Raw genomic sequence first — 56631 nt, 5'->3', positions numbered from 1 at the left:
CCTCGCCCCATACGAACGCGCAGCTCACGTCGACCTCGTCACCGGCCCGCAGCTCACGCCGGTAGCGGACGGTGGTCTCCAGGGTCACCGGCCCGATGCGCCGGTCCACCATGGCGCTCTGCCGGATGCCGCTCTCCTGGAGCAGCGACCAGCGGGCGTGCTCGGCGTACTGGAGGTAGACGCTCTGGTTGAGATGGCCCTGGGCGTCCGTCTCGTACCCCCGTACGGTGATCCGCACGGCGAACGGTTCCGTCGCGTCCGTCCCGGCCACCGGCTCCCCCGCTCCCCCGCTCCCGCCACCGTCACTCCCACTGCAACTCCCCGCGATCCCTTGGCCATGGCCGTGCCCATCGGTGTCCCACCGTAGGCGCGGGTGATCGGCGCCGGGGGCGTTCCACGTCCGGCACGGGGGAGGCGACGGGCCGCGCTCAAAGGCCCCGGCCGAGGACGGCCGGTGGCGCGGTGCGGGGGCCTCAGGGGCTGCCCGTCTTCAGGCGGAGGTTCCACTTGGCGAGCGGCTTGGAGATGGGCTGGAAGATGGTGACGGTGTCGCCGCCGAAGTTGCCGCAGGTCGCGGCGCCGCCGCCGGAGTGGACGCCGACCGCCATGGGGGCGTTGGGCTGGGTGACGTACGAGCCGCCCGAATCCCCGGCCGCGGAACAGGCGTTGGTGTAGGCGAGCCCGTCGATGATCGTGGTGCCGTAGTCCACGGTCTGGTCGACCCGGGTGATCTCCCCGCAGTGCCAGCCGCTGGACTGCCCCGAGTGGCAGATCGACATCCCGGCCAGGCCCTCCTGCGAGCCGGTGACGGCGACGGGTGCGCCGCCCTGCCCGGCCACCGCCGAGCCGACGGTCCACCCGGGCTGGTCGACCTGGACCAGCCCGAAGTCGCCCTCGTGGCCGTTGACACTGTGGTTGCCGCCCGGATTGGAGGTGCCCATCCGGGTGCCGTCCTTGCCGTACGCGGCCTGGTCGGGCGTCAGGGTGCAGTGACCGGCCGTCAGGAATCCCTCGAATCCTTGCGGGCCGGTCACCGAGAAGCCGATCGAGCAGATGCCCTCGTTGCCGGGCATCCAGCGCTCGCCGCCGACAACCGTGCCACCCTGCTGGCGCGGCGTCTGGTTGGTGCGTTCGACGGTGACCGACACCTTCGCCCGCGTGCCGAGGTCGCGGACGCTCTTCTCGAACGCGGCGGTCCGGCCGGTGTGCTTGGTCCGGTCGACGCGGATCACGAGGCCGTTGGCCCGCTCGTCCACGCCCCAGCCGGTGATCCCGGGGACGCCCTTGCCGACCTGGGCGGCGACCTTCCGCACCAGTGTGCTCAGCGCGGCGCGGCTGTGCCGCACCGTCTTGGGGATCGCACCGGCCGCCCGGACCCGCTGGGCGTCGGCGGGACCGGTCACCGCGACCACGAGCTTGCCGCTCGCCTTGTCGAACCACATCCCGGCGGGCGGCGTGGCGAGCGCCCGGCGGACCGCGGCCGCGGCGCGGTGCGCGTCGGCCTCCTGCGCGAGCCGGGTGCGGACCTCTTCCGCGGTCAGCCGGAGGTCCCGGCGCATCGCGTCGAGCAGACCGCGCGGGGAGGGCTGGGGCGTGGGCTGGGGAAGCGGTACGGAGTGCGCCGGGCCGAACGGGCCGACGGCCGCCATGACGGCGGCGACGGCTGCGCACCGTAGTGCTGCCTTACGGAAGCGGGGTTCCATCGGGGGTCTCCTCGCGGTGTCGGTGGCACGTCGGATCCGATGGGGCGAGCGTGCGGGACACCGATCCGGGCGGCACGAGGAGATCGCCCGCATCATGGGGGGATGACCACCGACCCCAGCCGCCAAGTCCCCGCTGTCCCCGGGCCGGTGGCGTTCGCGGACCTGCCGCCCGCGCTGCACAACGTGACCTACTCGGGCGCCCGCCATCCGGGAGCGACGGCACCTGAATGTCCGTCATACGGAGGGTGGGCGGCGGGGGGAGGGGACGGGGCGCGGGGCGGGAGCGGCACGACCACAGGGCGCGGGGCGGACGGCTTCGGCGGCCTCGGCGGCGACGGTGGCCTCGGTGGCCTCGGTGGCCTCGGTGACTCGGACGGTCCAGGCGGATCCGACGGTTTCGGCGATCTGGCCGAGGGGGCCAACTGCCAGCGCTACGCCTATGCCGTGCTGCGCCACTTCGGGCTGTGGGTCCCGCCGTTGCGCTCGGCGGAGTTGTGGGCGGACACCCGGGCGACGCGACAGGCCGGGCGTCCGCGGCCGCTGGACCTGGTGCTGTTCGACGCCGGGCCGGTCAGGGGACGGCCCGAGGGATACGGGGCGCATGTGGGCGTGCATCTGGGGCTCGACGCGGTGCTGCATCTGTGCCGGGAGGTGGGCCGGCCCGCGGTCTGGCGCTACGGGGACTTCGCGGCCCGGGCGCGGTACGCGCGGTTCCTCGGGGCCAAACGGCTGCGGGGCGCGGCGCCGGGCCGGTGACGTGCGGCGCCGGGCCGGTCACGTACGGCGCCGGGCCGGTCACGTGCGGGGCGGGCCGGTCGGGCAAACAGCGGGAGGGGCGGGCAACCGGCGGGCCGGGCGGGCATCCGGCGGGCGGCTCACGGCAGCCGGCGGAGCGGACCGGGCCGGACTGGACTGGACCGGGCCGGGCCGGGCCGGACTGGACTGGGCCGGGCCGGGCCGGACTGGACTGGACCGGAGCGGGCCGGACTGGACCGAGCCGGGCCGGGACCCGGCCGCGCGCCCGTCCGTCAGAAGCCGCCGCCGTCGAACCCGCCGCCCCCGTCGAAGCCACCGCCGTCGCCGAAGCCGCCGCCGAAGTCGTCGGGGTTGAAGTCGGCGCCGGAGTAGTCACCACCCTCGACGCCCCCGGCCCCGCCGAAGTCGGCGCCGTAGGCGGGGGAGGACATCATGACGTTGCCGAGCAGCGTGCCGACGAGCAGGCCGGGCAGCAGACCGCCGCCGAAGTAGCCGCCGGCCCAGGGGGCGTACGCCGGGCCCGCGTCCCAGTACGGGCGGTCGCCGCTCTCGGTGCGGACGGTGCGGGTCAGCGGCTCGCGGCCGTCGTCCAGCCGGCTCTTGTCCGCGGCGCAGACCGGGACGATGCGTTCGCCGCCGCCGGGCGGGGCCCAGGCGACGTCGACGACGGACGGGCCGTGCCGCGGGTCGAAGAAGCAGGGCAGCCGGCGCTCGGGCAGCGGCCGGCCCTCGCGGCGCGCGGCGAGGGTGGCCAGCGCGAACCGGCCGTCCTCCAGGGCCTGGGTCACCGCCTGTACGTCGCCGGGGTGCTGGGCCGCCGCCATCGCCGATTTGGCGTTCTCGTACGCGTCCAGCGCATGGCTGTAGTCGGCGCGCATCGCGTCGTCGGCGCCGGGCTCGTCGGGCCGGAAGTCGAGCCGGTCGAGTTCCTCGCCGAAGGCGGTGATGTCCTCGTCGACGACGGTCCGCAACTGCTCCAGCGCGGCCCGCTCCTCCTCCTGGCGCCGCCGGCGGTTGCGGCGGGTGATGGCGTACGCGCCTCCGCCGCCGACGACCAGCAGCACGCCGAGGCCGATCGCGGTCCCCGAGTCGAAGCCGGAGCCGCCGGTGCCGCCCCAGGAGTCGGGGGCGTGGCCGCGGGCGGACTGGTTCGCGGTGTCGACGAAGCTGTTCAGCCGCTCGCCGACGGTCGGGTAGGCGGTGCGCTTCACCGAGCCGACGAGGTTCTGCACCGCGCTGTGGGACATCACCCGCGGGTCGGCGCCGGCGTTGAAGCCGTTGCCGAGCTCGACGGCGTAGACCCCGGCGATGCCGACCTTGGTCCGCAGATCGCGGAGCAGGGTGCTGGGCGGGTAGTCCGCGGTGCGCGGCAGCACGGCCACGAAGACCGGCTTGTCGGCATCCTTGATCTTCTTGGCCAGGGCGTCCGCGTCGGCCTTCGAGAACTGTCCCGCAGCGCGCGGATCGACGTAGACCGGGCCCTTCTTCAGGGCGGTCGCGGCATCGTCCAGACCGCCCGCGGCGTGCGCGCCGGGCGCCAGCACGGCGGCCACCGCCAGCAGCGCGGCCACCAGCAGCAGTACGGGTCCGATCAGCGCACGACGAGTTGCGGTGTTCATGGGTTCGACGCTACCCGAACTGCACTTTCAGGACATCACCGGTCGTCGGGTTCACGGCATCACCGGTCGGGTTCACGGCACCGCTGGTCGGGTTCACGGCACCGCTGGTCGGGTTCTCGGCATCAGCGGTCGGGCCCAGGGCATCGCTGGTCGGGTTCACGGCACTGCCGGTCGATTGAGGACACCACCGGTCGGGGTGCCGTGGTCGGCCCGGTCGAGGTCCCGTGATCGGGTCCGGCCGGGGCGCCCTGATCGGTCCGGCCGAGGTGCCCTGATCGGCCCGGTCGGGGCGCCCTGATCGGTCCGGGCGAGGTGCCCTGATCCGGTCCGGTCGCCCGGGATTCTCCTGCGCCGCCGGGCGTCTGTCGCGCCGGGAATGGCCATCGGAGTGGTCGCTCCGCGCGTCGTTTTTGGCGGTGGGAGTGCCGGGGATGCTCCGGCTCGTCCCTCCCCCGAGGAAACGAGGAGACGATGTCCAGGGCGATCTCGATAGCCACGAACCTGGCAGTCGCCGTTGCCGCCACCGCCGTCGGCTGCATGACGGTGGTCACCCTGGCGCCGGGGAACCCGGACGACGGAACGAGCCGGTTCCGGTCCGTGAGCGCCCGGGCCGCGGCTGCCGGACCGGGCGGTTCGGCGGCGCGGGCCGCCACCTCCGCCCTCGGCGTCCACGCCGGTCGTCCGGGCGCCTCCAGGCCGGCCGGACCAGACGCGGTGACCCGGCCGGATGCGGTGACCGGACCCGATGCGGTGGCCGGGACGGATGCGTGGGCCGAGGCGGATGAGGAGGCGGGGGCGGATGTGGGGGTCGTGGCTGGGCGGATCGAGGTGACCGCGCCGCCGGCCGGTCTCAGCTACCGCCCGCACGGCAGCCTCCCGGTCGCCTGGAAGAACAGCACCGGCCGGCAGGTGGACGTCTGGCTCAACGCCGGGATGAGCCACGGCCGGCCGCCGCAGCGGCTGGCCGTGGTGGCGCCCAAGGCGGGTGCCGGGCCGACGGGCGAGGCACTGGTGACACTGCCTCAAGTGCCGCCGGAGCCGCACTACTTCCTGGAGGTGGCCACCGCCGGTGACGGCGCGGTCCATGCGTTCAGCAAGCCCTTCGCCATCACCGGCTGACCGGGTTTAGCACCGGCTGACCGGGGTCGGCACCGGTTGCCCGGGGTCGGCGCCAGCTGACCGGCACTGGCACCGGCTGACCGGGAACACCCCCCGCCCGCCCGGCGTTGTGGGCCCCAAAGGGGGGCGTGCGTCCCCTAGGGGATCTGTTCGCCCGCCCCCTACGGGCCCCACCCGGCGGACTCCACCCGTCGGCCCCGACGGGCCCCAGCCTCCTACGAGCCCCACCCGTCGGGCCCCGCCGGGCCCCACCCGGCGGCCCCCGACGAGCCCCCAACGAGGCCGCCCCCGCCCCTACGGCGCCCCCAAATCGACCAGCGTGGCCAGCGCCGCCCGGTGGTGGCCCGGGGTGCCCAGGGCGAGTTCGGCGCCTTTGGCCCGCTTGAGGAAGAGGTGGGCCGGGTGTTCCCAGGTCATGCCGATTCCGCCGTGCAGCTGGATGCATTCCTCGGCGGCGCGGACCGCGACCGGCGCGCAGTACGCCTGGGCCACGGCCACCGCCACCGGGGCGTCCGGGCTGCCGGTGGCCAGTGCGTCGGCGGCGTTGCGGGCCGCGGCGCGGGCCGAGGCGACGTCCAGCCAGAGGGCGGCCATCCGGTGCTTGAGCACCTGGAACGAGCCCACCGGGCGGCCGAACTGGGTGCGTTCAGCGGTGTGACGCACGGTTTCGGCCAGGCACCACTCGGCGACACCGAGCTGTTCGGAGGCGAGCAGTCCGGCCCCGGTGAGCAGGGCCCGTCCGACGGCTTCCCGGGCCTGGTCGCCGCCGGCCAGCAGGCGGCCGCGGGCCCCGTCGAGGGTGAGGTGGGCCAGGGGCCGGGTGAGGTCGAGCGGGGTGACGCGTTCGGTGTGTACGCCGTCGGCCGAGGCGTCGACGGCGAACAGGGCCGGGCCGTCGGGGCCGCGGGCGGGGACCAGCAGCAGACCGGCGGCCGCGGCGTCGGCGACCGAGGTCACCCGGCCGGTCAGCGTGCCGTCCGCGGCGGCCCGTACGGACGGCTCGGGCGGTCCGGACGCCCCGGACGCCCCGGGCACCTCCGAAGGCCCGGTCGGCGCGGTGGTCAAGGGGACGGCGAGCGCGCCGACGGTGGTGCCGGCGGCGAGCGCGGTCAGGGCCCCGGCCACCTCCGCGTTGTCGTGGTCGCAGCCGAGCAGGGCGGTCACCGCGAGGACCGCGCTGGTCAGATAGGGGACGGGGGCGACGGCGCGGCCCAGTTCCTCCAGGACGACGGCGGCCTCCCGGGCGCTCGCGCCGGCGCCGCCGAGCTTTTCGGGGACCAGCAGCCCGGCGGTGCCGATCTCCGTGGCGAGCGAGCGCCACAGCGCCGCGTCGTAGGGCGTGTCCGACTCGATGGCGGCGAGCACGGTGGCCGGATCGCAGCGGTCGGTGAGCAGGGCCCGTACGGCGTCGCGCAGGGCTGCCTCGTCCTCGGAGTAGAGCAGGTCGGGGTCGGGTGCCGGGGCGGTGGCGGGGCGGGGCTCGGCGGTCATCGGGGGAGGTCCTTCCACGCGACGTCCTTGTCGGTGCGCGGCTCGGGCGGCAGCCCCAGTACGCGTTCGGCGACGATGTTGAGCAGCACTTCGGAGGTGCCTCCTTCGATGGAGTTCCCCTTGGCGCGCAGATAGCGGTAGCCGGCCTCGCGTCCGGTGAAGTCGACGCCTTCGGGGCGGCGCATCGTCCAGTCGTCGTAGGTCAGTCCGTCCTCGCCGAGGAACTCCACCTCCCAGCCGCTGATCTCCTGGGCGAGGTGGGCGAAGGCCAGTTTCATGCCGCTGCCCTCGGGGCCGGGCTGGCCCTTGGTGAGCTGCTGGCGCAGCCGTTCGCCGGTGAGCCGGGCGACCTCGGCGTCCACCCACAGGGTGAGCAGCCGCTGGTGCAGGTCGTGGGTGCGCAGTTCGGGGCGGGCGCGCCAGTCGGCGGCGGCGACGCCGATCATGCCGCCTTCGCGGGGCATCCGGTTGCCGCCGATGGCGACCCGTTCGTTCATCAGCGTGGTCTGGGCGACCTTCCAGCCCTCCCCCACGTCGCCGAGGCGGTGGGTGTCGGGGATGCGGACGCCGGTGAGGAAGACCTCGTTGAACTCGGCCTCGCCGGTGATCTGGCGCAGCGGCCGCACCTCGACGCCGGGGTCGGTCATATCGCAGACGAAGTACGTGATGCCGCGGTGTTTGGGCACGTCGGGGTCGGTGCGGGCGATCAGGATCGCCCAGCGGGCCAGGTGGGCGCTGGAGGTCCACACCTTCTGGCCGTCGACCACCCAGGAGTCGCCGTCCCGTACCGCGCGGGTGGCGAGTGCCGCCAGGTCGGAGCCGGCGCCGGGTTCGCTGAACAGCTGGCACCAGACTTCCTCGCCGGTCCACAGGGGGCGTAGGAAGCGCTGTTTCTGTGCGTCGGTGCCGAAGCGGAGGATGGTCGGTGCGGCCATGCCCAGGCCGATGCCGATCCGGCCGGGGTCGTTGCCGGGGGCGCCGGCGGCGGCCAGTTCGGCGTCCACGACGGCCTGTAGTGAGCGGGGTGCGTCCCGTCCGCCGAGGCCCTCGGGGAAGTGGACCCAGGCGAGTCCGGCGTCGAAGCGGGCGCGCAGGAAGTCCAGCCGGTCGGTGGTGGCGGGAGGGTGCGCGGCGAGCAGGGCGGCGGTGCGGCGGCGGAGGTCTGCGGCGTCGGTCATCGTGCCTCCCCGGTGGCGGGGACGACGACGAGGCGGCCGACGGAGGTGCCGTCGGCGACCCGCTGGACGGCGTCGGCGGCGTCCGTCAGCGGGACCCGGTCGCCGATCAGTGGTTTGACGGCGCCCTGGGCGGCGAGTTCGGTGAGTTCCTTGTGGCAGGCGTCGACGGCGGCCGGGTCCTTGGTGTTGTAGAGGCCCCAATGGAGGCCGAGGATGGTGTAGTTCTTCACCAGGGCGTGGTTGAGGGCGGGGGCGGGGATGGTGCCGCCGGCGAAGCCGACGACGAGGATGCGGCCCTCGAAGGCGATGCACTTGGTGGACTTGGTGTAGGCGTCGCCGCCGACGGGGTCGTAGACGACGTCGGCGCCGCGGCCGGCGGTGGCGTCCTTCACGGCGGCGACGAGGTCGTCCGTGTGCCGGTCGAGGACCAGGTCGCAGCCGAGTTCGCGGGCGGTGCGGGCCTTGTCGGCGCCGCCGACCACGCCGATGACCCGGGCGCCGGCGGCCTTGCCGAGCTGTACGGCGGCGCTGCCGACGCCGCCGGCCGCGGCGTGCACCAGCAGGGTTTCACCGGCCTGGAGGCGGGCCCGGCGGTGCAGGCCGAACCAGCCGGTCTGGTAGCCGATGTGCAGGGCGGCGGCCTCGGCGTCGTCCAGTGCCTCGGGGGCGGGACGTACGGTCGCGGCGTCGGCCACCGCGAGTTCGGCGAAGCCGCCGGCCGGCAGCGGCGGCTGGGCCAGGACCCGGGTGCCGGGCTCCGCGTCGGCCCCCTCGCCCGCGGCGAGCACCTCGCCGCAGATCTCCACGCCGGGGGTGAACGGAAGCGGCGGCCGCACCTGGTACTGGCCGCGGCAGAGCAGGGCGTCGGGGAAGTTGACGTTGGCGGCCCGTACCCGCAGCAGCAGCTGCCCTGGTCCCGGCGCGGGGTCGGGCACCTCTTCCAGCCGCATCACTTCACGCGGTTCGCCGTTCGCGTGTACGCGCCATGCCTTCACCTGGTGCCTCCGGAAGATGTGGGTACGCGGGTGGGGCGGGGGATCCACCGGCTCCCCCGCCACGGGCATACTAAGCGGTCGGTATACCCGGTGGGAACAGGAAATCGGCCCGGTCAGGGAACGGTCTCAGCCTGGTACTCACAGGGGCAGGCTGCGGCTCGCGCGATGGCGGAGACTGGCGGCATGGACGTACCCCAGATCGACGCACCCGCGCTGGACCAGCCCGCCGAGCTGGGCGGTTTCCTGCGCACCCGCCGTGCCCGGCTGCGCCCGGAGGACGTCGGGCTGGTCTCCTACGGAGGGCGGCGCCGGGTCCCCGGCCTGCGCCGCGAGGAGCTGGCGCAGCTGGCCGGCGTCAGTGTCGCGTACTACACGCGGCTGGAGCAGGGGCAGAGCCACCAGGCCTCGGAGGGGGTGCTGGACGCGCTGGCCCGTGCGCTGCGGCTGTCCCCCGACGAGCAGGCGTATCTGCGGGAGCTGGCCCGGCCGGTCCGGGCGCGCCGACGGCCGGCGGTCCGCCACGACAAGGTCCGTCCGGGGGTGCGGCGGCTGCTGGCGGCGGTGGCGGACGTACCGGCGGTGGCGCTCGGGCCGCGCTTCGAAATCCTGGCCTGGAACCGTCTCGGGCACGCGCTGATCGCCGGGCATCTGGACTTCGACAGTCCCGACCGCCCGCTGGACCGGCCCAACGCGCAGCGGATGCTCTTCCTCGACCCGCACACCCGCGAGCTGTACCCGGACCGTGAGGAGGCGCTGCGGCACGCGGTGTCCTCGCTGCGGGTGGCCGCGGGGCAGCGGCCGGACGATCCGCAACTGACCGCGCTGATCGGCGAGTTGTCGATGAAGAGCACGGAGTTCAGCGCGCTGTGGTCGCGGCACGGCGTGAGCAACTGCACCTTCGGCTCCAAGCGGTTCCACCATCCTCTGGTGGGTGAGCTGGTGCTGGACTTCGAGATGATGCAGACGCCGGACGGTTCCGGGCAGGGCGTGCTGATGTACACGGCCGAGGAGGGGTCGCCGTCCGAGGCGGCGCTGCGGCTACTCGCCGCGGAGCGCGGCCCAGACGTCCGGGTCCTCGAACCCGAGCGCCCATAGGCCGGTGCCCCGCACCCCGTACTTGCGCAGGAGCGGCAGGTGGGCGCGGACGCCGCGGGCGTCCTGGTACCAGACCTGGTGCTCGGTGCCGTCCTTGCGGTAGGTGAAGTGCGGGGTGCCGGAGACGGTGTCGAAGAGGTAGTCGGCACTCTCGCGGGCGCGCAGCGCCTCGGCCTCCTTCCAGGTCAGGTGGGCGGCGTGGCCGGTGGTGCCGGTGACCCAGTCCCAGCCGTAGCCGGGGAAGGCGACCTCGATCTTGTGGGGCGGGATGGTGCCGGTGGCGTAGCGCAGGAACGCGTCGTACCAGTCGGTGGCGGACAGCGGTCCCGCATCGCCGCCCGACCAGTGCAGGTCGTAGCCCATGATGCGGACGCAGTCGGCGGAGCGGCCGAGGTGCGCGTAGTCGAAGGCGGTGCCGGTGCCGGTGGTCCGGGCGAGGACGGTGACCACGCATTCCTTGTCGCGGTCGTGCAGTCGCGCGCACAACTCCCGTACCAGGGTGCGGTATCCGGTCCGTACCCGGTCCCGGGTCCGCCGGTCGCCGGTGACCGCCATGGTCTCGTAGTCCAGGTCGATCCCGTCGTACGGGCGGCTCGCGACGAGGTCGAGCAGGGCGGCGAGGTGCGCCCGGCGACGTTCGGGGTCGTGCAGCAGGGCGGACATCCGGTCGGCGTCGAGGGTTTCGGTGACCGTGGGTACGACCTTGATGCCGACGCGGTGCAGGCCGTCGATGACGTCGCGGCGGCCGGCGCCGCCGTGTCCGGTGAGGGTGGTGTCGTCGGACGCCTGGTACCAGAAGGGGCTGACGGTGTGGAGTTGGGAGGCGTGCCGGAGGGCGTCGCGGTAGGAGGCGTCGGTGTCGCCCCAGTAGGGGAGCCAGGCCGAGACGGTGCGGCCGCGGGCCTCGGTGGTGTCCGGCGTGGTGGCGGCGGCCGCGGGGGTGAGCGGTCCGGTGAGCGTCACCGCGGCGAGCAGGAGCGCGAGCCGGCCGCGCGCCCGGGTTCCGGAGACAGGGTCCATGCCCCGAGCCTGACCCGGCGGCTTCGCTGACGCACCGTCAGTGCGGCCGAACGGGAGGGGAGAGGGACCGGGCGGGTGGCGAACGGGCGCGGGGCGGGGCCTGGTTGGCCGCTGCCGTCGTCAGGCCCGTCCCCGCCGCCGTTCAGGTGCGTCCGGCGCGCTGCTGGGCGTCCCGGAGGGTGGCGGACGGGGTGGCCCACCGGGCCCGGACGACCGTGAAGCCGGCCGCTTCGAAGGCGTCGCAGACCTGCTCGTCGTCGTCGACGACATGCCGGATCTCGCGGTGCCGGGCGATCCGGCGCAGGGTCTCCAGCTTGGTGTGCCGGGCCGGGCGCCGGTCGCGGTCGGGTCGCATCCACACCTCGCCCGGCGGCAGGCCGTGCCGGGCGAGCCAGGCCAGGGTGTCGCGGCGGCAGCGCTCGGGGCGGCCGGTGAGGTAGCCGACCTCGCTGTCCTCGGCGCTGCGCAGGGCCAGCGCCACGCCCTCGCCGAGCGGCGGGTCGTCGGTGGCCGCGGCGAAGAAGGCCGGCCAGTCGCGCGGGGTGCGCCGCAGCCAGTGCTGCCGGTGGGCGGTGTCGGCGAGAGTGTTGTCGAGGTCGAAGAGGGCCAGGGGGCGTGGTGTCATGCCGTGGTCGCCTCCTGTCGAGGGGCTCCGCCGTTCCCGTCGGCCGCGCCGGTTCCGGGGCGGGTGACCGCGATCCGGCCGGAGGCGATGCCCTGGGCGAGGGTGAGGCGGTCGTGGGCGAGGTCGGCGCAGGTGGCGGTGTCCATCCGGAGCCGGACGTCGGGGTGTTCGGCGGGGCCGTCGGCGTAGCCGGGGCCGGTGCCGGCGGAGAGCAGGACGTGGAACCGGCCCTCGTCGAGGGTGATGTCGACGATGTCGGTGCCGTCGGTGAAGTGCCCGGCGAGCCGGGTGAGGAGGGGGACCGCGAACCAGTGGGCGCGTACGGCGTCGGTCGGGCGCTTCTCGTCGAGGGCGGGGGCGCCCCAGTCGGCGAGGGCGGTGAGGGCGGGCAGCAGGGCGCGGCCGCGGTCGGTGAGGGCGTAGACGGAGGCGGCGCCGGGCGGGGCGAGCCGGCGGCGGGTGACCAGGCCGTCGCGTTCCATGTCCTTCAGGCGGGAGGCGAGCATGTCCGTGCTGACGCCGGGCAGGTCGGCGTGCAGGTCGGTGTAGCGCCGGGAGCCGCCCAGGAGTTCCCGGACGATGAGGAGCGTCCAGCGGTCGCCCACGGCGTCCAGGGCCCGGGCGACGGCACAGTACTGGTCATAGCTTCGGCGCGGCATGGCTCCAGCATAGACAGAGGTTGGACTTTCCAAGTCGCGACTTGGTAAAACCAAGTACGGTTGTTGACGACGAGTGCTGCCGCACCGCGCGGCGGGTGAGGACCGGGAGGCCGCCGCATGCAGTTCAAGCAGTCCAGCAAGATGGCCGACGTCTGCTACGAGATCCGCGGGCCGGTGATCGAGCACGCGGACGCGCTGGAGGAGGCCGGGCACAGCGTGCTGCGGCTGAACACCGGCAATCCGGCGCTGTTCGGCTTCGAGTGCCCCGAGGAGATCCTCCAGGACGTGATGCGCAACCTCTCCCGCGCACACGGCTACACCGAGTCCCGGGGCATCCTCTCGGCCCGCCGCGCGGTGGCCCAGCACTACCAGCAGAACGGCCTGCCGGACGTCGGCGTCGACGACGTGTACCTCGGCAACGGCGTCTCGGAGCTGGTCTCGATGGCGGTCCAGGCGCTGCTCGACGACGGTGACGAGGTCCTCATCCCGGCCCCCGACTTCCCGCTCTGGACGGCCGTCACCACCCTCGCCGGCGGCAAGGCCGTGCACTACCTCTGCGACGAATCGGCGGACTGGCTGCCGGACCTCGACGACCTGGCCTCGAAGATCACCGACCGGACCCGGGCGATGGTCATCATCAACCCCAACAACCCGACCGGCGCGGTCTATCCGCGCGAGCTGCTGGAGGGCATGCTCGACCTCGCCCGGCGCCACCAGCTGATGGTCTTCGCCGACGAGATCTACGACCGGATCCTCTACGACGACGAGGTCCACCACCACGCCGCGGCGCTCGCCCCCGACCTGGTCTGTCTGACCTTCAGCGGGCTGTCCAAGTCCTACCGGGTGGCCGGCTTCCGCTCCGGCTGGCTGGTGGTCTCCGGCCCCCAGCAGCACGCCGCCGACTACCTGGAGGGCCTGGGCACCCTCGCCTCGATGCGGCTGTGCCCGAACGCGCCCGCGCAGTACGCCATCCAGGCGGCGCTGGGCGGCCGGCAGTCCATCAAGGAGCTGGTACTGCCCGGCGGCCGGCTGCGCGAGCAGCGCGACGTGGCCTGGGAGCGGCTCAACGAGATCCCGGGCGTCTCCTGCGTCAAGCCCAGGGGCGCGCTCTACGCCTTCCCGCGCCTCGACCCGGCCGTCCACAAGATCCACGACGACGAGAAGTTCGTGCTGGACCTCCTGCTGCGGGAGAAGATCCAGGTCGTCCAGGGCACCGGCTTCAACTGGCCGCGCCCGGACCACTTCCGCATCCTCACCCTGCCGCACGCCGACGACCTCGACGCCGCGATCCGCCGGATCGGCCGGTTCCTGGCCGGATACCGCCAGTGAAGCCGGGGGGCCGGCTGCGGCCCCCCGGTTCACCCGAACGGCGGCACCCCTCCCCCCCTCCCCCGCTCCCCCGTCCACCGTCCGCCGGTCCGGCCCGGGGCCGTGGCCGGCGGCGGGAAGGGCCTCCCGGCGCCGCCCGGGCGGTCCGGCACCGTCCGGCAGCCCCTCGGCCCGGACGGCCCGGACGCCCGGTGACGGGCCGTCCTGCCCCACGGGACCACCGCACGGAATCGAACTCGCCCTTGAGCCCGTCGGCCGCAGCCGATTAGGTGGAGGGCGGCAATCACGCCGCCACCCGACAAGGGAGGGGATTCCATGCCCGTTCGTCCCGCGCTATCGGAAGCGGAGCTCGAAGCGCATCTGCGGGGCATCTGCTTCAAGACAGGTCCGCCCCGCCGGATAGGTGTCGAGCTGGAGTGGCTGGTCCACGACGCGTACCGCCCCCGATGTCCGGTCGAACCCGACCGGCTGCGGCACGCGGCCACCACCCTGCGACAGCTCCCCCTCACCTCGCTCCTGACCTTCGAACCCGGCGGCCAGCTGGAGCTCAGCTCGCTGCCCGCCACCTCCCTCAGCGCCTGCATCAAGGCGGTGTCGGCCGATCTCGCGCTGGTCCGCCCGGCCGTACGGGCCCTGGGCCTGGGGCTGGCCGGTCACGGCCACAACCCCTGGCACCCCCCGCACCGGATCCTCACCGACCCCCGCTACAACGCCATGGAGGCGTACTTCGACCGCTGGGGCCCGGCCGGACGGTCCATGATGTGCGGCACCGCCTCCGTGCAGGTGTGCGTGGACGCCGGTCACGAGGAGCCGGGTCCGCTCGGCCTGGGCCGGCGCTGGCTGCTGGCCCATCTGCTGGGCGCCGTGCTGACCGCGGCGTTCGCCAACTCGCCGACCAGCGAGAGGTGTCCCACCGGCTACCGCAGCACCCGCCAGGTCGTGTGGTCCCAGCTCGACCCGGCACGCACCCTCGCCCCGCCACCGGACCTCGACCCGCGCACCGCGTGGGCGGCGTACGTCCTGGACGCGCCGGTGATGTGCATCCGCGCCGACCACGGGCCCTGGGACGCACCGGCGGGGCTCACCTTCCGCGAATGGGTCCGCACCGGGGTGCCCAGACCCCCGACCCAGGAGGACCTCGACTACCACGTCACCACCCTCTTCCCGCCCGTCCGGCCGCGCGGCCACCTGGAGCTGCGCATGATCGACGCCCAGCCCGGGGAGACCGGGTGGACCGTGCCGCTGGCCGTCACGGTCGCGCTGTTCGACGACCCGGAGGCCGCCGAGCGCGCCTACCGCATCGTCAAACCACTGGCGGAGACCGCCGGTTCGCGCCCCGCGCCGCGCAATCCGCTGTGGCGGCGGGCCGCCCGCGCGGGACTGACCGACCCGGAGCTGCACGCCGCAGCGGTGGCCTGCTTCGCCGCCGCGCAGGAGGCGCTGCCCCGGATCGGCGCCCCGCCCGAGGTGTGCGCCGCGGTCGCGGCGTTCACCGAGCGGTACGTGGCACGCGGGCGCTGCCCCGCGGACGACCATCTCGACGCCCTGCACGCCGCCGAGGGCGAACTCCTCCAGGGGAAGGAAGGCCGGCAGTGACCATCGATCCCGAACTCCTTCGTGAACGGGCGGCCTCGGCGCTGCTCGCCGCCCGCGACCGCACCCGTCTGCTCACCACCTGCGTCGAGCACCCCGACCTGGTCGCCCAGCACTCCCCGCTGATGTCCCCGCTGGTGTGGGACCTGGCCCACATCGGCAACCAGGAGGAGCAGTGGCTGCTGCGCACCGTCGGCGGCCGGGAGGCGCTGCGGCCGGACATCGACTCCGTCTACGACGCCTTCGAGCACCCGCGGGCCGCACGCCCCTCCCTGCCGCTGCTGCCGCCCGACGAGGCGCACGGCTACGTCGCCGAGGTCCGCGGCCGGGTGCTGGACGTCCTGGAGCGCACCCCGCTGCACGGCGGTCCGCTGCTGGACGCCGGCTTCGCCTTCGGCATGATCGCCCAGCACGAGCAGCAGCACGACGAGACCATGCTCATCACGCACCAGCTGCGCCGCGGCCCCGCCGTGCTCACCGCGCCCGAGCCGCCGCCCGCCCCCGACGACCTGCCGCCGTCCGAAGTCCTGGTTCCCGGCGGTCCGTTCACCATGGGCACCTCCGCCGAACCCTGGGCACTGGACAACGAGCGGCCCGCGCACCGCCGTCCGGTACCGGCGTTCCTGATCGACACCACACCGGTCAGCAACGGCGCCTATCAGCGGTTCATCGAGGACGGCGGCTATCAGGAGCCGCGCTGGTGGGCACCCGAGGGCTGGGCGCAGGTCCAGGAACACACACTGCGCGCCCCGCTGTTCTGGAAGCGGGACAGCGGCCAGTGGCTGCGGCGCAGATTCGGGGTGACCGAGCCGGTCCCGCCGGACGAGCCGGTGCTGCACGTCAGCTGGTACGAGGCGGACGCCTACGCCCGCTGGGCCGGCCGGCGACTGCCGACCGAGGCGGAGTGGGAGAAGGCCGCCCGGTTCGACCCGGCCACCGGCCGGTCGATGCGCTACCCGTGGGGTGACGAGGACCCCACGCCGGAGCGCGCCAACCTCGGCCAGCGGCATCTGCGGCCCGCCGGCATCGGCAGCTATCCCCAGGGCGCGTCACCGCTCGGCGTCCGGCAGCTGATCGGCGACGTGTGGGAGTGGACGGCCAGCGACTTCCTGCCGTACCCGGGCTTCGCCGCCTTCCCCTACCGGGAGTACTCCGAGGTGTTCTTCGGCGACGGGTACAAGGTGCTGCGCGGCGGTTCCTTCGCGGTCGACCCGGTCGCCTGCCGGGGCACCTTCCGCAACTGGGACCTGCCGGTCCGGCGGCAGATCTTCTCCGGGTTCCGCACCGCCCGGGACGCCGGACCGGAGGGGGCCGCATGAGGCCGGGGCGACGGACGGCCGGGGAGGCGATCGCCTGATGTGCCGTCATATCGCTTATCTGGGGCCGCCGGTGCCCTTCGGGCAGATCGTGCTGGAGCCGCCGCACGGCCTGTACCGGCAGTCGTGGGCGCCGCGCCACCAGAAGCACGGCACGGTCAACGCGGACGGGTTCGGCGTCGGCTGGTACGCGCCGGGCGACCCGGTCCCGGCGCGGTACCGCAGGGCCGGGCCGATCTGGGCCGACGACCAACTGCCCGACCTGGCCCGGGTGGTGCGCACCGGTGCGCTGCTGGCGGCCGTACGGGACGCCACCGTCGCCGGGCCGGACGCCGAGGCGGCGGCCGCGCCGTTCGCCGGGGACGGCTACCTGTTCAGCCACAACGGTGCGGTGGCCGGCTGGCCGGACTCCGTCGCGCCGCTGGCCGCCGGGCTGGCACCGGAGGAGCTGCTGCGCCTGCAGGCGCGCTGTGACGCGGCGTTCGTCTGGGCGCTGGTACGGCACCGGCTGACCCGCGGCGACGAACTCGGGGACGCGCTGGCCGACACCGTCGCGGCCGTCGCCGGGGCCGCCCCCGGCTCCCGGCTCAACCTGCTGCTGACCGACGGCAGCACCATCGCCGCCACCTCCTGGGGCGACACGCTGTACCACCTGGCCATTCCGGGCGGCGGCCGGGTGGTCGCCGCCGAACCCTACGACGATTCCCCCCACTGGACCGAGGTCCCCGACCGCACCCTGCTGCGCGCCACCCGGGCCGACGTCCACCTCACCCCGCTCAAGGAGCCCGCCACGTGAGCCCGCTCAGCATCACCCGCATCCTCCCCGCCGACGCCACCGCGGCCGCGCTGCGCGCCGACGTCGCCCAGGGCCTGTCCGACGCGCCCAAACACCTGCCGCCCAAGTGGTTCTACGACGCCCGCGGCAGCGAACTCTTCGAAGAGATCACCAAACTGCCCGACTACTACCCGACCCGCGCCGAACGGGAGATCCTGCTCACCCGCGCCGACCACATCGCCGCGGCCACCAACGCCCGCACCTTGATCGAGCTGGGCTCCGGGTCGTCCGACAAGACCCGCCACCTCATCGGCGCGCTGAGCGGACTGCACACCTACCTCCCGATCGACGTCAGCGAGTCCGCGCTGACCGCGGCCGGCGAGGCGCTGCTCGCCGGGCATCCCGGCCTGACCGTGCACGCCCTGGTCGCCGACTTCCAGCAGGGCATGACGCTGCCCGAGACGCCCGGGCCGCGGCTGCTGGCGTTCCTCGGCGGCACCATCGGCAACCTCCTTCCCGAGGAGCGGGCCGCGTTCCTCGCGTCGGTGCACGACCTGCTGTCCCCGGGCGACGCCCTGCTGCTCGGCACCGACCTGGTCAAGGACGAGACGACGCTGGTCGCCGCGTACGACGATCCGCAGGGCGTCACGGCCGCCTTCAACAAGAACGTCCTGGAGGTCATCAACCGCGAGCTGGACGGCGATTTCGATCCGGCGGACTTCGACCACGTCGCGGTGTGGAACGCCGCGGAGGAGTGGATCGAGATGCGGCTGCGGGCGCGCCGGGACGTGACCGTGAAGGTCCCCGGCGTGGACCTGGCGGTGCCCTTCACGGCCGGTGAGGACATCCGCACCGAGGTCTCGGCCAAGTTCCGCCAGGAGGGCGTGCGTGCCGAACTCGCCGCCGCACGGCTGGAGTTGACCAACTGGTGGACGGACAGCGCGGACCGCTTCGCGCTGTCCCTCGCGTTCCGCGCCTGATACGGCCCGGTAGGGGCGGATACGTACGAGGACGGTTCCGGCCGGTGTGCCCCGGGGTGCGCCGGCCGGGTGCCGTCCGCGCGGGCGGTGTGGTTCCATGCCCCGGACGCACGTGCGTATGCGACGGGCAGGGGTGGCGGCATGGGGCTGGGGCTCGACCGGCGGGGGTTTCTCAGGGGCGCGGCCGGACTGTCGGCCGCCGGGGTGCTGTCGGGCGCCGGCAGCGGGCGGTTCACGGCCGGTGCGGCCGAGCGGAGGACGGCGGGGCACCGCGCGCCGTCCGTACAGGACTGGATGTCCGCGCTCCCCGACACCGCACCACTGGCACATCTGACGATCCCCGGCACGCACGACTCCGGGGCGCGCTACGGCGGCCCCTGGGTCGCCTGCCAGAACACCCCGGTCGACGCCCAGCTGGCCGGCGGCATCCGCTTCCTGGACGTCCGCTGCCGGGCCGTCGACAACGTCTTCGCGATCCATCACGGCGCGTTCTACCAGCAGCTGATGTTCGGCGACGTGCTCAACTCCTGCCGCGCGTTCCTCGCCGCCCACCCGTCCGAGACGGTGCTGATGCGGGTCAAGCAGGAGTACTCGGAGGTCTCCGCCGAGGAGTTCCGCCGGATCTTCGTCGGCTACCTGGACGACAAGGGCTACCGCTCGCTGTTCCGGCTGGACGCCGGGCTGCCCGCGCTCGGTGCGGCGCGCGGCAGGGTCGTGCTGCTGGCGGACTCCGACGGGCTCGGCGGGGTCCGCTACGGCGATCCCCAGGTGTTCGACATCCAGGACGACTACATGGCCGAGCCGTTCGGGAAGTACCCCAAGATCGAGGCGCAGTTCCGCAAGGCCGTCACCCAGCCCGGCAAGCTCTTCGTCAACTACGTCAGCACCGCCGCGCTGCTCCCGCCGCGCTCGAACGCCGACCGCCTCAACCCGCAGGTCAAGACGCTGCTGGAGGGTGCGGGCAGCGGCTGGACGGGTCTGGGCATCGTCCCGATGGACTTCCCGAACGAGTGCGGCCTGGCCGAGACGCTGATCCGGCACAACCCGGGCCTGCGGTTCACCCGACCGGTCCAGCGCTAGGCGTCCGGCCGGCCGTCCTGCCGCAGACTGAGGGACATGTCCCCTTCCGGACGGCCCCATGTCCCGCAGCGGCTGCCGGTGGCTCTCGGGCTGCTCACCGTGGTCGTGGGCAGTACGGCGCTGACACTGGGCCTGCCCGCGCGCGACCCCTTCCTGGCCGCCGGGGACAGCACCACCGGCTCGTACCTGGCCACCCGCGCGGACGGGGACCAGGCCGCCGCCGCGCTGCTCGCCGGGCCCTACCGGGAGCGGCCGGGCCCGCCGGTGGCCGTCCTGCGCGCCGGACGGACCGGCGGCGGGGCGCGTGCCGCGCTGCCGGCGTCCCGGCCGCTGGTGGCCGCCCCGGCGGCACCCTCCCCGGCGATCGGTGCGCTCTTCTCGCCCGGCGAGGACGGCGACCCGGCGCACCACTGCACGGCGAGCGTGGTGCACTCCCCCGCCGCCGACCTGGTCGTCACCGCCGCGCACTGTGTGCACGACGGCGGGTTCCGCACCCGGCTGGTGTTCGTGCCCGGCCTGCACGACGGGATCGCGCCGTACGGCCTGTGGGTGCCCACCCGCATCCACGTCGACCCCCGGTGGATCAGCGACCGGGACCCGGACCACGACGTGGCGTTCCTGCGCGTGCGCCGGGCCGGACAGGGCGGCGGCCGGATAGCGGACCTCACCGGCGCCGAACGGATCCGGTTCGGCGTGCCGGCCGGGCGCCCGGCACTGCTGACCGGCTACCCCGCCGACCGGGACGCCCCGGTCAGCTGCCGGCACACCACCGAGGCCGAGAGCGCGACCCAACTCCGCTTCCCCTGCCCGGGATTCCCGAACGGCACCAGCGGCGGCCCGCTGCTCACCGATCTCGATCCGGCCACCGGCACCGGAGTACTGATCGGGGTGATCGGCGGGCTCGACGAGGGCGGCGACGACTTCGTCTCGTACAGCAGCCGGTTCGGTGCGGACGTGGCCGCGCTCTACCGGCGGGCCGTCGCGGAGCCGGCCCCGACGCCGGGCGTCAGGCCCCGCGCGACACCACGGTCTTGAGGACGGACGGCAGCGGGTACCAGTCGGCGGTGGCGAAACTGGCGTGTGCGGCGGCGAGTTGATCGACCCGGGCGAGCGCCTGTGCCTCGGTGGGGTGAGTGGCGTCGATGGCCGGGGGCACGTTGTGCGCGTCGGTCATGATGAGGAGGTAGTGCCGGCGGTCGTACCAGGCGGTGTCGATGGTGCCGTTCAGATAGGTCGCGGCGTCGCCGTCGAAGACCACGAACCAGGGGCGCAGCGCCGGGTCCTGGTAGCGGTCGCGGGGGTCGCCGGCGGCCGCGCCGTGCACCGCGGGGAAGGCCGCCGACTGCGCGAGCTTCCCCTGCGCGGCGAGGTCCTTGAGGTGGGTGGCGTACTCGACGTCGGTCCAGAGCTTGTCGAGCGGGTTGCTCTCCTCAAGGGTGCCCGGTATCAGCTCGAACAGGAACTTCCCGGCCAGGGCGTCGCGCGCGGGCCAGCCGCCGGCCCGGACCGCCTCGTCGGGCGTGGCGTGGCCCGCGGTGAGGTCACCGGGGCCGTAGACGGCGTCGCCGAGCTTCTGGCGCACCAGCGCGTCGAACTCGGCCGGTCCGCGGCCGCCCTTGGCGTTGAAGCCGTCCTTCAGCTCGACCTTGACGAGGATGGGGCGGTGGCCGGGGTGGGCGTCGTGCCAGGCCTTCATGTCGGCGAGGCAGCCGGCGAAGTCCTTGTTGGTGGCCCCGGTCCGCAGTTCGGAGGCGTTCGCCGCGCCCTCGCAGTTGCTGTTGTTGCCGATCGGGTTGCTGTGGCTGACCCGCCAGGAGCGGCCGAACCCGTTGGTCCAGAGGTCGAGTTCGAGCAGTGCGGCGCCGGAGTCCAGCGCGTCCGCGAAGTAGGGGTACTTCTCCTTGTCGTAGGCGTTGTGGACGCCCACGGACGTGCTGGTGCCGTACGTCAGACCGGCCGGCTCGGCGCCTGCCGGCGCGGACACCGCCACCACCGCGGCCGCCGCCGCGGCGACCGTCCCCACACACCGCTTCCCGTTCATGTTCCCCGCTTTCCGTGGTCCCTCGGCGCCCGGCAGGTCGGCCCGGACGCCGATCGACCGGCCGGGCGGCCGGTCGATCGGGGAGCAGCGTACGGGAGTTGGGGCGGGTGGGGACCACGGGGTCGGTGACGATAAGGGAAACTCCCTTTACTTGACCGACTTGGGGAGGCCCCATGGCCGACAATCACGCAACCGGCCGGCTGCCGCGTACCGGACAGCCACTCGTCGCGACGGTGCTCACGGGCACGGTCGCGCTCTATCTGGCGCTCGTCGCCTTCGGCAACATCACCGACTTCGGCACGAACCAGCAGTTCGTCCGGCACGTCCTGGCGATGGACACCACGTTCAAGGACCCGGACCTGATGTGGCGGGCCATCACCTCGCCGGGGCTGCAGGACGCCGCGTACGTGGCGATCATCGCCTGGGAGAGCGTCACCGCGCTGGTGCTGATAGTGGCCACCGTGCTGTGGCCGCTGGGTCTGCGCCGCGGCGATGTGGCCCGGGCCCGGATGCTGAGCACCGTCGGTCTGCTGATGATGCTGCTGCTGTTCGGCGCGGGATTCCTGGCGATCGGCGGGGAGTGGTTCTCGATGTGGCAGTCCAAGACCTGGAACGGCCTGGAGGCGGCGACCCGCAACATCACGTTCGCGGGGATCGCGCTGCTGGCCGTCCGGCTGCCGTCGGCGCCCTGAGCCGGCCGGCGCGCGGCGGGCGGGCGCCCGGCACTCACCACTCGATGCGGTAGTCCGTCAGCCAGTTGCCGCCGTCCGCGCCACCGTCCCCGGGGCCGGTGGCGGGGCGGCCGGGTCCGCCGGGGGCGGTGCGGGCGGCCAGGCCCGCGCTGGTCGCGACGACCTTCTCCACCCGTTCCCGGCGCAGTTCCTCGTACGCCGCGAAGGCGGTGCGCGGCCCGGTGTGGTCGCGCAGGCAGCGGGCCAGCACGATGCCGTCCTCGATGGCCATCGAGGCGCCCTGGGCGGCGTTGGGCGCGGCCGCGTGGGCGGCGTCGCCGAGGACCACCTTGGTGTCGTCGTACCAGGTGGGCGTGGTGGCGATGTCGTAGGCGCTGGAGGCGATGACCCGGTCGCCGGTGGCGCGGACGAGGGCGGCGGCCGGGGTCGCGTCCCCGGGGAACCGCGCGGCGACCCGGTCGCGCCACTCGTCGGGGGTGACGGCCTGCAGGGCCGCGCGGTCGCTCTCGGTGCCGGGGATGTTGGCGAACCACCAGACCTCCCCGTCGGGGGCGCGGGTGCAGCCGAGGACGGCGCGGTCGCCCCGGATCATGGTGTAGGTCTCCGCGGCCACCTCGGCGCCGGCGGCGCGGGTGTAGCCGCAGACGGTGTGCTGGCCGGTGTGGCGCGGCCGGGGCGCCGCCGGGTCGATGAGGGTGCGGGTGACGGAGTGCAGTCCGTCCGCGCCGATCAGCAGATCGCCCTCGGCGCGGCTGCCGTCGGCGAAGGCGGCGACCACCCGCTTCCCGCCGGCCGACGCCACCGTCTCGGCGCCGACCAGCCGTTTCCCGTGGTGCACCGGGATGCCCCGGCGGGCCGCCTCGGCGTGCAGCACCTGGTAGAGGGTGGCCCGCCGCATCGTGCGCGGGCCGGGGCCGGTGCCGCTGCCGGCGAGGGGCCGCTCGCCGACCTTGCTGCCGTCGGGGCCGAACACCGCGACCCGCTGCGCGGGGAAGGAGTGGGCGGCGACCGGGTCGTGGGCGTCGATCACCCGGAGCGCCTCCAGGCCGTTGGCGAAGACGACGAGGAAGGCGCCGACGTCGTCCGCGCCGGTCGGGTACGCCTCGAAGACCTCCGCCTCGATGCCCGCCTTGTGCAGCGCCATGGCGGTCACCGCGCCCGCGATGCCGCCGCCGATGATCAGGGCCTTGCTCATGCCGTGGTCCCCCCGGGTGTGCCCCCGCTCGGTCCGCCGGCCGGGCCGTGGCCGGCGGTGCGGCCGCCTGGCCGCACGGTCCCACCTTGCCTCCGGCGGGCCGGAAGATCCAGCCCGCCGGAGGACGTACGGCCCGTGTCGCCGTGCGTGCCTCAGCCCGCCGCGTACACGTCCTCAATGTACCGGCCGGAGGCGGTGAGTTCGCGCAGCCAGGCCTCGGACTCCTGGACGGAGGCACCGGTGTGCGCGGCGTGCACCTCCCGGAAGGCGGCCCGTACCCCGGGGGCCATCCGGCTGCCGTCGCCGCAGACGTACACCCGCGCGCCGGCTTGGAGGAGTTCCCAGATCTCGGCGGCCTCGGCGGCGATGCGGTGCTGGACGAAGCGGTGGCCGTTCTCGGGGCGTTCGCTGAAGACGGGGCGTACCGAGAGCACCCCGGCCGCTTCGGCGGCGGCGAACTCCGCGGCGTGCAGGAAGTCGGCCGTGGGGTCGTCGCAGCCGAAGTACAGCCGGGCGGGCGCCTTTTGACCGGCCGCGACGCGGTCGGCCACCGCGCCCCGGAAGGGGGCGAGACCGGTGCCGGCGGCGACCAGGATGACCGGGGTGTCGTCGGCCGGGTCGATGCGGAAGGCCTCGCGGCAGGGCTGCACCCGGGCCAGGACCGTGTCGCCGGGGCGCAGGCCGTGCAGATACGTCGAGCCGGTGCCGCCGGGCAGCAGCGAGACCATCAGCTCGGCGTGCCGGGCGTCGGTGGCGGGCGAGGACGAGATCGAGTAGTGCCGGGTGCGCAGCGGCGGCAGCAGGTCGAGGACCACCGGCCAGGGCAGTCGGCCGCGCAGCGCGGGGTGGGCCTCGATCAGCTCGACCAGGGTGCGCGGGTCGTCGTCGGCGAGGTGTTCCAGGGCTTGGCGCTCGGGCGGGCACGGGTTGTGCGCGGCCAGCACCGCGATCTGCTCCCGGGTCGGCCGCACCCCCAACTCCAGTTGGCGGGTGAGGAGTTGGCGTACCGAAAGCGGTCGGTCGACGGGCAGGGTGTCGCGGGCCGGGCGGCGGCCCGGGTGCAGGGCGAGCACGGTGTCGAGGTCGGCGCCGAGGGCGCGGGCGGCCCGCTCGACGGCGGCCGGGGGGTTCGCCGGCAGCACGGCGAGGTGGTCGGCGGTGCGGTAGGTGACGCCGTCCGGCAGGGCCAGCCGCAGGAACCGTTTGGGGCGCGGCCAGCCGTCCGCGGTGAGGTCACGGGCCTCGGTGACGGTCAGTTCGGTCAGCTCGTGCCGGGCGGCGAGGGCGGCGAGCGGTCCGCCGCTGACCTCGGTGACGGTGTAGCCGGTGTCCGCGGCGGCCGGGGCGTCCGCGCCGGTACTGGCCGGGTCGCCGTAGCGGGTCAGCAGTTCGGTGCGCAGCGCGACGGTGAACTCCTTGACGGTGCCGCCGAGATCGCCGGAGGCGTCGGCCTCGGCGCGCGGCAGCATCCGGTCGCCGCCGAGCGCGGCCAGCCGGTCGTCGATAAGGGTGGGCACGTGCTGGTAGGTGGCGGCCCAGTTGCGGTCGCCGACGCCGAGGACGGCGAACGGGCGGTCCGCGGCGGCGCCGTCCTCCGCGGACCGCAGCCAGCGGACGAAGGCCGCGGCGTCGTCGGTGGGCTGTCCGTTGTAGGAGGCGGCGACGATGACGACGGGCCGGTCGGCGGGCAGCCCGCCGGCGCAGGCGTCCAGCGGCGCGACCTCGGTGGCGCAGCCCAGCCCGGTGGCCTCGTCGGCGAGCCGCTCGGCGAACTCGCGGCAGGTGCCGTAGTTGCTGCCGTGCAACAGCAGCAGGCCGGTGCCCTGGACGACGCGGGCGGGCAGGGCGCCGGCGGCGGCGGTGCGGTCCCCGTGGCCCGCGGCTCCCGCGGTGCCGCCGGGCAGCACCCCCAGGGCGGCGCGCACCGCGGCCCGGTCGGCCGGCGTGCGGGCGGCCAGTTGGACGGTGAACCCGTCGGGCTTGAGGGTGAGGGTCTCCTTGATGCGCAGCCGGTAGTCGGCGTGGTCGATCAGCCGGTAGCGGTGGGCGAGCAGGGCGAGCAGCATGGTCGCCTCGTGCAGCGCGAACTGCCGCCCGATACAGGCACGTTCACCGGTCCCGAACGGCTTGTAGGCGTGCGGCGAGCGGGCCGCCTCGGCCTCCGGGCTGAAGCGGGACGGGTCGAACAGCTCGGGGTTGTCGCCCCAGCACGGGTCGCGGTGCAGCATCGGGGTGAGCACGGTGACCAGCTGGCCGGCCTTCACCGGGTAGCGGCCGCCGAGCACGGTGTCCTGGCGGGCCTGGCGGGTGAAGGCGGCGGCGGTGGGCCACAGCCGCAGCGCCTCGTTGAGGACCTGCCGGGTGAACGGCAGACGGCCGATGTCCTCGAAGGCGGGGTCCGGGTCGGCCTGGTCGCCCCACAGCTCGTCGGCCTCACGCTGCACCATGCGCAGCGCCAGCGGGTCCTTGAGCAGGTGGTAGAGGGCGAACGAGAGGGCGCCCGAGGTGGTCTCGTGACCGGCGATCAGGAAGGTGATGACCTGGTTGCGGATGTTGGCGAGATCGAGGGAGGGGCCGCCCGATCCGGTGCCGTCCTCCTGCGTGCGGGCGCCGAGCATCAGGCCGAGCAGGTCGTCCTCGCCGGTCTCGCCGCTCGCCGTGCGCGCGGCGATGACCTCGTCGACGACGGAGGCGAGGTAGTCCGCGTCGGCGCGGAACGCCGCGTCCGCCGCGGAGTGGTCGGCGTGCGGGTCCCGGGCGAACTTCTTCATGCTCCATTCGAGGCAGCGCACCATCGCCTCGACGAACGGGTGCTGCGAGTCGCCGCGGGAGAACGACTCGAAGTCGAAGCCGAAGCCGGCCAGCCCGATGGTGTCCAGCGTCATCCGGGTCATGTCCTCGGCTATCCGCACCGGCGTGCCGTCGGCCACCCGCCGGTCCCAGCTCGCCATGACCCGGCGGGCGACCTTCAGCATCGCCGGGTGGTACGTCCGCATCGAGCCCAGCGCGAAGGCCGGCATCAGGATCTCGTGCGCCTTGGCCCAGTTCGGCTCGTCGTTGTAGGCGGTGAACAGACCGTCCCCGGCGAACTCCCGGACGTTCTCCAGGATGACCGAGACCCCCTTGGCGAAGCGGGTCTCGTCGGCGGCCTCGGTGACCAGGTCGAGCGACGTGAGGAAGAGCGTCTCGCGCTCGCCCAGCCGGCGCTTGAAGACCGGTCCGTGGGTCCGGGCGAGGTCCATGGTCTGCTGGATGGGCGTCGAGGTCATCCCGTCGGCCGTGATGTCGACGACCGGGATGCCGTCATCGGCGGCGCGTTCGTCACTGTGGAGCGCGATGGTGTCGGTCATGTCTCCAGCGTGAGGGGGCCGGTGGCCGTCTCCGGCCCGGGCAACTGCATGATTGTGCAGTGGTTTTTCGCTGTGCGCTCTTGCGCGCGGAACGGAGAGGGGGCAATGGACATCGGGCACGCCGGCAGTGCGCCGGACGGGGGCTTTGCCGGCGCCCCTCCGTCACCCGCCGGAGCCGGGCCGGTCGACCCGGCCGGGCCGTACGCGGACGGGCCCTGGCGCAACTACTTCCTGATCCTGCTGGACCGCATCCCCACGCCGATCGCGGTGTGCCGGGCCGACGGCGAGGTGCTGATCGCCAATCCGGCGATGGCCACGCTGTGGGGAGTGGCACCGGGTCAGCTGCGCGGCCGCAATCTGCTGGCCCTGTTCCGGCCCCGGGCGAAGGAGCAGCTGCAGCGGATCGAGGAGGCGGTGCGGCTGGGCCGGCGGTCGCGCTATCCGGTCGAGGTGCACTGGCGGTCCGCCGCCGACGGCACCGAGCACGAGGGGGAACTGACGGTGGACCCGGTCGGCGACGCGTCCGTCCAGCCGCCGGCCCTGCTGGCGCTGCTGCGGGTCACGGAGGGCGCCCCGCCGCCGGCTCGGCGGGCCACGGTGAGTCCGGTGGAGACCCGGATCCTGGTGCTGGCCGCCGGCGGCGCGACGACGGCGTCGATCGGCGCGGCGCTGGGACTGACCGTCGACGGGGTGAACTACCACCTGGCCCGGCTGTCCCGCCGCTGGCGGGTGCAGGGCCGGACCGCGCTGGTCGCCAAGGCGTACGTACTGGGCGTCCTGGCGGCGGACAGCTGGCCACCGGCCCCGGCCTGACCATCAGCACGCTTGTGCGGTTAACCTCCGTGGTGTGGAGGAGAACGCAGCCGCGCAGTTCGAGCGCGGAACGGACGGCCCGAAGGTCATCGTCGTCGGCGTGGACGGCTCCGACTCGTCCTGGCGCGCCGCCGCGTACGCGGCCGGACTCACCCGGCGCCAGGGCGCGAAGCTCGTCCTGGTCTACGTCCAGCCGGTGCTGCCGGCCGGGGCGTCGATGGGCGCGCCGGTCGTGGACGCGACCGCCGAGGTGGCCGAGGAGCTGATGGCCGAGATCCGCAGGGCCACCGACCGGCTGCAGGGGATCTACGACGTGCGCTGGGAGTTCCACACGCTGCGTGGCGACCCGTACAACGGCATGGTGCAGATGGCCGACGAGCTCAAGGCCGACGCCGTGGTGGTGGGCGCCTCGGAGTCGGCCGGGCACCGCATCATGGGCTCGGTCGCCCTCCGCCTGGTCAAGGCGGGACGCTGGCCGGTCACCGTCGTCCCGTAGCGGCCCCGCGGCGCTCCGCTGGTGGGGTCGGCCGCCCTGAGGCACGGTGGGAGGTGGACGGGCGGAGCGCCGCCCCGGCCGAGGGAGACCACCGTGACCGACCGCACGTACCGCGTGACCGATATCGTCGGGACGTCCCAGCAGAGCGTGGACGCGGCGATCAAGAACGGCATCAAGCGCGCCTCGCAGACCCTGCGCAATCTCGACTGGTTCGAGATCACCGAAGTGCGCGGGCACCTCCTCGACGGCGAGATCGACCACTACCAGGTCGGTCTGAAGGTCGGGTTCCGGCTGGAGGACGCCGATTGACCCGTTGATGACACCCCTGCCGGGTACGTCTCCCGGCGAGTCGCCACCGTACTAGGGAGTCGCCTTCCTCCGGGGCCCTTCAGGGTCCATGATGATCCGCCGTCGGACCACGACGGAGCGAGCCTACGGAGGAGATGCCAGATGGGGCTGCGCGCGGGACAGGGCGTATTGCGCCGCAAACCGATCGAACACATCGAAGAGGCGGAGGGCCCGGCGAGCCAGCAGCTCACCCGGGCGCTGGGACTGTGGCAGTTGACCGCCATCGGTGTCGGCGGCATCATCGGCGCCGGCATCTTCACACTCGCCGGCACCGTCGCGAACGGCAAGGCCGGGCCCGCGGTCCTGGTCTCCTTCCTCGTCGCGGGCATCGCGAGCGCCGCGGCGGCCTTCTCGTACGCCGAATTCGCCGGGCTGATCCCGAAGGCGGGGTCGGCCTACACCTACGGCTATGCGGTGCTCGGCGAGGTGGCCGGCTGGTTCATCGGCTGGGACCTGCTGCTGGAGTACACCGCGATCGTCGCGGTCGTCGCGATCGGCATCTCCGGATATTTCAGCTTTCTTCTCGGTGAGCTGGGGCTCGATCTGCCCGCCTGGATGCTGGGCGCGCCGGGGACCGGGCCGGGGCACCGGGTCGACCTCTTCGCGGCGGTGCTCTGCCTCCTGATCGCCTTTCTGCTGACCCTGGGCATCAAGAACGCCGCGCGCTTCGAGACGATCGTGGTGGGCCTGAAGGTCCTGGTCGTCGTGGTCGTCATCGCGGTCGGCTTCTTCCACATCAACACCGCGAACTACGTTCCGTTCTTCCCGTTCGGGGTGAGCGGCGCCTTCACCGGTGCGGCCACCGTCTTCTTCGCGGTCTTCGGCTACGACGCGATGAGCACCGCCGCGGAGGAGTCCAAGGACGCCCAGCGCCACATGCCGAAGGCGATCCTGTACTCGCTGGCGATCTCGATGGTGCTGTACGTCCTGGCCTGCCTGGTGCTGACGGGCATGCAGAACTACAAGGACATCGACCCGGAGAGCGGCTTCTCATCGGCGTTCAAGTCGGTGGGGCTGCACGGCCTCGCGGACGTCATCGCGGTCGGCGCGATCATCGGCATCCTGACCGTCATGTTCACCTTCATGCTCGGGGTGACCCGGGTGTGGTTCTCGATGAGCCGGGACGGTCTGCTGCCGAAGTGGTTCGCCAAGACCAGCCCCACGCACCACGTGCCGACCCGGGTGACCTGGATCGTCGGGGTGGCCTCCGCGGTCATCGCCGGTTTCCTGCCGATCGGCGAAGCCGCCGAACTGACGAACATCGGCATCCTGCTGGCGTTCGTGGTGGTGTGCGTGGCGGTCATCGTGCTCCGCTACAAGCGCCCCGACCTGCCGCGCACCTTCCGTACCCCGGGAATGCCGTTCGTGCCCGCGCTCGGCGTGGTCTTCTCCCTCTGGCTGATCACGTTCCTGGCGTGGCAGACCTGGGTGCGGTTCGTGGTCTGGTTCCTCGTCGGCATGGTCATCTACTTCAGCTACTCCTACCGGCACTCGAACCTGGAACGCGCGGAGCGGGAGGGTTCCGGTTCCGGTTCCGGTTCCGGGGGCGAACTGCGGTGACCCGCCGCGGCCACGGTGGCCGCGGTGGCCACCGGGCCCGGGCGGCTCGGGCCCGGGCGGCTCGGGCGGCAGACGGGTGTGCTGGTGCCGTTGGCCTGGACCCGGGCTCGGGCCCGGGCGGCTCGGGCGGCAGACGGGTGTGCTGGTGCCGTTGGCCTGGACCCGGGCTCGGGCCCGGGCGGCTCGGGCCGGATGCCGCATCAGTTTCTCCCGCCGCCCGTCTTTTTCCCGCCGGCCGCTTCTTCCCCGCGCCCGCTTTTTCCCCGCCGCCCACCCCCCTTCGGGGGGTGGGCGGGTCAGGAGGCGAGGTTGTACCGCGCGCGCCCTGCCGCCGGCACCGTCCCGCACCCGCCACGGCTGCCGGCAGGACCGCTCGCCGGTACGGCCACTCTCCGGCGGGACCGCTCCCCGGTACGGCCACTTCCGGGAGGACCGCTCCCCAGTACGGCCACTTCCGGCAGGACCGCTCCCTGGTGCGGCCCCTCACCCGCCCGGCAGCAGCCTCCGTAGCCACCCGCCGACCCGGTGCCGCCACAGCCACCACGGCAGCCGGTGGCGGGGGACGTACGCCCACAGGTCGTCGTCCGCCTCGGTGCCGCGCGGGCAGCGGCGCAGCAGGTCCAGACAGCGGCGGTCGACGGTGCCGTGCAGCCGGGCGGTGTGGGCCAGGGCGACGATGCCCTGGTGGCGGAGCCGGTGGTCCGACGACTCCAGGGCGCGCTCCAGGGCCCGGGCGACCCTGGGCAGGATCGCCGCCGGGTCGGGATGGGTCAGCGCGAGCCCGATCACCGCGACGCCCGCCAACTCCTCGCCGCGCTCGAAGGCGGCGTCCACCTCTTCCGGCCGGTCGGTACCCAGCAGCGCCGCACTCTCCCGCCAGTTCATGCCCCGGCCCGACGCGGCGCGGGCGAGCAGGAACTCGGCCCGGCCCGCGGCCAGTTGACACGCGTCCACCCCCGCACCGACCCCTTCGGTGCCGGCCACCCCCGTACCAGCAGCCCTCACGCCGGCCACTTCGGTACCGGCCATCCCCGTAACGGCCATCCCCGTAACGGCCACCCCCGCACCGGCCACCCCGGTGCCGGCCACCCCCGTACCTGCCGGTCCCCTACCGTCCGCCCTCTCGGGTGCGCTCTGCGCGACCAGCGCGAGGTAGTCCCAGATCCGCCCCGCGGCGTCCGTCCCCGCTCCCGGGATCTCCCGGCAGACCGCGTCCAGTTCGGGCTCCGACGGGCCCTGCGCGTGGATCAGCGCGAACGCCTCACCGGAGCCGGAGGCTCCCAGATCGCAGCGGCGGAGAAAGGCGAGCCGGACGGTGTCGGCGGCGGTCAGCCGGCCGTGCAGCCGGCCCCAGGCGAGTTCGGACGGTTCGATGGCCACCGCGTAGCGGACGACGTCGGCGGGGAGGGTGCGCACCGGGTGAGCCTACGAGACGGCGCGCAGCGCATCGCACCTGCCCTGCACCACACCCCAATCGTCCCGTACCGCACCGCAGTTGACCCCACCGCCTCTTGACGCGGACCTGATGGGCCCCAAGAATGAGCGCGCCCTGACAACGTTGTCGGCGAACCGGAGGTCCGGATTCATGCCATGGCCCAGTCGCAACCGGCTGCGTACCGCGGGCGCGGTACTGGCGGCCGCACTGGTCGCAGGCGGGCTCACCGCCCCCGCCGCGCAGGCCGCGCCGCCCGGCGGCCCGCTCACCGACCTGGTCAACCCCTTCATCGGCAGCCGGAAGGACGGCAACACCTACCCCGGCGCCGCGGTGCCGTTCGGCATGGTGCAGCTCTCCCCCGACACCGGCCACACCACCGGCTACGGCTACGACGACGACCACATCCGGGGTTTCAGCCCGGTGCACATCTCCGGCGTCGGCTGCGGGCTCGGCGGTGATCTGCCGGTGCTGCCCACCACGGGCGACCTCACCGAGACCGACAACGCCAAGTACGCGGCCGCTTTCCGGCATGACGACGAGTCGGCCCGGCCGGGCTACTACCGGGTCGGCCTGACCTCGTACGGCGGCATCACCGCCGAGCTGACCGCCACCGCCCGCACCGGCCGGCAGCGCTACACCTTCCCGGCCACCGACAAGGCCAATGTGCTGCTCAACGCCGGGCAGTCGCTGCACCGGACGGTCTCCACCAAGGTCGAGGTGCTGGACTCCCGCACCGTCCGCACCGCCCTCACCGGCCGCGGCTTCTGCCAGGACACCGAGCCGTACACCGTCTACACCCTCACCCGCTTCAACCGGCCGTTCACCTCGTACGGCACCTGGGAGGGCGACACGGTCACGCCCGGTTCGCGCGGGTCCACGGCGGGCGGCCGGCACGGCGCCTACGTCCGCTTCGACACCCGCGGGGACCGTACGGTCGAGGCGACCACCGCCGTCAGTTACGTCGACGCGGCGGGCGCGGCCCGCAATCTGCGCGCGGAGGGCGGGGGCTCGTTCGACCGGGTCCGGGCCGCGGCCGGTGCCGCGTGGGAGCGGCGGCTGGCCCTGGTGCGGGTGCAGGGCGGCAGCCGGACGCTGCGCCGGACGTTCTACTCCTCGCTCTACCGGTCGTTCCTCGCGCCGAACCTCGGCAGCGACGTGGACGGGCGCTACACCGGCTGGGACCGCACGGTGCACCGGACGGCCGAGTTCGGCGGCTCCGCCTACTACCAGAACTGGTCGCTGTGGGACACCTACCGCACCCAGGCGCAGCTGCTCGCCCTGCTGGCGCCGCGCGAATCGCGCGACATGGCGCTGTCGGTGCTGCGGATCGACAAGGAGGGCGGCTGGCTGCCCAAGTGGGGCTACGGAACGGTCGAGACGAACATCATGACCGGAGACCCGGTCACCCCGTTCCTGACCAACGCCTATCGGCAGGGGCTGCTGAGGGGCCATGAGGAGGAGGCGTACGCCGCGCTGAGGAAGAACGCCGACGGGGTGCCGCCGGCCGCGTCGCCGGCCGTCGGGCGGGAGGCGAACGCGGAGTACCTGAGGGACGGTTTCGCGCCGTACGTCAAGGGCCGCCCGCACCGCAAGCCCGGCGACTCGGACTTCGACCACGGGGCCTCGGCGACGCTGGAATACGCCCTGTCGGACGCGATGCTGGCGCAGATGGCGCGGGACCTCGGGCACACCGCGGACGCCGACCGCTATGCGGCCCGGGCGCAGAACTACCGGAGGATCTTCGACCCGTCGACCGGCTTCTTCCGGGCCCGGGACGAGCACGGCGCGTTCACCGGTCCGGCCGACCCCGCCAAGAGCGAGGGGTTCCACGAGGGCACGTCCTGGCAGTACCAGTGGCTGGTGCCGCAGGACCTGCCCGGGATGCTGAAGCTGATCGGCGGCCGGGACGAGGCGGACGAGCGGCTCGATGCGTTCTTCGCGTACCGGAAGCTGCTGGCGGATCCGGAGCGGACCGCCCGTGAGGTGTGGGTCAACGGGCCGTACGACTACTACAACGCGGACAAGTACAACCCGCAGAACGAACCGGACCTGATCGCTCCGTACACCTATCTGTCCACCGGCCGGCCGTGGAAGACGACGGACGTGGTGCATGCGGCACTGACGCTGTTCACCGACACGCCCAGCGGGATGACCGGAAACGACGACCTGGGGACGATGTCGGCGTGGATGGTGCTGTCGTCGATCGGGGTGTTCCCCGTGCAGCCGGGCACCGACACCTGGGGCCTGAGCACCCCGGTCTTCGACCGGGTGGACCTGACGCTGGACCGGCGCTACTACCCGGCGGGGCATTTCACCGTCACCGCGCCCGGTACGTCCGCGTCCCGGCGCTATGTCCAGTCGGTCCGTCTGGACGGTGCCGACCGGGACCGTACGTATCTGACCACGGCTGAGCTGCGCAGCGGCCGGGAACTGGCCTTCGACCTCGGCGCGGAGCCGTCCGGCTGGGGCACCGGCGAGCGGGCCGCGCCGCCGCCGGTGGGCACCGCGGCGCCAGGTGGTGCGGCCGGCCGACGGTGACGGCACCCCGTTCGCCCGTGGCCGGCGGCACGGCGCGCGGTCGCGGGCGAACGGGCGGCGAAGGGGGTGTGCCGCGGGGCGGGGCGGGTGTCAGCCCTGCAGGGCCTGCCAGAACTCGTCGAAGGACATGGTGCCGTCGTGGTCGGTGTCCTTGGCCTTGATGACGGCCTCGGCGACCGGGCCGGTGACGAACGCATCGCCCATCTCCGCCATCGCCCGCTTGAACTCGTCCGGCGTGACCTGGCCGTCGCCGTCCGCGTCGTAGCGGTCGAACGTCGCCCTGGCCTCGTTGATGTCTGCCATGAGAGGTGCCCCCTTCGTGGTGCTGCGCAGTGCTGCGCGGTGGTGTTGCCTGGTGATCTGACCTGCGTACATTAGCGGACCGTCAGGACGGGCCCGGGTGCCCCCTCCGCCGGGCCAGATAGCGGGCGGTGCGGCTGCCCGGGGCGGCGGCGACCTCCGCGGGGGTGCCTGCCGCCACGATCCGTCCGCCGTCCGCGCCGCCGCCCGGACCGAGGTCGATGACGTGGTCAGCGCCGGCGACCACGCCCATGTCGTGCTCGACGACCACGACGGTGTGGCCGGCGTCGGCCAGGCCGTGCAGCTGGCGCAGCAGCACCTCGGTGTCGGCCGGATGCAGCCCGGTGGTGGGCTCGTCGAGCAGGTAGAGGGTGTGGCCGCGGCGGGTGCGCTGGAGTTCGGTGGCGAGTTTGATGCGCTGGGCCTCGCCGCCGGACAGTTCGGTGGCGGGCTGGCCGAGCCGGAGGTAGCCGAGGCCGACGTCCTTCAGGGTGCGCAGGCTGCGGGCGGCGGCCGGGAGGTCGGCGAGGAAGTCCGCCGCGGTGTCCACGGTCATGTCGAGGACGTCGGCGATGGTCCGGCCCCGGTAGGTGATCTGCAGGGTTTCGGGGCGGTAGCGGGCGCCGTGGCAGGCGGTGCAGGGCGCGTAGGTGCCGGGGAGGAAGAGGAGTTCCACGGCGACGAAGCCCTCGCCCTGGCAGGTCTCGCAGCGGCCGGCGGCGACGTTGAAGGAGAACCGTCCGGCGGTGTAGCCCCGGGCCCGGGCCTCGTCGGTGGCGGCGAAGACCTTCCGCACCGCGTCGAACAGCCCGGTGTACGTGGCGAGGTTGGAGCGCGGGGTGCGGCCGATCGGCTTCTGGTCGACGCGGACCAGCCGGTCGATCGCCGCCAGGCCGTCGGCGCCGGTGAGCTGGGCGCGGGCCGTCGGGCCGGCGTCGGTTCCGTCCTCGGCGGCGTCCTCGGCGGCGTCCTCGGCGGCGTCGGCCCGGCCGGCGCCGAGGTGGTCCCGTACGGTCTCCGCGAGGACCCGGGTGACCAGCGTCGATTTGCCCGATCCGGAGACGCCGGTGACGGCGGTGAAGACGCCGAGCGGGAAGGCCGCGTCCAGTCCGCGCAGATTGTGCAGGGTGACGCCGCGCAGGCTCAGCGTCCCGGAGGGGGTGCGCGGGGTGCGCTCGGGGGGCGGTTCGGTGGCGAAGAGGTAGCGGCGGGTGGCGGAGGCCTCTGCGTCGGCGAGGGCGGCGACCGGTCCGCTGTGCAGGACCCGGCCGCCGTGTTCCCCGGCGCGCGGCCCGATGTCCACGATCCAGTCGGCGTGCCGTACCACGTCCATGTCGTGCTCGACCACGAACAGCGTGTTCCCGGCGTCCTTGAGCCGTCCGAGGACGGTGAGCAGGGCCTCGGTGTCGGCCGGGTGGAGTCCGGCGGACGGCTCGTCCAGGACGTAGACGACGCCGAACAGGCCGGAGCGCAGCTGGGTGGCGAGCCGCAGCCGCTGGAGCTCGCCCGCGGACAGGGTGGGTGCGGGCCGGTCCATGCTGAGGTAGCCGAGGCCGAGTTCGGTGAGGACCTCGATGCGGGCCACGAGGTCGCGGGCGAGCGCCGGGGCGACCTCGTCGTCGGTACGGGCGGCGGTGGGGCGGAGCAGTTCGGCGAGCGCGCCGAGCGGCAGGGCGGCGAGGGTGGCGATGTCCCGGCCCTCGAAGGTGACGGCGAGCGCCTCGGGTCGCAGCCGCCGTCCGGCGCACTGCGGGCAGGGCTCGGCGACCATGAAGCCCTGGACGCGCCGTCTGAGCGTCTCGCTCTTGGAGTCGGCGAAGGTGTGCAGGACGTAGCGGCGGGCGCTCATGTACTGGCCCTTGTAGGGGCGCTGGATGCGGCCGGCCTCGCGGACCGGGTGGACGGTGACGACGGGCCGTTCGTCGGTGAACAGGATCCAGTCGCGGTCGGCCTGCGGAAGTTCGCGCCAGGGCCGGTCGATGTCGTGGCCGAGGGTGGCGAGGATGTCGCGGAGGTTCTTGCCCTGCCAGGCGCCGGGCCAGGCGGCGATGGCGCCCTCGCGGACGGACAGCGCGGGATCGGGGACCAGGGACTGTTCGGTGACGCGGTGGACGGTGCCCAGGCCGTGGCATTCGGGGCAGGCGCCGGCCACGGTGTTGGGCGAGAAGGCGTCGGAGTCGAGCCGTTCGGTCGTGCCTTCCGGGTAGTCGCCGGCGCGGGAGAACAGCATCCGGAGGGTGTTGGAGAGGGTGGTGACGGTGCCGACGGAGGAGCGGGAGGTGGGCGCGGAGCGCCGCTGTTCCAGTGCGACGGCCGGCGGCAGCCCGGTGATGTCCTCGACCTTGGGCGCGCCGACCTGGTGGATCAGCCGTCGGGCGTAGGGCGCCACCGACTCGAAGTAGCGGCGCTGGGCCTCGGCGTAGAGGGTGCCGAAGGCGAGGGAGGACTTGCCCGACCCGGACACCCCGGTGAACGCGACCAGCGCGTCCCTCGGGATGTCCACGTCGATGGTGCGGAGGTTGTGCTCACGGGCGCCGCGCACCCGTACGTACGAGTCGGCCATCCGTCCATGATCGGGCACGGCCCGCGGTGCTCGGGGACCCGTCAGCCGGTGGCGGTCGCGGCGCCGACGCGCGTCAGCGCCTCGTCCCAGGGCAGCGGGGTGGCGACGACGGCCCGCAGCGCCCGGATCTGGCGCGGCGGCAGCCCGGCGGCGAGCACGCCGACCGCGCGGCCCTCCCGGCCGTAGACCGCGAGGACGCGGCGTCCGGGCCGGTCGAGCACCGGGGTTTCGATGCGGTCGGCCCCCGCGGTCGGCCCGTACGCCTGGATCTTGAGGTCGTACTGGTCGGACCAGAAGTACGGGACCGGGGCGAACGGGCGGCGCTCCTGGCCGTCGGCACCCTCCGCGGCCAGTTCGGCGAGCAGGTTGCGGGCGGCGGCCATGCCCTGTTCGGTGGCGTTCATCCGGTGCTCGATGCGCAGTGGCCGGCCGTGCACCGGGTGCTCCCAGCGGGCCACGTCGCCGGCGGCGTAGATGCCGGGCGCGGCGGCGCAGTACGCGTCGCAGCGCAGCCCGTCGGTGGTGTCCAGGGCCGGATCGTCGCCCAGCCAGCCGACGGCGGGGGTGGACCCGATGGCGAGCAGCACGGTGTCGGCGGGCAGCCGGGTGGCGCCTTCCTCTCCCTCTCCCTCTCCCACGGCGGCTACGCCTCCGCTGACGGGGGCACACCCACTGACTACACCGCCCTCGCCGGAGGGACCCTCACCGGCTGCGCCCCCACTCGCGGAGGCACCCCCGTCGGCCAGCCGGACCGCGCCTACGGTGACCCCGTCCCCGAGTGCGTCGAAGCCCTCCACCACGCCGGTGCGCAGGGTGACCCCGTGGGCCCGGTGCTCCTCGGCGAGCAGTTCCCCGACCGCGGTGCCGACGGCGGCGGCCATGGGTACCGGGTCGGGGCCGACGAGGGTCACTTCGTGCCCCAACTCCCGTGCCACCGCGGCCGCTTCGCAGCCCAGCACCCCGTTGCCGACGATCACCAGGCGGCGGCCGCGGTCGGCCAGCCGGCCGCGCAGCGCCAGTGCGTCGTCGAGGGTGCGCAGGGTGTGGACGCCGGTGAGGCGTTCGGCGCCGGGCAGCGTACGGGCCGCGACCCCGGTGGCGACGATCACCCCCGCGCAGTCGAGGCGTTCGCCGGTGTCCAGGGTGAGGGTGCGGGCGGCCACGTCGAGGCCGGTGGCCCGGGTCCCGAGCCGCAGGTCGAGACCGAGCGGGTCGAGCTGGTCCTTGGTGCGCAGCAGCAGCCGCTCCGGCTCCCAGGTGCCGTGCAGCAGCTGTTTCGACAACGGCGGCCGGTCGTACGGGAGATGGCGCTCGTCACCGATGAGCGCGAGCGGACCGGTCCAGCCGAAGCGGCGCAGCGCCTCGGCCGCGGCGAGGCCGGCCGCGGACGCGCCGACCACGGCTATCGGGCGGCTGGTCATGAGTGGACCTCGATGACGGCGGCCGGGCAGATGGCGGCGGCCTCGCGGACCGCGTCGTGCTGGTCGGCCGGCGGTTCGGCGTCGAGCAGCACCACGACGCCGTCCTCGTCACGCTGGTCGAACACCTCGGGGGCGATCAGCACGCACTGGCCGGCGGCGCAGCACTTGTCGGCGTCGAGGGTGATCTTCATGGTCGGTCTCCGTGGGGGTGGGTGAGGTTGGGGGTGAGCGAGTGAGGTGGCCGGGGTGTCGGGTGGGGCCGGGTGGCCGAGTGGCCGAGTGGCCGGTCTACCAGGTGACGGGCAGGGCGTGGCAGCCATAGATCGACATGTCGGTACGGAACGGGATCTCCGCGATCGGTACCGCGGGCCGCATCGTCGGGAAGCGGCGCAGCAACGTGCCGATGACGACCTGGAGTTCGACCCGGGCCAGCGCCTGGCCGAGGCACTGGTGGATGCCGTACCCGAAGGCGACGTGGTGCTGGGCGTTGGGGCGGGCGATGTCGAGCCGGTCGGGTTCGGGGAAGACGGTCTCGTCGCGGTTGCCGGAGGGGACGGCCGCCACGACGCCCTCGCCGGCCCGGATGAGGTGCCCGCCGACCTCGACGTCCTCGGTGGCGACCCGGCGGGGGCCGTTGCGGATGATGCTGTGGAACCGCAGCAGTTCCTCCACGGCACCGCGGATCAGCGCGGGTTCCTGGCGCAGCCGCTCGGCGGTCTCCGGATCGCGCATCAGCGTCAGCGCGCTCAACCCGATCATGTTGGCGGTGGTCTCGTGCCCGGCGATCAGCAGCAGGGCGGCGAAGGCGGTCACCTCGTCGTGATTGATCTCGCCGGTCCGCTGCTGTTCGACGATCAGCCGGCCCAGGATGTCGTCGCCCGGCTCGGCCTCCTTGACGGTGACCAACTGGTCGAGGTAGTGGCGCAGTTCACGCCGGGCGGCCTCGCGGTCATCGTCGGTGACGGTGCGGGAGAGCAGGGTGCCGGTGAGCCGCTGGAAGACCTCGTGGTCGTCGTAGGGCACGCCCAGCAGCAGGCTGATGACCAGGGACGGGACCGGCAGCGCCAGCGCCTCGATCAGGTCGACGCCGCCCTTCTCGCGGCCCTCGGCACGTTCCATCGCGTCGCAGAGTTCGTCGGTGAGGCGCTGGATCTCCGGGCGCAGCGCCTCGACCCGCTTGACCATGAACTCGCGGGTGACCATGCGTCGCAGCCGGGTGTGCTCGGGCGGGTCCATACGGATGAAGCCTCGGTTGTGGGTGCTGCCGCCGCCGGTCATCCCGCTCCGCGGATAGCCGTGCACGGTCGTGTCGGAGCTGAAACGGAGGTCGCCCAGAACGGCCCGGATGCCGGCGTAACGCGTCACGAGCCAGGCCCAACTTCCGTCCGGCAGACCGATCTTGGAGATCGGTTGGGTGGCGCGCAGGGCACCGAACTCGGCCGGCGGGTCGAAGGGGCAGCCGCTCGGGGGCTCGACGGGCAGCGGCGCCGGGGCGGTGGAAAGTGTCATTGCGCTCATCTCATTCATCGTGCGTGTGCGCGCACGCCGCCAGGGGGCGTGCGTCATGAGCCGAACGTTCGCCTAACGACTGTAAACTTACATGCGTAATACACGGGTACGCGGGTCGGGGTCAGGTGAGCGGCGGGATGAGGGATCCGGGGAGGGTCCGAGGAAGGGTCCAAGGAGGGGGCGGAGGAAGGGTCCGAGGAAGGGGCGGAGGAAGGGGCCGCGGACGGGGCGGAGGAGGGCCTGGAGGAAGAGAGGCATGACAGCGCCTCAGAGGAAAGCACCTCAGGGGAAAACGCCTCAGGGGATAGCGCCCCGGGGGAAAGACCCTCTGCTAGCGCTCCAACAACAACTGCAGCATCTCGTCGACGAAACGGTCCAGTCGGCGGGCGTCCTTGCGGCTGGGCATGACCTGCCAGAGCATCACCCGGCCATGCACGGCCGACCACAGCACGTACGGTGCCTCCGAGCGCGCGCCCCGCACCCGCCAGCCGGCATCCTCGCAGGCGGTCAGCGCCCGCTGCCAGCTGCGCACCAGCAGCCCGGCGGGGTGGCCGGCCAGCCGCTCGGGACCGACCGGGGTCTGCCGGGTCTCGTACAGCAGGCGATAGGTGGCCGGATGGGCGACGGCGTAACGGCAGTAGGCCCGCAGCTGGGCGCGCAGCCGCGCCACCGGGTCGTCCTCGGCGGCCCGTTCGGCGGCCTCGGCCATCGCCGCGGCCAGCCGCTCGTAGCTGACCTCAAGGGTCGCCCAGACCAGCTCGGTCTTGTCGGAGAAGTGCCGGTAGATGCTCGGGGCGGCGACGCCGGCCTCCCGGGCGACCGCCCGAAGCGACAGCGCGTCCTCACTGCCGACCTGCTCCAGGAGCCGCTCGGTGGCCCGCAGCAGTTCCTCCCGCAGGCGCTCGCCCTGCCCGCGGGGGTTACGGGCCCGGACGGCCGCACTCTCGCCCACTGCCCTGCGGCCCCCTTCCCTTTCCCTGCGCCTGCCGACGGGTGTATGACCAGGGTTTCATACCTCTGACCAGGGTTTCACACCACGGCCGGCCGGCCTCACCGCCCCATCGTCAGCCCGTCCTCCGCGGCGCCCCGGCTCAGCACCGCCGCACCGATCCGCCTCCGGACGTCGCGGTGCGCGCCGGTCCGCGCGAGGTTCCGCACACGGACCTGCGGGCCCTGCTCGGCGAGCTGCGGAACGTAGGCGGCCTCGGTGACCCGCCAGCGACCGCCGGGACGCTCGGGCGGCGCGAACCGGAAGCGGGCGAGGGTGCCCCAGTTGCCGCGCGACTGCCTCATCACACCGGAGACCTGGTCACCGAGGCCGTAGACGACCCAGGTGCCGTTGACCTTCTCGTACGGCTGCGGGGTGTGCGCATGGGTGCCGACGATCAGGTCGATGTCGGGGCGGCCGTCGGTCTCGGCGGCGGTGAGCGCCCGGGCCAGCGCGAGCTGCTCCTCGTCCGGGGCGGTCCGGTACTCGCTGCCCCAGGCCGGGCTGACGACCACGACATCGGCACCCGCCCGCCGGGCCGCCCGCGCATCCTCGATGATCTTCTCCTCGTCGAGCAGGTTCACCGCCCAGGGCGCACCGTCCGGCGGTCCGCCGCCCTCGACGCCGTCGGTGTACGACAGGTGGGCGACCCGCGCCCCGCCGGGGGCCCGCAGCAGCGCCGGACGGGCGGCCTCGGCGGCATCCCGGGCCGCGCCGGGATGCCGCAGCCCGACCGTGTCCAGCGCGTCCAGGGTCCGGCGGATACCGGGCAGTCCCTGGTCGAGGACGTGATGGGAGGCGGTGCCGCAGGAGTCGTAGCCGGCGGCCTTGAGCGCGGTGGCGATCTGCGGCGGTGACTGGAGGAGCGGATAGCCGGTGAACGGCCCGTCGAGCGGACCGAGCGGCGCATCCAGATGACACAGCGCCACATCGGCGCCGGAGACGACCGGCACCACGCCCTTGAGCATCGGCCGGAAGTCGTAACCGTCGAGGGGCGCGTCCTCCTGCGCGGTGTCGAGCACCTCGGGGTGCGTCGGGATCACGTCCCCCGCGGCGACGAGTGTGAACGGCCGCGGGGCGACGGGCTCGGCGATGGGTGCCCGCGCGGGCGGACGGGCCTCCATGCCCGTCCGTGACCCCGAGCTCGACGCTTCCCCGCCGGGGCCGGGCCGCGTGGCCGGCTGCCCCTCCCCACAGCCTGCGGCCAGCGCGACGAACAGCGCCACGACCAGCGCGCCCACCGCGTATCTCCGGCTGGCTACCCGATACCGCCCATAAGCCCTCATACCCGACAGATATCAAGCCGGTTGCCCGAGCGAGTGCCGGTTTAACGCTATGTCGACTCCACTCCCCCGGATGGGGGCTGCGCTTGGCTGCCCCCCACGTACCTGGCTGCGGCGCCGTCGGGAGGTGCACGCCGGTGCGCTTTGCGATCTCCCACGTACCTGGCTGCGGCGCAGCGGGTCGTCTCGTCGTTGTGCGCTTGCGGCGCCCCGCACGTACTCGTCTGCGGCGCCGCGGTTGTTGCTCGCCGTTGGCACCTTCCACGCCCTTCAGGCAGTGGGGGAGCAACGGCGAGAAGAACCCCGGCGCCGCAGACAGCTGCGTACGGGCCCCGCAAACCGCAACGGCGGGAAAGCCGACTACCTGGGAGGTAATCGACCCACTCGCCGCGGCCTGGAAGCGTGGACCGCGTCACCCGGCCCCTACGCCACCACGAAAGGCAGTCCCATGAGCGCGTTCGCCATCGCCCACCTCCGCCCCGCCGCCCCGCACCCGGACATCGCCGAGTACCTGGAGCGGATCCAGTCGACCCTGGACCCCTTCGGTGGGCGGTTCCGGGTGCACAACGCCCAGGTCGAGGTGCGGGAGGGCGAGTGGCCGGGCTTCGTCGTCGTCATCGAGTTCCCCGGCATCGAGGAGGCGCGGGCCTGGTACGACTCCCCGGCCTATCAGGAGATCCTGCCGCTGCGGACCCGGCACATCGAAGGCGACTGCGTCCTGGTGCCCGGAGTCGCCGACGGCTACGACGCCTCGGCGACCGCCACCGCGCGGAGGACAGCCGCCGGGAGGGGGCCGGCCGCCGCCTGAGGGGCCTCCCCCGCTCGTGAAGTCCCGGCGTCGGAAACGTCTTGTCCCGCCACCGTCCCGGCATCGCGCTGCCGCTAGAGTCGACTACGACGGTCAGCTGTAACAGTGCTGGTGAAGCCGCTTCCGCAGGGTTCCGGGGGCCGCCGCCCCGGGGGGAGGACGAAGAGTCGACATGAGCCGCCGTTCCCATGGATTAATGGCCGTCTGGGCCGAGGCGCAGCGCCAGCAGCAGCGCCGGGAGGAAGCCCAGCGCCGTGCGTACGCCCAGGCGCAGCGCGAACAGGAACGGCAGGCCCGGGACGCCGAGCGGGCCATGGCGCGGCTGCACCGGGAACGGCAGGCGGCCTACCGGCAGCAGCGCGAGGCGGATGCCCGCCGCCGGACCGAGGAGCTGGAGGCGCGGGTCGCCGCGCTCACCGGCCTGCTCGCCGACGGCTGCCGGGCCCCGGCGTTCGGCGCCGCCGCGCTGCTGCGCCCCGAGCGCATCGAGGAGTTCGCTCCGGGCGCCCTCGCCACCCCCGTACCGATGCCCGACCCGGCCCGCTATCAGGCGCCCTCCGGCAGCGGCTGGCACCTGGGTGCGGCGCGTCGGGACCGCGCCCAGGAAGAGGCCCGCGCCCGGTACGAACAGGACTGGTACGCCGCCCAGGCCGCCGAACACCAGCGGCAGAACCAACTCGCCGCGTACCGGCGGCAGTACGACCAGTGGGCCGCCGGCACGCTGGAGGAGATCCGGCGGCACAACGCCGGCATCGAGGAGCTGCTGACCGGCCTTCGTAACGGCGACGCGGAGGCCGCCGTCGAGTACTTCTCCGCCGCGCTCTACGCCTCCACCGCCTGGCCGGAGGGGTTCCCCCGGCGGGTCGCCGCCGCCTACGACCCGACGGGCCGCCAACTCGTCCTGGACTGGGAGCTGCCCGGCTACGCCGTCGTCCCGGAGACCAAGGCCGTCCGGTACCAGGCCACCGCCGACCAGGAGAAGGAGACCGCCCGGCCGGCCGCCCAGCGCCGCGCGCTCTACCGCGACGTCCTGGCCCAGAGCATGCTGCTGGTCCTACGGGACCTCTTCGCCGCCGACACCTACGGCGCGCTCGACTCGGTGGCGCTCAACGGCTTCGTGGACGACGTCGACCCGGCGACCGGCCGGCCCGCGCAGGTGTACCTCGCCACCGTCATGGCCCCGCGCAGCGCCTTCGACGCCCTCCACCTCGACCGGGTCAGCGCGGTGGAGTGCCTGACCGACGGCCTGCGCGGACAGCTGGCCGCCCGCCCCGACCAGCGCTCGGCGGTACGACCCGGACGGCTGCCGGGCGACGTCGGCGGCACCGGCGCCGTCGTCTCGCACGGCGGCGAGGCCGAGCCGGACCTCTACGAGATGGACCCGATCGCCTTCGAGAACCTGATCGCGGAGTTGTTCCGGGCGATGGGCATGCAGGCCGTCACCACCCAGCGGTCCGGCGACGGCGGGGTGGACGTGGACGCGCTGGACCCCGACCCGATCCGCGGCGGCAAGATCGTCGTGCAGGTCAAGCGGTACCGCAACACCGTCCCGCCCACCGCGGTCCGCGACCTCTACGGCACGGTCCAGGCCGAGGGCGCCAACAAGGGCGTCCTGGTGACCACCTCCCGTTTCGGTCCCGGCGCGCACACCTTCGCCAACGGCAAACCGCTCAGCCTCATCGCCGGCCCCGAACTCGTCGACCTGCTCGCCCGCTACGGCCTCCGCGGCCGTCTCGGCGCACCCGCCCCCGACGACGCCACCGGCCCGGTCGCCCCCGCGGGAACCAGCACCCCCGCCACCGCCACCACCGAGACGCCGGACCACAACATCCTCGGCATGACCTGGTCCGGAGAGGTGGCCCTCGACGTCTGCGCCCTGGTCTGCAAGGGGACCACCGTGCTCGACGACCACCACTTCGTCTTCTACAACAACCCGCGTACACCGGACGGTTCGGTACGGATGCTGCCCGCCACCGCCCCCGACCGGGCCGCGGTGCAGGTGCACTTCGAGGGGCTGCCACCGGACGCCGACCGGCTGGTACTGGTCGCCGCCGTCGACCCCCAGGCCAACCCCGATGCCGACCTCTCCGGCTTCACCGACGCCCGGATCCGGCTGCTCGACGCCGCGGGGGAGGAACAGGGACGGCTGCCGGTCTCGGACGGTCGGCGCGGCGAGACCGCACTGGTCCTCGGTTCCTTCCGGCAACGGCCGGGCGGCGACTGGGACTTCGTCCTCGGCGGCAAGGGCTACCCCGGCGGCCTCACGGCCCTGGTCCAGCAGTACGGCATCGAGGTCGCCTGAGGCCGTCTGAGGCCGCCTGAGCCGAGCACGCGGCACCTGGCACACGGCACACGGCACACGGCACACGGCACACGGCACCCTAGGCTGCCCTCCCGTGCGCGAGAGCTTCGGTACGGCCGAACCCCACGTCCTACGCCCGCCCGCCCCGACCGGCCCGGCGTCGAGCGCTGGGCCGGTCGGGGCGGGAGCCGGCGGCCGGAGCCGAGGAGACCGGGCGCGGGCGGCCGCCCGGTGTTGCCGCGCACGCCTGGTGTGCGCCCGACGCCGGCGCCCCGCCTACCGCCCGCCGGCGGCGGCCTTCGTCCGCCCCCTGGGAACGGACCGGCACCGGGCGCCCGGTAGCCGTACCGTCAGCTCTGCCACAACCGGGTGAGCACGGCGTTCACCGCGTCGGAACGCTCCTGGTGCGGTGCGTGGGCGGCGCCGCTCACCTGGACGTGGCGGGCGCCGATCACCTCGGCGAGGTACTCCCCGCAGGCCGCCAGCGCCGCGCCGGTGAACTCCCGGTACTCCGGATGCGCGGACTCCCAGGTCCCGTTGATCACGACCTTGGGCAGCGTGGCGGCGGTCAGTGGCCCGAGCGGCAACTCCGCGTCCCATACGGGCCGTTCGTGCATCGCCGACCGTACCGCGCGCAGTTTCCGCGGGGTCGGCTCGGGCATCGGCAGGCCGTACGGCTCGGTGGAGACCCGCAGATACACCTCCGGGTCCATCGCCGTGGCGTCGAGCGCACCGTACGCCTCCCGGATCCGCCGTACCGCGGCTGCCACGGTGGGGTGCCGGGCCGCGGTGCGCAGCGGGCTCGGCTCGATGAGGGTGAGCGACTGCACCGCTTCCGGGCGCGCCGACGCGGCCAGCATCACGGCGGCCGCACCGTATGAATGGCCCACGAGGTGCGCCCCGTGGCCGAGGAGCCCCAGGACGTCCTCGGCGTCCGTCTCGTAGTCGCTGCGGGCGATGTCCGGGCTGTCGCCGTAGCCGCGCCGGTCGATCAGTTCCAGCCGGAACATCTCGGACAGCGGCCGCTGTCCGGCGAAGCACTCCGTCCCCCAGGTCATGGTGCCGTGCACCAGCAGCACCCGCGGCGCCCCGGGCGTCGCCTCGTCCCACACCGTCACATGAACCGGCTCCCGCTCCCCAAGCGCGCTCATGCTTCCGACCCTAGAGGCTGTCCGGCCTCCGATGGCCGGATCCGCCCGTCACAATCCGGCCAGTCCGGCCAGTATCTGAAGCTCCGTCAACTGTGCGGCTCCGCCCGGCACATCGCCGTGCGCGGCACACCACAGCGCGCTCTCCACCCCACGCGCCACCGACCAGGCCAGCAGCCGTTCCGGCTCCTCGTCCAGCGCCTCTGCGACCTGCGCGTAGCGCTCACGCAGCACCGGGCGGGGGTCCGCGTACGCGAAGGGATCGTCGATCTGCAGCAGCAGCGGGGCCGGGTCGTACGCCGGGTCGCCGACCATCGGCTTGGCGTCGATGACCAGCCACGGGCGGCGCTCCGCGGCCAGCACGTTGCCGGGGTTGAAGTCACCGTGCACGACGACCTCGCGGCGGGCGGACCGCGGCAGTTCGCGCAGCAGCCGCGCGCCGAGCGCCACCAGACCCGGGTCGTAGCCGGGCCGCAGCCGGTCCATCCGCTCCTCCAGGAGCCCGGCCCATTCGGCGCACACCGCGTCCATGCGCTCCAGTTCGCCGTCGGGCGGGGCGGGCGCTGACCACAGGTCGCGCAGCAGGTCCGCGGCGAGGCCGAGCCGCTCGGCGGGCGGCAGCGCGGCGTCACCGAGTTCGGTACCGGGCCGGCACCGCTCGATCAGCAGCGCCCCCAGCTCGGGCGCCCGGCGCAGCAGCCGTACGGCGCCGCGGCCGTTCCAGGCGTGCAGGGCGGGCCCCTCCCCGTCGGCCTCGCGGTGCGGCCAGGTGACCTTGAGGACGGCCGGTGACCCGCCGGGCAGTTCGGCCGGCGCCACCCAGGAGCAGCTGCCCCCTTGGAACGGCGGCCCGAGCCGCACCTCCCAGCGCCGCTCCAACTCGCCGACGATCCCCGGCAGCCGCGCCAGCCAGTCCCGCCCGGAGGCGGTGCGGCGCATCTGGGTGAGCATGGGGAGGCCGTCGGGAAAGCGGGTCATCTGCGCATGCTATTCCGCCCACGTACTTGGCTTTCCCGCCGCGGCGGCTTCTCGCCGGTGCGCTTTGCGGCGCCCCCGTACGTGGCTGTCCACGGCGCCGCGGGTGTTGCGCGCCGTTGCGCGCTTTGCGGCGCCGCAGACAGGTACGTGGGAGACACTGCAAAGCGCACCGGTGAGCAACCCCCGCGGCGCCGCAGCCAAGTACGTGGGAGGCACCCCCAAGCGCACCGCAATGCGCGCAGCCCCTCACCCCCAATATGGCTCCCGCAACTCTCGTTTGAAGAGTTTGCCGGACTCGTCGCGTGGGAGTTGCCGTTCGAAGACGACGGCCCGTGGGACCTTGTAGCCGGCGAGGCGCTCGGCGACGTGGGCGCGTACCGCTTCGGCGGTGAGCCGTACGCCGGGCTCGGTCTCCAGGTGGGCGGCGAGGGCCTCGCCGAACTCCTCGTCGGGGATGCCGAACACCGCGGCGTCCCGCACCCCGTCCAGGGTCAGCAGCGCGGCCTCGATCTCCGCGGGGTAGATGTTGGCGCCGCCGGAGATGACCATGTCGTGGCGGCGGTCGCTGAGGTAGAGGTAGCCGTCCTCGTCGAGATGGCCGATGTCGCCGATGGTGACGTAGCCGGGCAGGGCCGGCGCTTCCATGGCGGCGCGCTTGGCCGGGTCGCCGAGGTAGGTGAACTGCGGCCAGTCCTCGGACGGTTTGAGGTAGATGTCGCCGGTGGCGCCGGGCGGCAGGGGCTGCCCGTCGGGGCCGAGGACGGCGACCCCTCCGGTGCCGCTCGCCCGGCCGACGGTGCCGGGGTGGGCCAGCCACTCCGCGCTGTCGCACCACGTCACCGCGCCGGTCTCGCTGCCGCCGTAGTACTCCCGGAGGACCGGTCCCAGCCAGTCGATCATGGCGTGTTTCACATGCGGCGGGCAGGGTGCGGCGGCGTGCACCACCGAGGTGAGCGACGACAGGTCGTAGCGCTCGCGGACGTCCTTGGGGAGCCTCAGCAGCCGTACGAACATGGTGGGCACGACCTGTACCTGTTCGATGCGGTGCCGCTCGATCAGTCGCAGGAACTCCTCGGCGTCGAACCGCGGCATCAGCGTGATGTCCAGGCCGGCGGCGAGCGCGAGGACGGCGTGCTGGCTGGGGGAAGCGTGGTAGAGCGGCGCGGGGATCAGCGTCCGGCCGCGGGGCGCCACCGCGAAGTACTCCAGGAACCGCTGCACGGCCTGGTCGAGCCGGTCCGGTGCGACGGGGGCGCGCAGAACTCCTTTGGGGCGCCCGGTGGTTCCGGAACTGTAGATGACGGTGGGCGGGCGTTCCGCGGCGGGCCGGTCCAGTGGCTCGTGGGCGGCCAGCCACTCGTCGAGCAGCGGGTGCGCGCCGGTGGGCGGGGGCGCGGTGAAGGCGCAGGCGGCCGCCACCCCGGCGGGCACGACCACCTCGACGAGGCGGACGTCCTCGGGCAGGACGGCGGCCACCCGGTCCAGCAGGTCGGTGTGGACGAAGACGACCTTGCTGCCGCTGTCGGTGAGGACGTGCCGCAGGTCGTCGTGGCGGAAGTGCCAGTTGACCGGGACCGCGGAGGCGCCGAGGAGGGCGGCGCCGGTGGTGATCTCCAGGTGCGCGGGCTCGTTGCGGAGCACCACGGCGATCCGGTCACCCGGCTCGACTCCTGCCTGGCGTAAGCCGGTTGCGATGCGGGCGGCACGGTCGGCGAACTCCGGGTAGCCGCGCTCCAGCCCCGCGCAGCGGATGGCGGGGGCACCGGCGGCGGGCGGGGCGACGGCTTCCATGGGACCTCCAGTGGGTGCGGCCGGGCGGCTCATTGAACAGCCAACGGCGGGGGGTGCACCAGGGCACCGCGGCGCAGGGCGCAGCGGCGGGACGTCTGACCGTACGCATCTCGGCCAACCACCCCACGGCCGCTTTGGTCCGAGCAATGAGGCTGTGCAGACCCCTCGGGCCGCTTTCGAGGGCCCACTTGCCTCCAGTGCTCCGATGTTTGTGGTGTCCGGGGTCTTCCGGTCGCGGGGTGGGGGCTGCACCATGCGGGAGGACACGGGAGGCGCGCGCCCGGTTCGCCGACGGGACCAACGGGAGGCGCGCGCCCGGTTCGCCGACGGGACCATCCGACCCGAGGGAGCGAGCGATGCACAGCCGCACGAGACCGTTCCGGAGACTGGGAGTCGTGGTGGCGCTGGCTGCGCTGCTGCTGGCGGCGGGCGGCCCGGGGTCCGCCGCCGCCCGCCCGCCGCGGCCCGCCGAGGGACCCGGGACCAACCATGCTGCCGACGACCCGTTCACCGCGCCCCGCACCGCGTGGTGGCGCACGGACCGCTTCGGGATGTTCATCCACTTCGGCGCGTACTCGAACCTGGAGGGCGAGTACACCCGGCCGGACGGCACGGTCTGCCGCAATGCGGAGTGGATCGAGCGGGAGTGCGGCATTCCGCGGGCGGGGTACGAGCAGCAGGCCGCCACCTTCAACCCGTCCGGCTTCGACGCCGAGGCGATCGTGCGGGCCGCAAAGGACGCCGGGCAGCGCTATCTCGTCATCACGTCCAAGCACCACGACGGCTATGCGATGTGGCCGACCCGGCAGAACACCTGGAACCTGCGGGACCACTCCGCGTTCGACAAGCGCCGCGACATCCTTGCCGAGCTGAAGCGGGCCGCCGACGCCGCCGGCATCAAGCTCGGGTTCTACTACTCGATCTGGGACTGGCACGATCCGGACTTCGCCAACCCGGCGACCTTCCCGCGCTACAAGGAGCGGATGTACGGCCAGCTCAAGGAGCTGATCGAGAGCTACGACCCGGCGCTGCTGTGGTTCGACGGCGAGTGGGACGCGGACCGCCCCACCAACCGCTGGTCCCGCCGGGACGGCGCCGAACTCCAGGCGTATCTGCACCGCCTCAAGCCGGGCCTGATCGTCAACAACCGGGTCGGCAAGCGGGAGGTGGTCGACGGTGACTTCGGCACGCCGGAGCAGGAGATCCCCGCGGGGCCGGTGGACGGCCAGCTGTGGGAGAGCTGTATGACGCTCAACGACCACTGGGGGTACGCCCGTTACGACGGCAACTGGAAGTCGTCGGCGACCGTCGTCCGCAATCTGCTGGACGTGGTGAGCCGGGGCGGGAACTACCTGCTGAACGTGGGGCCCGACCGGCTCGGACGGATCCCGCAGCCGTCCGTGGAGCGGCTGCGGGAGACCGGCCGCTGGCTGGCCGCGCACGGGCAGGGCGCCGCGGTGTACGGCGCCGGGCACACCGGGCTGGTCGCCGCCCCGTCCTGGGGCGCGGTCTCCCGGCGCGGCGACGAGTTGTACGCCTCGGTCACCTCCTGGCCCGCGGCCGGTGCGGCCCTCCACCTGACGGCGCGGGTGCCCTTCCGGATCACTGCGGCCCGGATACTGGGCAGCGACCGGCCGGTGGCGGTGGTCCGGGCCGGTGACGGCTATGACCTCACCCCGTCGGGTCCGGCCCCCGGTCCGTCGGCGAGCGTCCTCCGACTGACGATCCGGCCGCCGTCCGCGGCGCCCGCCGGCACCGGCACCGGGCTGACCGCGCAGAGCTGGGCGAACGATTCCTTCACCGGCCCGCCCGCGGTGACCGGCGTCGATCCGACGGTGAACAAGGCCTACCGCTTCGACGGCTCACCGGACCCCGGCATCCCCGCGGATCACTTCAGCACCCGTTGGACCGGCTTCCTCCAGCCGCGCTTCGACGAGACGTACACGCTGACCACCGTCTCGGACGACACCGTGCGGCTGTGGCTGGACGGCCGGCTGCTGATCGACAGCACGACGCCGCACGGCCCGACGGTGGACAAGGCCACCGTCCCCCTGAAGGCCGGCCACCGGCACCGCATCCGGATCGAGCACACGGAGCGGACCGGTGAGGCGTACCTGAAGCTGCTGTGGTCGAGCCCGGGCCAGTCCCAGCAGATCGTGCCGCAGCGCCGGCTCTATCCGGGCTGATCCCCGAACTTCTGTCCGGGCTGACCGGCCCTCTGTCCGGGCCGGCACCGGCCGCGGCCCGCGCATCGCCGGTGCCCCGCCGTCGCGCGCGGCCCGGCCGTCGGCGGTGCCGGATCGGGCGTCGGCCCTGGCCCTGGAGGGTGCTACCCCAAGGGTCAGGGCCGACGTCCGAGCGGTCAGTCGATGCCGCGGAAGATGTGCGGCTCACCGGGATCGTCGTCACAGCCGGCCAGCCGCACCGGCCCGCAGCGGTCCCAGACTTCGAGGTTACGGACTTCCTTGATCCGACCTGGTCGCTCGCCGCCCTGCTTCAGCCGGGGTTGCTTGGGTTGAACCTTGTGCACAGCCACCACGCACTCCTTCATCGAGGTATTGGTCCGACGCGGTGGCGCCTTGCTTCACAGAGCGGGAAGTCGGCCAAGGTTTGTGGCGTTCCCGCGACGGGCCAATGGTGTTGGCGTCTCCCAGATAGGTCGTCCGTCGACCCCCAGGTTAACTACGGCGCTCGCGCCGCGCTCGACGTTTTCCGGCGAGATGGTCATGTCGTGGGAAGGCGGGAATGGCGCCCCCTTGGGAGACCGGGCCGACGCGGCGGTGATGTGATGCACGTCATACACCCGAACGGCTCTCAGGTTGCTGCATTTGCCCCGATCCGTACGCTGGAGGGTGACGGGAGCCTGACCGCGCGGACGGAGTGTTCCCGGGTGCGGGGCGGCAGTGCTACCCATGGGCGGGTGGCATGGTTTACGGATTCCGGTTACTGGCTCGGCCGGCTGGTCTTCCAGCGGATGCTGGCCGTTCTCTACCTGGTCGCGTTCCTCGCGGCGGCACGGCAGTTCCGGGCGCTCATGGGGGCGCGCGGGTTGCTGCCGGTGCCCGAGTTCGTGGCGCGGGTGCCGTTCCGCTTGGCGCCCTCGGTGTTCCACTGGCGCTATTCGGACCGCTTCTTCGCGGGCTGGTGCTGGACGGGCGTGGCCCTGTCGGCCGCGGTGGCGGCGGGCGCCGCGGACGCCGTACCACTGGGGGCGTCGATGGCGCTGTGGGCCGTGCTGTGGGCGCTGTACCTGTCCATCGTGAACGTCGGGCAGACCTGGTACAGCTTCGGCTGGGAATCGCTGCTGCTGGAATCGGGCTGTCTGGCGGTGTTCCTCGGCAACGCCGACACCGCGCCGCCGGTGCTGACCATGTGGCTGCTGCGGTGGGTGCTGTTCCGGGTGGAATTCGGTGCCGGCCTGATCAAGATGCGCGGCGACCGCTGCTGGCGGGACCTGACCTGCCTCTACTACCACCACGAGACCCAGCCGATGCCCGGCCCGCTGAGCTGGTTCTTCCACCGTCTGCCCCGACCCCTGCACCGGGTCGAGGTGGCCGCCAACCACGTCGCCCAACTCGCCCTGCCCGTCCTGCTGTTCACCCCCCAGCCGATCGCCGGCTGGGCCGCCGCCGCGATGGTCGTCACCCAGCTGTGGCTCGTGTTGTCCGGCAACTTCGCCTGGCTGAACTGGGTGACCATCGCGCTCGCCGCGTCCGTCGCCGCCCCGCTGTGGGCGCAGCCCGGCACCCCGCTGCCCGCCCCTCCCCTCTGGTTCGAGGTCCTGGTCCTGATCGCCACCGCCGGTGTCGCCTGGCTCAGCTACCGGCCGGCCCGCAACCTGCTCACCCGCCAGCAGATGATGAACACCTCCTACGAGGCGCTGCATCTGGTCAACTCCTACGGCGCCTTCGGCAGCATCACCCGGGTCCGCCGGGAGATCGTCATCGAGGGCACGGCGGACGCGGCGACCGGGCCCGGGACGACCTGGCAGGCGTACGAGTTCCACGGCAAGCCGGGCGATGTGCGGCGGCTGCCGCGCCAGTTCGCGCCCTACCACCTGCGGCTGGACTGGCTGATGTGGTTCGCCGCGCTCTCCCCCGCCTATGCGCGGTCCTGGTTCCTACCGCTCGTGGCGCGGCTGCTGGAGAACGACCGGGACACCCTGCGGCTGCTGCGCACCAATCCGTTCCCCGACCTCCCGCCGGCCCGGATCCGGGCCCGGGTCTTCCGCTACCGCTTCACGACCTGGCGGGAACTGCGGGAGACCGGAGCGTGGTGGCATCGCACCGAGGAGCGGGAGTTCCTGGCTCCGATCGGGCGGTCAGCTCTGTCCGGAAGGCGATGACCATGGCGCGGGCATGGCGCAGCCCTATGCGGGCGAACTCCTCCTCCAGCTCGGCGAGTTCGGCCAGTGTCTCGTCCAGGTCGCGGCCGAGCCGGGCGCGGGACTTGGCCAGCCCCAGCCGGGACAGTGCCTCCCCGCGCGGCTCCTGCATCGCGCGGAACTCCCCCAGCGAGAGGGTGTAGGTCTCCCGGGCCTCGGCCCAACGGCCGGCGCGGTAGAGCACGTTGCCGCGCATCTTGTGGTTGTAGGCGAGCGCGCTGGCCAGGTCCATCCGCCGGCAGACCGCCTCCGCCTCGGACAGCAGCGCCAGCGCCCGCTCGGTCTCGCCCCGCACGGACAGCACATCGGCGATCCCGCGCAGCGACCAGGCGCGGCCACGCGCGTCGTCGCCCTCCTCGGCTATCCGGGCGGACTCCTCGAACAGCTCCAGGGCCTTGTCGTAGTCGCCGGTGTTGCGGTGCATCTGGGCGATGCCGGACATCGCCCAGACCGTGTGCCGGGCCTCGCCGTGCGCCCGTGCCTGGGCGAGCAGTTGCTCGTGGAGCTCGGCGACCGCGTCGTAGTCGCCCTGTATGCGGCCGGTCTCGGCGAGCCCCGCGAGCGCATAGCCGTGCGCGAGGCGGTCGTCGCCGCGGTCGGCCAGCGCGACCGCGTGCGTGAGCAGCCGGCGGGCCAGCGGCAGGGTGCCGCACTGGCGAGCCAGGGTGCCGCCGCTCCACAGCGCCCAGGCCATGGCCCCGGCGTCACCCGCACCCCGGGCGCTGCGGTAGCTCTCCCGCCAGGCGGCGCCGGCCGCCGCGACCCGGCCGAGCCGCCGGTTGGCCTCCGCGACCGCCAGCCCGGCCCGGGCCCGCTCCAGCGCCGTGCCCGCCTCGGCGTGCGCCCGGCTCGCCGTGGCCAGCACCTCCTCGTAGGAGGAGTTCACGCCCAGTGCCGCGCCCAGCTCGCCCTGATATTCCGGTGCGAACGCCTTGCCGTACATCAATCCGTGACCTCTCGATCATTTCCGTGCTTGATCACGAAACTACGAGCGATCGGGGGTCCGGCGAATCACTCCACGTATGGGTCCTTCCGTACAACTGGAGTGCTACGCAAGGGGTACCTGGTCATCTTGAGGATGTAGGGGTTTCTCAGGGTCGAACCCTGAGAGGGCAGGCGGTGGGCGCCCTCTCGCGCCGTTGCACCCTGTGCAATTCGGGTTGCAGCTCTTGCCGACGCGGGCACCGCGGGCCACCCTGCTCCCATGACGGAAGCGCGCAGGGACCCGCGTACAGGGGCGGCGGCCGGAGGCGGGATCGGCCGCCGCAGGTTTCTCGGGACGGCGGCGGTGGGGGCGGCCACCGCCGCCGGTGCGGGGCCGCTGACCGGCGGCGAGGCGGCGCCCGCCCGGGCCGCACGCGCCGCCGTCCGCCGCCCGCGCGGCACCCGGCCGCTCTTCCTGGGCACGTACACCTCGAAGGAGGGCGGCGGCACCGGCATCGGGCTCGCCACCTACGACGCCGCGACCGGCCGGATCGCCGCCACCGGTGTGGTCACCGGCGTCCCCGACCCGTCCTACCTCGCCCTCGCCCCGTCCGGCCGCACCCTCTACGCGGTCGACGAGCAGCCGGAGGGCCGGGTGACCGCCCTCGCGCTGGCCCCGGGCGGACCGCCCGCCGTGCTGGGCGCGCAGTCCACCGGCGGCGCCGGCCCCTGCCATCTGTCGGTGCACCCCGGCGGCCGCTGGTTGCTGAGCGCCAACTACCTCTCGGGCAGCGTGGCCGTCCACCCCGTCGACCGGGCCACCGGTGCCCTCGGCGCGCGCACGGACCTGGTCACGCACAGCGCTCCGCCGCCCGGCCCGGGCCAGGACGGACCGCACGCCCACCAGATTCTCACCAGCCCCGACGGCCGCCACGTCCTGGCCGTCGACCTCGGCAACGACACCGTGTACACCTACCGCCTCGATCCCACGGCCGGAAAACTCACCCAGGTGTCGGCCGCATCGCTGCGGCCCGGCGCCGGCCCCCGGCACCTGACCTTCCACCCCACCGGCGACTTCGCCTATCTGGCGAACGAGGTGGACAACACGGTGGTGGTCTGCCGCTACGACCGCCGGACCGGACGGCTGACACCCGGCGCACCGCAGTCCACCGGGACCGGCCCCGGCACCAGCTATCCGGCCCAGATCCTGGTCACCGCCAACGGGCGCTACGCGTTCCTCGCCAACCGCGGCCACAACAGCCTCACCCGTTACGCCGTCACGGCGGGCGGGGCGCGGCTCGTCCTGCTGGACACCGTGCCGGTGGGCGGCGACTTCCCCCGGCAGATCGCCTTCTCCCCGGACGAGCGGTGGCTGTTCGCGGCGAACCAGAAGTCGGGCACGGTCACGGTCTTCGCCGTCACCGCCCGCACCGGAACCCTGACCCCCGCCGGGGAGCCCTTCGCCGCGCCCCTCCCCGTCTGCACGCTCCCCCTCTGAAGCGACCGGATCGTTCCGGCTTCCCGGGCGGACTCCCCTAGTCGGACACGTACGGGCGCAGGGCCTTGTGGAGGTCCGCCTCGAAGTGGGCGTAGTGGGTGCGGAGCGGGGTGCCGGGCCAGTCCGCGGGGAGGAGGGGGGCGGGGAGGAGGGGGTCGGCGAGGAGGTGGCGGAGGGCGGCCGCGGCGATGGTGAAGCGGTCGGCGAGGGTGTCGGCGCGGTCCAGGGCGGTCATCAGGGCGCGGGCGCGGGCCGCCCAGGCGTCGAGGTCCCAGAGCCGGGCGGCGAGCGCGGCCGGGTCGTCGTCGGGGGTACCGGTGAACCAGGTGCACGGGTCGGTGGCGACCGCCGGGCGGGGCCGGTCGAGGTTGGCGGGGCGCAGCCAGCTGCCCTCGCGGAGCTCGGCCATCCGGAGGCTCGCCATGGCCTGCCGCAGCGCGGTGCGTTCCGCGGCGGGGCGGCGCTCGGCCGTGGTGACGACGGCGATCTCCCAGTCCCCGTGCCAGCGGCGGGTGCGCGGCGTACGGCTCTCGTCCTGGCGGGTCTGGCGGGCCAGGAGGCGGCTGGTGAGGGCGTAGGCCCCACCGGTCTGCCGCAGGTCACCGGCGGCGACCATGCGGGAGAGCGCGACCCGGACGGTGCCCTCGGCGACGCCGAAGAGCTCGCCGACCCGTACCAGGGCGCGGGCGGGCAGGCGCGGCGGATGGTGGCCGAGGAGGGTGCTCAGCACGATCGAGCGGGCGGTGAGCGGCCGCAGGCGGTCGAGGTCGGCGGGGCGGTCGAGGTCCGCGGGGCGGCCGAGGGGGATGGGGCCGTTGGCGTTCACGGGTGGCTGGGCGTTCATGGGTGGCTGGAGTGTACGGGGCGGCGGCCGGTGGACCGGCGGCCGGTGGTCGCGGCCGGTAGCGGCGGGCCGGTGTTACATGCTTCCTT

48 protein-coding genes (1 of these 48 only partly in view) are annotated in these 56631 nt (G+C 73.7%); 21 read left to right on the top strand and 27 right to left on the bottom strand.

Going from position 1 to position 56631, the window contains the following annotated elements:
- Positions 1 to 271 carry the 5' portion of an acyl-CoA thioesterase gene (locus AB0G35_RS10135; RefSeq protein WP_360946685.1) on the bottom strand. The gene continues 179 nt to the left of window position 1, outside the view, so 271 of the gene's 450 nt are visible here — the first part of the coding sequence; the start codon lies at positions 269 to 271; its stop codon lies beyond the left edge, outside the window.
- A gap of 202 nt (positions 272 to 473) precedes the next feature.
- Positions 474 to 1703 carry a S1 family peptidase gene (locus AB0G35_RS10130; protein WP_360946682.1) on the bottom strand — a complete coding sequence of 410 codons (1230 nt, stop codon included), beginning with the start codon at positions 1701 to 1703 and terminating at the stop codon, positions 474 to 476.
- A gap of 102 nt (positions 1704 to 1805) precedes the next feature.
- Here AB0G35_RS10130 and AB0G35_RS10125 point away from each other — a divergent pair, with 102 nt between their 5' ends.
- Positions 1806 to 2459, top strand: a complete 654-nt coding sequence (locus AB0G35_RS10125; protein WP_360946679.1) for a cell wall hydrolase — start codon at positions 1806 to 1808, stop codon at positions 2457 to 2459.
- A 272-nt stretch (positions 2460 to 2731) separates the two neighbouring features.
- Here the strand turns inward: AB0G35_RS10125 and AB0G35_RS10120 are convergent, their stop codons facing one another.
- Complete coding sequence (locus AB0G35_RS10120; RefSeq protein ID WP_360946676.1) at positions 2732 to 4078, bottom strand: hypothetical protein; 1347 nt, start codon at positions 4076 to 4078, stop codon at positions 2732 to 2734.
- 10 nt (positions 4079 to 4088) lie between these two features.
- Positions 4089 to 4238, bottom strand: coding sequence for a hypothetical protein (locus tag AB0G35_RS10115; protein WP_360946673.1), 150 nt, complete (start codon positions 4236 to 4238; stop codon positions 4089 to 4091).
- A gap of 311 nt (positions 4239 to 4549) precedes the next feature.
- Here AB0G35_RS10115 and AB0G35_RS10110 point away from each other — a divergent pair, with 311 nt between their 5' ends.
- Positions 4550 to 5197 (top strand): hypothetical protein, encoded by a 648-nt coding sequence (locus AB0G35_RS10110; protein WP_360946670.1) that lies wholly within the window; start codon positions 4550 to 4552, stop codon positions 5195 to 5197.
- A 294-nt stretch (positions 5198 to 5491) separates the two neighbouring features.
- Here AB0G35_RS10110 and AB0G35_RS10105 read toward each other — a convergent pair whose 3' ends face one another.
- The 3 genes from AB0G35_RS10105 to AB0G35_RS10095 are packed head-to-tail and all read right to left on the bottom strand — an operon-like array spanning position 5492 to position 8861.
- Positions 5492 to 6688, bottom strand: a complete 1197-nt coding sequence (locus AB0G35_RS10105; RefSeq protein ID WP_360946667.1) for an acyl-CoA dehydrogenase family protein — start codon at positions 6686 to 6688, stop codon at positions 5492 to 5494.
- A complete protein-coding gene (locus tag AB0G35_RS10100; RefSeq protein WP_360946664.1) occupies positions 6685 to 7866 on the bottom strand; it encodes an acyl-CoA dehydrogenase family protein in 1182 nt (393 codons plus the stop codon). Before AB0G35_RS10100 ends, AB0G35_RS10105 begins: the two co-directional genes overlap by 4 nt.
- The gene (locus tag AB0G35_RS10095; protein ID WP_360946661.1) at positions 7863 to 8861 is read right to left on the bottom strand and encodes an NADPH:quinone oxidoreductase family protein; all 999 of its coding nucleotides are present in this window, start codon (positions 8859 to 8861) and stop codon (positions 7863 to 7865) included. The genes AB0G35_RS10100 and AB0G35_RS10095 overlap by 4 nt, the downstream gene beginning before the upstream one ends.
- A 183-nt stretch (positions 8862 to 9044) precedes the next feature.
- Here AB0G35_RS10095 and AB0G35_RS10090 point away from each other — a divergent pair, with 183 nt between their 5' ends.
- A complete protein-coding gene (locus AB0G35_RS10090) occupies positions 9045 to 9956 on the top strand; it encodes a helix-turn-helix transcriptional regulator (protein ID WP_360946658.1) in 912 nt (303 codons plus the stop codon).
- Here the strand turns inward: AB0G35_RS10090 and AB0G35_RS10085 are convergent.
- The 3 genes from AB0G35_RS10085 to AB0G35_RS10075 form a co-directional block, all read right to left on the bottom strand.
- Entirely contained in the window at positions 9900 to 10976 is a 1077-nt protein-coding gene (locus AB0G35_RS10085) for a glycosyl hydrolase family 18 protein (RefSeq protein WP_360946655.1), read from the bottom strand. The two genes, AB0G35_RS10090 and AB0G35_RS10085, sit on opposite strands and share 57 nt — an antisense overlap.
- Before the next feature lie 142 nt (positions 10977 to 11118).
- On the bottom strand, positions 11119 to 11601 hold the full coding sequence (locus tag AB0G35_RS10080) for a hypothetical protein (protein ID WP_360946652.1): 483 nt from the start codon (positions 11599 to 11601) through the stop codon (positions 11119 to 11121).
- Complete coding sequence (locus tag AB0G35_RS10075; protein WP_360946649.1) at positions 11598 to 12260, bottom strand: helix-turn-helix domain-containing protein; 663 nt, start codon at positions 12258 to 12260, stop codon at positions 11598 to 11600. Before AB0G35_RS10075 ends, AB0G35_RS10080 begins: the two co-directional genes overlap by 4 nt.
- Positions 12261 to 12377: 117 nt before the next feature.
- Between AB0G35_RS10075 and AB0G35_RS10070 the strand changes: the two genes are divergently transcribed.
- From AB0G35_RS10070 to AB0G35_RS10040, 7 genes are all read left to right on the top strand, one after another.
- Positions 12378 to 13589 (top strand): pyridoxal phosphate-dependent aminotransferase, encoded by a 1212-nt coding sequence (locus AB0G35_RS10070; RefSeq protein WP_360946646.1) that lies wholly within the window; start codon positions 12378 to 12380, stop codon positions 13587 to 13589.
- 315 nt (positions 13590 to 13904) lie between these two features.
- On the top strand, positions 13905 to 15185 hold the full coding sequence (egtA, locus tag AB0G35_RS10065) for an ergothioneine biosynthesis glutamate--cysteine ligase EgtA (RefSeq protein WP_360946643.1): 1281 nt from the start codon (positions 13905 to 13907) through the stop codon (positions 15183 to 15185).
- A complete protein-coding gene (gene egtB / locus AB0G35_RS10060; protein WP_360946640.1) occupies positions 15182 to 16501 on the top strand; it encodes an ergothioneine biosynthesis protein EgtB in 1320 nt (439 codons plus the stop codon). Before egtA ends, egtB begins: the two co-directional genes overlap by 4 nt.
- Before the next feature lie 37 nt (positions 16502 to 16538).
- Entirely contained in the window at positions 16539 to 17294 is a 756-nt protein-coding gene (egtC, locus tag AB0G35_RS10055) for an ergothioneine biosynthesis protein EgtC (RefSeq protein ID WP_360946637.1), read from the top strand.
- The gene (egtD, locus tag AB0G35_RS10050; protein WP_360946634.1) at positions 17291 to 18253 is read left to right on the top strand and encodes an L-histidine N(alpha)-methyltransferase; all 963 of its coding nucleotides are present in this window, start codon (positions 17291 to 17293) and stop codon (positions 18251 to 18253) included. The genes egtC and egtD overlap by 4 nt, the downstream gene beginning before the upstream one ends.
- A 141-nt stretch (positions 18254 to 18394) precedes the next feature.
- A complete protein-coding gene (locus AB0G35_RS10045) occupies positions 18395 to 19333 on the top strand; it encodes a phosphatidylinositol-specific phospholipase C (protein ID WP_360946631.1) in 939 nt (312 codons plus the stop codon).
- Positions 19334 to 19369: 36 nt separating this feature from the next.
- Positions 19370 to 20368, top strand: coding sequence for a serine protease (locus tag AB0G35_RS10040; RefSeq protein WP_360946628.1), 999 nt, complete (start codon positions 19370 to 19372; stop codon positions 20366 to 20368).
- On the opposite strand, the gene AB0G35_RS10035 is transcribed toward AB0G35_RS10040, so the two are convergent.
- Positions 20340 to 21374, bottom strand: coding sequence for a phosphatidylinositol-specific phospholipase C domain-containing protein (locus tag AB0G35_RS10035; RefSeq protein ID WP_360946625.1), 1035 nt, complete (start codon positions 21372 to 21374; stop codon positions 20340 to 20342). The genes AB0G35_RS10040 and AB0G35_RS10035 overlap by 29 nt on opposite strands.
- Positions 21375 to 21547: 173 nt before the next feature.
- Between AB0G35_RS10035 and AB0G35_RS10030 the strand changes: the two genes are divergently transcribed.
- On the top strand, positions 21548 to 22066 hold the full coding sequence (locus tag AB0G35_RS10030) for a DUF2165 domain-containing protein (protein ID WP_360946622.1): 519 nt from the start codon (positions 21548 to 21550) through the stop codon (positions 22064 to 22066).
- Positions 22067 to 22100: 34 nt separating this feature from the next.
- Here AB0G35_RS10030 and AB0G35_RS10025 read toward each other — a convergent pair whose 3' ends face one another.
- Positions 22101 to 23261 carry an FAD-dependent monooxygenase gene (locus AB0G35_RS10025; protein ID WP_360946619.1) on the bottom strand — a complete coding sequence of 387 codons (1161 nt, stop codon included), beginning with the start codon at positions 23259 to 23261 and terminating at the stop codon, positions 22101 to 22103.
- Between the two features lie 152 nt (positions 23262 to 23413).
- Positions 23414 to 26611 carry a cytochrome P450 gene (locus AB0G35_RS10020; protein WP_360946616.1) on the bottom strand — a complete coding sequence of 1066 codons (3198 nt, stop codon included), beginning with the start codon at positions 26609 to 26611 and terminating at the stop codon, positions 23414 to 23416.
- Positions 26612 to 26716: 105 nt separating this feature from the next.
- Here AB0G35_RS10020 and AB0G35_RS10015 point away from each other — a divergent pair, with 105 nt between their 5' ends.
- The 4 genes from AB0G35_RS10015 (at position 26717) to AB0G35_RS10000 (ending at position 29828) form a co-directional block, all read left to right on the top strand.
- Positions 26717 to 27424, top strand: coding sequence for a PAS domain-containing protein (locus AB0G35_RS10015; RefSeq protein WP_360946613.1), 708 nt, complete (start codon positions 26717 to 26719; stop codon positions 27422 to 27424).
- A gap of 34 nt (positions 27425 to 27458) precedes the next feature.
- Positions 27459 to 27920, top strand: a complete 462-nt coding sequence (locus AB0G35_RS10010; protein ID WP_360946610.1) for a universal stress protein — start codon at positions 27459 to 27461, stop codon at positions 27918 to 27920.
- Positions 27921 to 28013: 93 nt separating this feature from the next.
- Positions 28014 to 28229, top strand: coding sequence for a dodecin (locus tag AB0G35_RS10005; RefSeq protein ID WP_360946607.1), 216 nt, complete (start codon positions 28014 to 28016; stop codon positions 28227 to 28229).
- A gap of 141 nt (positions 28230 to 28370) precedes the next feature.
- Positions 28371 to 29828: an amino acid permease gene (locus AB0G35_RS10000; protein ID WP_360946604.1), complete on the top strand. Its 1458-nt coding sequence runs from the start codon at positions 28371 to 28373 to the stop codon at positions 29826 to 29828.
- A 483-nt stretch (positions 29829 to 30311) separates the two neighbouring features.
- Here AB0G35_RS10000 and AB0G35_RS09995 read toward each other — a convergent pair whose 3' ends face one another.
- Positions 30312 to 31244: a hypothetical protein gene (locus AB0G35_RS09995; protein ID WP_360946601.1), complete on the bottom strand. Its 933-nt coding sequence runs from the start codon at positions 31242 to 31244 to the stop codon at positions 30312 to 30314.
- 169 nt (positions 31245 to 31413) lie between these two features.
- On the opposite strand from AB0G35_RS09995, the gene AB0G35_RS09990 reads away from it, so the two are divergent.
- A complete protein-coding gene (locus tag AB0G35_RS09990; RefSeq protein WP_360946598.1) occupies positions 31414 to 33801 on the top strand; it encodes a GH92 family glycosyl hydrolase in 2388 nt (795 codons plus the stop codon).
- Between the two features lie 90 nt (positions 33802 to 33891).
- Here the strand turns inward: AB0G35_RS09990 and AB0G35_RS09985 are convergent, their stop codons facing one another.
- From AB0G35_RS09985 to AB0G35_RS09955, 7 genes are all read right to left on the bottom strand, one after another.
- The gene (locus tag AB0G35_RS09985; protein WP_360946595.1) at positions 33892 to 34104 is read right to left on the bottom strand and encodes an EF-hand domain-containing protein; all 213 of its coding nucleotides are present in this window, start codon (positions 34102 to 34104) and stop codon (positions 33892 to 33894) included.
- Between the two features lie 82 nt (positions 34105 to 34186).
- A complete protein-coding gene (gene uvrA / locus AB0G35_RS09980) occupies positions 34187 to 36664 on the bottom strand; it encodes an excinuclease ABC subunit UvrA (RefSeq protein WP_360946592.1) in 2478 nt (825 codons plus the stop codon).
- Positions 36665 to 36705: 41 nt separating this feature from the next.
- Positions 36706 to 38085, bottom strand: coding sequence for an FAD-dependent oxidoreductase (locus AB0G35_RS09975; RefSeq protein WP_360946589.1), 1380 nt, complete (start codon positions 38083 to 38085; stop codon positions 36706 to 36708).
- Positions 38082 to 38276, bottom strand: a complete 195-nt coding sequence (locus AB0G35_RS09970; protein WP_360946586.1) for a ferredoxin — start codon at positions 38274 to 38276, stop codon at positions 38082 to 38084. Before AB0G35_RS09970 ends, AB0G35_RS09975 begins: the two co-directional genes overlap by 4 nt.
- A 97-nt stretch (positions 38277 to 38373) precedes the next feature.
- Positions 38374 to 39603, bottom strand: coding sequence for a cytochrome P450 (locus AB0G35_RS09965; RefSeq protein WP_360946583.1), 1230 nt, complete (start codon positions 39601 to 39603; stop codon positions 38374 to 38376).
- A gap of 322 nt (positions 39604 to 39925) precedes the next feature.
- The gene (locus AB0G35_RS09960) at positions 39926 to 40546 is read right to left on the bottom strand and encodes a TetR/AcrR family transcriptional regulator (RefSeq protein WP_360946581.1); all 621 of its coding nucleotides are present in this window, start codon (positions 40544 to 40546) and stop codon (positions 39926 to 39928) included.
- A gap of 98 nt (positions 40547 to 40644) precedes the next feature.
- Positions 40645 to 41868 (bottom strand): CapA family protein, encoded by a 1224-nt coding sequence (locus AB0G35_RS09955; RefSeq protein WP_360946578.1) that lies wholly within the window; start codon positions 41866 to 41868, stop codon positions 40645 to 40647.
- A 445-nt stretch (positions 41869 to 42313) separates the two neighbouring features.
- On the opposite strand from AB0G35_RS09955, the gene AB0G35_RS09950 reads away from it, so the two are divergent.
- Positions 42314 to 42673, top strand: coding sequence for a DUF1330 domain-containing protein (locus AB0G35_RS09950; protein WP_360946576.1), 360 nt, complete (start codon positions 42314 to 42316; stop codon positions 42671 to 42673).
- 196 nt (positions 42674 to 42869) lie between these two features.
- The gene (locus tag AB0G35_RS09945) at positions 42870 to 44975 is read left to right on the top strand and encodes a restriction endonuclease (RefSeq protein WP_360946573.1); all 2106 of its coding nucleotides are present in this window, start codon (positions 42870 to 42872) and stop codon (positions 44973 to 44975) included.
- 350 nt (positions 44976 to 45325) lie between these two features.
- On the opposite strand, the gene AB0G35_RS09940 is transcribed toward AB0G35_RS09945, so the two are convergent.
- From AB0G35_RS09940 to AB0G35_RS09930, 3 genes are all read right to left on the bottom strand, one after another.
- Positions 45326 to 46126: an alpha/beta hydrolase gene (locus tag AB0G35_RS09940; protein WP_360946570.1), complete on the bottom strand. Its 801-nt coding sequence runs from the start codon at positions 46124 to 46126 to the stop codon at positions 45326 to 45328.
- A gap of 48 nt (positions 46127 to 46174) precedes the next feature.
- Positions 46175 to 47101, bottom strand: a complete 927-nt coding sequence (locus AB0G35_RS09935; RefSeq protein WP_360946567.1) for an aminoglycoside phosphotransferase family protein — start codon at positions 47099 to 47101, stop codon at positions 46175 to 46177.
- A 246-nt stretch (positions 47102 to 47347) separates the two neighbouring features.
- Complete coding sequence (locus AB0G35_RS09930) at positions 47348 to 48892, bottom strand: AMP-binding protein (RefSeq protein WP_360946564.1); 1545 nt, start codon at positions 48890 to 48892, stop codon at positions 47348 to 47350.
- A 356-nt stretch (positions 48893 to 49248) separates the two neighbouring features.
- Between AB0G35_RS09930 and AB0G35_RS09925 the strand changes: the two genes are divergently transcribed.
- Entirely contained in the window at positions 49249 to 51078 is a 1830-nt protein-coding gene (locus tag AB0G35_RS09925; RefSeq protein ID WP_360946561.1) for an alpha-L-fucosidase, read from the top strand.
- 176 nt (positions 51079 to 51254) lie between these two features.
- Here AB0G35_RS09925 and AB0G35_RS09920 read toward each other — a convergent pair whose 3' ends face one another.
- Entirely contained in the window at positions 51255 to 51428 is a 174-nt protein-coding gene (locus AB0G35_RS09920; RefSeq protein WP_158744962.1) for a hypothetical protein, read from the bottom strand.
- 384 nt (positions 51429 to 51812) lie between these two features.
- Here AB0G35_RS09920 and AB0G35_RS09915 point away from each other — a divergent pair, with 384 nt between their 5' ends.
- A complete protein-coding gene (locus AB0G35_RS09915; RefSeq protein WP_360946558.1) occupies positions 51813 to 53237 on the top strand; it encodes a lipase maturation factor family protein in 1425 nt (474 codons plus the stop codon).
- On the opposite strand, the gene AB0G35_RS09910 is transcribed toward AB0G35_RS09915, so the two are convergent.
- Positions 53131 to 54219 carry a tetratricopeptide repeat protein gene (locus AB0G35_RS09910; protein WP_360946555.1) on the bottom strand — a complete coding sequence of 363 codons (1089 nt, stop codon included), beginning with the start codon at positions 54217 to 54219 and terminating at the stop codon, positions 53131 to 53133. The two genes, AB0G35_RS09915 and AB0G35_RS09910, sit on opposite strands and share 107 nt — an antisense overlap.
- Positions 54220 to 54480: 261 nt before the next feature.
- Between AB0G35_RS09910 and AB0G35_RS09905 the strand changes: the two genes are divergently transcribed.
- Positions 54481 to 55698, top strand: coding sequence for a lactonase family protein (locus AB0G35_RS09905; RefSeq protein WP_360946552.1), 1218 nt, complete (start codon positions 54481 to 54483; stop codon positions 55696 to 55698).
- Between the two features lie 37 nt (positions 55699 to 55735).
- Here AB0G35_RS09905 and AB0G35_RS09900 read toward each other — a convergent pair whose 3' ends face one another.
- On the bottom strand, positions 55736 to 56542 hold the full coding sequence (locus tag AB0G35_RS09900) for a PaaX family transcriptional regulator C-terminal domain-containing protein (protein WP_360946549.1): 807 nt from the start codon (positions 56540 to 56542) through the stop codon (positions 55736 to 55738).
- Between the last annotated feature and the right edge of the window lie 89 nt (positions 56543 to 56631).

Source organism: Streptomyces sp. NPDC021749 (assembly GCF_040640655.1).
Taxonomy (GTDB): Bacteria; Actinomycetota; Actinomycetes; order Streptomycetales; family Streptomycetaceae; genus Streptomyces.
Note: the sequence above shows the minus strand (reverse complement) of the source record. Positions and strands in the feature narration are given on the sequence as shown.

Bases quoted from the DNA above. Each gene is read 5' to 3' on its own strand.
- AB0G35_RS09910 (WP_360946555.1), bottom strand. From the start codon at position 54,219: ATGTACGGCAAGGCGTTCGCACCGGAATATCAGGGCGAGCTGGGCGCG.
- AB0G35_RS10045 (WP_360946631.1), top strand. From the start codon at position 18,395: ATGGGGCTGGGGCTCGACCGGCGGGGGTTTCTCAGGGGCGCGGCCGGA.
- AB0G35_RS10000 (WP_360946604.1), top strand. From the start codon at position 28,371: ATGGGGCTGCGCGCGGGACAGGGCGTATTGCGCCGCAAACCGATCGAA.
- AB0G35_RS10110 (WP_360946670.1), top strand. From the start codon at position 4,550: ATGTCCAGGGCGATCTCGATAGCCACGAACCTGGCAGTCGCCGTTGCC.
- AB0G35_RS10085 (WP_360946655.1), bottom strand. From the start codon at position 10,976: ATGGACCCTGTCTCCGGAACCCGGGCGCGCGGCCGGCTCGCGCTCCTG.
- egtA (WP_360946643.1), top strand. From the start codon at position 13,905: ATGCCCGTTCGTCCCGCGCTATCGGAAGCGGAGCTCGAAGCGCATCTG.
- AB0G35_RS09965 (WP_360946583.1), bottom strand. From the start codon at position 39,603: ATGAGCGCAATGACACTTTCCACCGCCCCGGCGCCGCTGCCCGTCGAG.
- AB0G35_RS09900 (WP_360946549.1), bottom strand. From the start codon at position 56,542: ATGAACGCCCAGCCACCCGTGAACGCCAACGGCCCCATCCCCCTCGGC.
- AB0G35_RS10120 (WP_360946676.1), bottom strand. From the start codon at position 4,078: ATGAACACCGCAACTCGTCGTGCGCTGATCGGACCCGTACTGCTGCTG.
- AB0G35_RS10100 (WP_360946664.1), bottom strand. From the start codon at position 7,866: ATGACCGACGCCGCAGACCTCCGCCGCCGCACCGCCGCCCTGCTCGCC.
- AB0G35_RS09925 (WP_360946561.1), top strand. From the start codon at position 49,249: ATGCACAGCCGCACGAGACCGTTCCGGAGACTGGGAGTCGTGGTGGCG.
- AB0G35_RS10075 (WP_360946649.1), bottom strand. From the start codon at position 12,260: ATGCCGCGCCGAAGCTATGACCAGTACTGTGCCGTCGCCCGGGCCCTG.
- AB0G35_RS10080 (WP_360946652.1), bottom strand. From the start codon at position 11,601: ATGACACCACGCCCCCTGGCCCTCTTCGACCTCGACAACACTCTCGCC.
- AB0G35_RS10130 (WP_360946682.1), bottom strand. From the start codon at position 1,703: ATGGAACCCCGCTTCCGTAAGGCAGCACTACGGTGCGCAGCCGTCGCC.
- AB0G35_RS10025 (WP_360946619.1), bottom strand. From the start codon at position 23,261: ATGAGCAAGGCCCTGATCATCGGCGGCGGCATCGCGGGCGCGGTGACC.
- AB0G35_RS10035 (WP_360946625.1), bottom strand. From the start codon at position 21,374: ATGAACGGGAAGCGGTGTGTGGGGACGGTCGCCGCGGCGGCGGCCGCG.
- AB0G35_RS09985 (WP_360946595.1), bottom strand. From the start codon at position 34,104: ATGGCAGACATCAACGAGGCCAGGGCGACGTTCGACCGCTACGACGCG.
- AB0G35_RS09990 (WP_360946598.1), top strand. From the start codon at position 31,414: ATGCCATGGCCCAGTCGCAACCGGCTGCGTACCGCGGGCGCGGTACTG.
- AB0G35_RS09945 (WP_360946573.1), top strand. From the start codon at position 42,870: ATGGCCGTCTGGGCCGAGGCGCAGCGCCAGCAGCAGCGCCGGGAGGAA.
- AB0G35_RS09940 (WP_360946570.1), bottom strand. From the start codon at position 46,126: ATGAGCGCGCTTGGGGAGCGGGAGCCGGTTCATGTGACGGTGTGGGAC.
- AB0G35_RS10015 (WP_360946613.1), top strand. From the start codon at position 26,717: ATGGACATCGGGCACGCCGGCAGTGCGCCGGACGGGGGCTTTGCCGGC.
- AB0G35_RS10070 (WP_360946646.1), top strand. From the start codon at position 12,378: ATGCAGTTCAAGCAGTCCAGCAAGATGGCCGACGTCTGCTACGAGATC.
- AB0G35_RS10040 (WP_360946628.1), top strand. From the start codon at position 19,370: ATGTCCCCTTCCGGACGGCCCCATGTCCCGCAGCGGCTGCCGGTGGCT.
- AB0G35_RS09930 (WP_360946564.1), bottom strand. From the start codon at position 48,892: ATGGAAGCCGTCGCCCCGCCCGCCGCCGGTGCCCCCGCCATCCGCTGC.
- AB0G35_RS10030 (WP_360946622.1), top strand. From the start codon at position 21,548: ATGGCCGACAATCACGCAACCGGCCGGCTGCCGCGTACCGGACAGCCA.
- AB0G35_RS09975 (WP_360946589.1), bottom strand. From the start codon at position 38,085: ATGACCAGCCGCCCGATAGCCGTGGTCGGCGCGTCCGCGGCCGGCCTC.
- AB0G35_RS10020 (WP_360946616.1), bottom strand. From the start codon at position 26,611: ATGACCGACACCATCGCGCTCCACAGTGACGAACGCGCCGCCGATGAC.
- AB0G35_RS10090 (WP_360946658.1), top strand. From the start codon at position 9,045: ATGGACGTACCCCAGATCGACGCACCCGCGCTGGACCAGCCCGCCGAG.
- AB0G35_RS09955 (WP_360946578.1), bottom strand. From the start codon at position 41,868: ATGAGGGCTTATGGGCGGTATCGGGTAGCCAGCCGGAGATACGCGGTG.
- egtC (WP_360946637.1), top strand. From the start codon at position 16,539: ATGTGCCGTCATATCGCTTATCTGGGGCCGCCGGTGCCCTTCGGGCAG.
- AB0G35_RS09950 (WP_360946576.1), top strand. From the start codon at position 42,314: ATGAGCGCGTTCGCCATCGCCCACCTCCGCCCCGCCGCCCCGCACCCG.
- AB0G35_RS10105 (WP_360946667.1), bottom strand. From the start codon at position 6,688: ATGACCGCCGAGCCCCGCCCCGCCACCGCCCCGGCACCCGACCCCGAC.
- AB0G35_RS09905 (WP_360946552.1), top strand. From the start codon at position 54,481: ATGACGGAAGCGCGCAGGGACCCGCGTACAGGGGCGGCGGCCGGAGGC.
- AB0G35_RS10125 (WP_360946679.1), top strand. From the start codon at position 1,806: ATGACCACCGACCCCAGCCGCCAAGTCCCCGCTGTCCCCGGGCCGGTG.
- AB0G35_RS09970 (WP_360946586.1), bottom strand. From the start codon at position 38,276: ATGAAGATCACCCTCGACGCCGACAAGTGCTGCGCCGCCGGCCAGTGC.
- AB0G35_RS09935 (WP_360946567.1), bottom strand. From the start codon at position 47,101: ATGACCCGCTTTCCCGACGGCCTCCCCATGCTCACCCAGATGCGCCGC.
- uvrA (WP_360946592.1), bottom strand. From the start codon at position 36,664: ATGGCCGACTCGTACGTACGGGTGCGCGGCGCCCGTGAGCACAACCTC.